Below are 44768 nucleotides of genomic sequence, written 5' to 3'. Positions count from 1 at the left end.
GTCGCGTGACGAACGTGGAGGGTTCGGTGCAGAACATCGCGAACGACCTGAGCAGCGGCGTGGTGGGTCTGGTGCAGCAGGACGCAGGTACGAACGCGATCACGGTGGCGAAGGACAAGGCCGGCGACCTGGTGGACTTCACGGGTACGGACGGTGTTCGCACGCTGTCGGGCGTGAAGGCCGGGACGCTGTCGGCGACGAGCACGGACGCGGTGAACGGCTCGCAGCTGTATGCGACGAACCAGGGTGTGGCGCAGAACGCCTCGAACATCGCGGGTCTGGACACCCGGGTGACGCAGAACGAGACGAACATCACGGGCATCGACCGTCGCGTGACGAACGTGGAGGGTTCGGTGCAGAACATCGCGAACGACCTGAGCAGCGGCGTGGTGGGTCTGGTGCAGCAGGACGCAGGTACGAACGCGATCACGGTGGCGAAGGACAAGGCCGGCGACCTGGTGGACTTCACGGGTACGGACGGTGGTCGCACGCTGTCGGGCGTGAAGGCCGGGACACTGTCGGCGACGAGCACGGACGCGGTGAACGGCTCGCAGCTGTATGCGACGAACCAGAGTGTGGCGAAGAACGCCTCGGACATCACGGATCTGGATGGCCGCGTCACGCAGAACACGACGGAAATCACGAAACTGCAGAGCCAGGTGGGCGATGTCGGAACGCAACTGTCGGGCGCGGTGCAGTATGACCGTTACGCCGACGGCTCGGTGAATCTCGGTTCCGTGATGCTAGGCGGAGGCCTAAGCGCGGGTCCGGTGATCCTGACCAATGTGGCCAACGGCACAAGCCAGTACGATGCGGTGAACTTCGGCCAGCTGTCTGCGTTGCAGGACCAAGTGACGGACCTCAACGGACAGGTGTTGGATCTCGGTAGCCAGATGTCGAACATCCAGCCGGGCAGTCCGTACTTCAATGCCACAGAGGTTTCGACGTCGGGCAGCGGTAGTGACGCAGTGGTCAATGCAGCGACGCCGGGTACCGGTGTGGGCAGCACGGCGGCCGGAGCGGGTGCTGCAGCCTCGGGCAACTACGCCACGGTGGTTGGCGCAAACGCCAGCGCGGCAGCAGACAACGCTGTGGCAGTCGGCGCCAGCGCAGCCGCTACCGGCGCCAACTCGACGGCGATTGGCACGGGCTCGCAGGCGGATCATGCGAACTCGGTGGCGTTGGGTCAAGGTTCGGTGACGGAGCGTGACAACTCGGTGTCGGTGGGTTCGGCCACGCAGCAGCGTCAGATCACCAACGTCGCAGCGGGTACGGCGGACACGGATGCGGTCAATGTCGGTCAGATGAACAGTTCGGTCGCACAGGGCGTGCAGCAGGCCTACAACTATAGCGACCAGCTGTTTAACCAGACCAACCAGGCGATCAACGATGTTGCCAAGAACGCTTACGCCGGTATCGCAGCGGCAATGGCTATGCCGAACATGACGCCGTCCGGTCCCGGGCGCACGATAGTCGCGGCCGGTGGGGCTACCTATAAGGGGGGAAGTGCTGCGGCAGTAGGAGCCACGTACCGTTCACGTAACGGTAAGTGGCTGATGAACGGCGCCGTATCGGTCACGTCGACGGGTGATGCTGGCGTGCGTGCCCAGGTTGGCTACGAGTTCTGATACCCGCGTTATGACAAAACCAGCAAACCGGTTGGCACATGGCTAGATGATGGAAATTGCACGGTCTTGCCGGTCACGGCAGACCGTGTTTTTTTATACCGGCAGATTTCCCCCTTGTCGTGTAGCCGCAATGCGTCGCTACATGGCGCCGCTCTCTGGATAAGGCTGTCTCTTGCAGATACAGGGCCGTCGTCGGCTGCATGAACGCGGGTTGAGGGGCTTCAAACGCCCAACGACTCAGATTGGCCGTATGATGCTGAAATCATCCCCCAGGGTCCCGGATCCGGTACGCCATGCCATCAAAAAGCACAGATTCCAGTGGACATGAGCGCGTGACTCACACGCCCGGCGTCGGCGCACACGTTGATGAGCCGAGCAGGCTCAACCGCTATCAGCGGACGCTCGTCATGGGGGCGGGCGTTGTCATCACGTTTGTGGTGGTGCTACTGAACGGCGTCTTGCTGCAATCGGCGGTTGCGGACTACATAGAAGATCTCTATAGGGACTTCTCTCTTCGGCAGGCCCACCTGCAGTTGGAGCTTCTCGAGCGGGAACGAACGCTGAGAGCCGCGATCCTGCACGAAGAATCGACATGGGGCACACGAGAGCCTCCACCCAAAGCACTCATCGACGAATTTGCCGCACAGCATGGACGAGTCGTTCTACAAAGGCATGCGAATTTTGATCCAGTGATGATGCTCGGCGATATTGGTCCGTCGCGGCCCGCATCGGATTTCGCACCGTATCTCTCGCTCGGCGTTGATTTTGAGTATCGTGTCGGGCCCTGGGCCAAGGTGCAGATCAATGCGGTGTCAGGGTATTTCTATTCGCCTGATCGGCACTTCGTCGGAATTCTTCCTGCACCGATACCCGGCGACCCGTTCAAGCAGAGCGGCGCGAAAGACGTCCATGAGCTTCTCGACCGCATTGCACCGGACATAGGCGATTTGACAGACCCAACGGTGGTCGAACGGTTGCGTGAGGGCGGCGGAGAATCCTGGTTTCCCCCAGTCACCGATCCTTTTAGCGACCAGCCCGCTATCCGACTTGTCATGCCGGCTTTTAGCGAGGGGAAGATATTCCTCGTGGCTGTCCGAAAGATTTACCTGGGTTCCCTAATCGAAAAGCTTGCCGGGGGCCGCTACGATGAACAAACGCTGCTGCTCGATTCCGCCGGTAACGTGATCCTCAGCACGGCCAAGCCAGGTACCGGCGCCGCCCTGAGGCAACGCATTCTCGATTCCCGTCCGCGAGCGGCGGAGCGCACAGCAGGAAACCGTAGTCATCGAAATGGACTGTTCATGGCCACTGAGGAAGTCACGAACACCGGCTGGACAGTCGTTTATGCATTCACATGGCGCACGATTCTGCGCGACTTGGGGCCGCGTCTCGCCACTTACATCTCGGTGATGCTGCTAGTGCTGGGTTTCATGTGGCTGCTTTTGCTGATGCTCGATCACAAGCTCTTCAAGCCCGACTACGAGCGTTCGCAACGAGTATTCGAAAGTGAGGCCTTGAATCGCACGATGGTTGCCGCCGCGCCGTCCGGCTTCGCGCTGCTGTCTTTTGAACAGGGCGAAATTCTGTTGCAGAGCAACCTGATGCGTAGCTACGAACTGAACACGCATCCGGACGAACCACGCTTGCACGAGCGTTTGCTCGCTCTCTATGACCACAGCCCCGGCGCTCCCGCGTGGCAGTCCGATCTGGAGATGCCGCTCAGGCTGGCCGATGGCCGCGTGGACGACCTGCTGGTGAGCATGGTTCGCACCAAATATCGCGGGAAAGACGTGTTGCTTTGCAGTTTTTCCGACATCACGACGCTGAAGAACACCGAACGCAAGCTCGACGAAGCGCGTGCCGCGGCGGACGCCGCCAACCAGGCGAAGTCGGCGTTCCTCGCGATGATGAGCCACGAAATACGCACGCCGCTCAATGCCATTCTCGGCAACCTCGAACTGCTCGGACGCTCGCCGTTGTCGCCGTTGCAGGAGGAGCGGGTAGGGATTGTCACGTCGTCGTCCACTGCGCTGCTCGGCATCATCAACGACATCCTCGATTTTTCGAAGGTAGAGTCGGGGCAGATGACGCTCGAGTCGATCAGCTTCGATCTCGCTCAGGTGATTCGTGAGGTGGCCGCGGTGTTCGAACCCGTCGCGCAGGCGAAGGGACTCGAGTTCGACTGCGTGATAGACGATGCGCTCGCGCCGCACTATCTCGGTGACCCGACGAGAATCCGGCAGATCGCGATGAACCTGGTCAGCAACGCGATCAAATTCACCGCCACGGGCGATGTCCTACTGGAGGTCTACCTGAAGGACGACACGGCCGCCGATTCTCCGATCGTGATCGGCGTCAGCGACACCGGCATCGGCATGACCCCGCAGCAGCAGGAGACGCTATTTCATGCTTTTACACAGGCCGATTCGTCGATTGCGAGGCGCTACGGCGGAACAGGCCTTGGACTCGCGCTCTGTCTGCGCCTGACTGAATTAATGCATGGCACGATCTGGGTGAAGAGCGAGTTGAATGCCGGAAGCACCTTCATCGTGACCTTGCCCATTCCGGTGAGTGCAGCCACCCCGGTCAGCGCCGCAGGACATACCAAAGCCGAATCGAAGCCCACCGCGATCGACACACACGCTATTCATATCCTCGTCGTCGACGATCAGCTCGCCAACCGGGAGTTGCTCGTCGCGCAACTCGCTACGCTGGGGTACGAGGCCGAAATGGCCGATAGCGGCGGGGCGGCATTGCGGCGCTTCAACGAGCGGCACTACGATCTGGTGATGACCGACATCAATATGCCGGGGATGGACGGATACGCGCTCGCGCGGTGCCTTCGTGCCCAAAGTTCGACGGTGCCGATCATCGCGATTACTGCGCACGTCGCGGCAGAAGTGCGCGCGCAATGCACGCAAGCGGGAATCGACGAGGTCCTGCTCAAGCCTGTCCTGCTCGACACGATGGACGCGACGGTGCGGCGGCTGGTCGACGAGGCGGCCAGGCGTCCCGCGAATGACACCGTGACGAGGCGCGACATCTCGCAAGGGCCGTTGCCCGAGCACATCCATGCCGCGATGTCTCAGGCGCTGAAGGATTCGCTTCGGGAACTCCATGCCGCCATTGAACTTGGGGATATGAAAACGGTGCTCGCCCAACTTCATGCGGTACGCGGATCTTTCGCGATGATTCAGGAAACCGAAGTAGCGACTGCTTGCGCACAGATGGAGCAGCAAGCCAGAAATAACGACCTCGCTGCCGTCAAGGATGGGCTCGAACGTTTCGAGCCACTTGCATATTCGGCGCTCGCGCGGCGCGTCATTGGCGTGCAGTCCGACGCATGAGTTTCGGCGTCAGCGCTGAGTCAGCCGGCGCCTGAACCGAGCGTCGACTTCGCCGCCGACACTCCCCGCGTTGGCCAATATCTTCGATGCCGATTTCACCGGCGCGTCGCGACCGGCACTCGTCCCGTTTCCCCTTGATGCCCCAGCGCGCGCGACAGATTCCCCACCTCTCGCTTGAGCAACGCCGCGAAGTGCGCGACGCGCTCGTCGGTTACGCGCACGCTCGGCCCGAAGATGCACACCGAACCAGCCACCTGGTTCGCACCGTTGAAGAACGGCGCGGCCACTGCGACTGCGCCGGCGATCAGTTCGTGATGGCTGGTGCCGAAGCCCTTCGCGCGGACGGCATCGAGATCGGCGGCGAGCGCCGCGACGTCCTGATTCGGATCGGTCAGATAGCGCCGCAGATCGTCCTCTGACAGCGGCATCTGCGAAAGAATCGTGCGGCCGCTCGCGCCGAGCACGAGCTTCTCGCGATAGCCGACTCCGCGCCGGAAACTGAGCGGCTGCGGACTTTCCAGTTCGGCAACGCAAATCCGGTAGGTCCCCTCCGGCACGAACAACGCGACCGTCTCCGAGGTCGCTTCCCAAAGCTCGCGCAGCATCGGCTGTGCGAGCTGCGCAATCGTATTGTTCGCCATCCACGCGTGCGCGACTTGCGCGACAGAACTGCCGAGCCTGAAGCGCTGCGGCTCGCCCGACGACGCGAGAAAGCCGTTCTGTTCGAGCGTATTCAGCAGCCGGTACAGCGTCGGTCGGCTCAGGTCCACGCGGGTCAGCAACTCCGCGACGGTCAATTCCTTGTCCCCGGGTCGGAACGCCAGAAGAATTTCTAGCGCTCGTTCGACTGCGCGCACATTTTCGTGCGGCTTTTTTTCTTCCATTTGAAATTTCCTTTCCGCGACGGTCCGCGTCGATTGCACATTGTAGTGAAAGTCCCTATCGGCACGAACTTGACTCACATCGATCTGTCCGTACAATGAGACCACATTCTCACACAACGGACAACTGGAGTCGGAGGAATTATGGACAAGAACATGTCGGAGACGTTGGTTCGCACTGGCCCGGGCACGGCGATGGGCAATCTGATGCGCCGCTACTGGGTGCCGGTGCTGCTCGCGAGCGAAATCGCGGAGCCCGATTGCCCGCCGGTGCGCGTGCAGATCCTCGGCGAAAAGCTGCTGGCCTTTCGCGATTCCGAAGGCCAGCCCGCGCTGATCGACGAGTTCTGCTCGCACCGCGGCGTGTCGCTCTACTTCGGCCGCAATGAAGAGAACGGCATTCGCTGTTCGTATCACGGCCTCAAATTCGACCGTAACGGCAACTGCGTCGAAGTGCCGTCCGCACCGCAGGCGTGCAAGCACATGGGCATCACCGCGTATCCGTGCATCGAACGCGCGGGCATCGTGTGGGCGTACATGGGGCCGAAGGACCGCCAGCCGGCGCCGCCGGATCTCGAGTGGTGCAACCTGCCGGACAGCCACGTGTTCGTGTCGAAGCGGCTGCAGGAATCGAACTACCTGCAGGCGATGGAAGGCGGCATCGACACGAGTCACGTGTCGTATGTGCACCGCTACGAAGTCGACGATGACCCGATGCACCAGGGCACGAAGGCGCTCGACTACATCAAGGCGGACGGCAACGTGATCTTCGAGATCGAGAAGCAGCCGTTCGGCCTCACGCTGTTCGGCCGCCGCAACGGCGAGCCGGATTCGTACTACTGGCGCGTCACGCAGTGGCTGTTCCCGTGGTACACGCTGATCCCGCCGTTCGGCGACCACTCGCTCGCGGGCCACGTGTGGGTGCCGATCGACGATCACAACTGCTGGGCATGGAGCATCAACTTCCGTCCGGACCGTCCGCTCGACGAGCAGGAACTGGCCGACCTGAACGCCGGCAAGGGCATTCACTGCGAGTACGAGGAGGGTGGCTCGTTCCGTCCGAAGGCGAACAAGGACAACGACTACCTGATCGACCGCAAGGCGCAGAAGGAAAAGCGCGCGTACTCGGGCGTGTTCGGCTTCGCGATGCAGGACGCGTCGCTGCAGGAAAGCATGGGTCCGATCCAGGACCACAGCAAGGAAAAGCTGTTGCCGACCGACCGCGCGATCGTGATGGCGCGCCGCATGATGTACGAGGCGGCCACGGCGCTGGTGCCCGACACCGATCCGCCCGCGATCGACGCCGACCAGCAGCGCGTGCGCGCTGCCGGCGTCTTGCTGCCGCGCGATCAGAAGCCACAGGAATGGGCGGTGATCCATCTGCACGACGGCAAAGACCAACCGATCTACACGATCTGATGCGCGGCGGGGCCGGGCTTCGCGCCGCCCCCGCGTGTCGTCGTCTGGTCCGACTGGACCTTCTGCCCATTCCGCAAAAGGAGGCCGGCTGCGCGCCGGCAAGCAATGCAGCAACGTAAAAGACTCGAAGACAAGGTCGCGCTGATCACTGGCGGCGGAGGCGGCATCGGCGCCGCGACCGCGCGCGTGTTCTGCGCCCAGGGCGCTGCGGTAGTGCTCGTCGATGCGAACCCAGAGGCGCTCGCGCGCGTCGCTGAAGAACTGAAGGAGGCCGACACGTCGGCGCGTGTCGAGACGTTCCCTGCCGACGTGTCGGATGACGCCGATGCGGTGCGCGCCGTGCAGTTCGCCGTCGCTTCGTTCGGCCGGCTCGACGTGCTGGTCAACAACGCGGCGATGCGCAACTACAGCGCGCTCGCCGACGCGACGCCGGCCGAGTGGCAGGCGATGGTGTCGGTCAATCTGGTCGGCACGTCGAACTATTGCAGGGCGGCGCTGCCGTTCCTGCGTCGCGCGGGCCGCGCGAGTATCGTCAACGTATCGTCGTGCTATGCGGTGACCGGCCGCAAGGGCATGGGCCTGTACGACGCGACCAAGGCCGGCATGCTGGCGATGACCCGCACGCTCGCGTTCGAGGAGACCGCGAACGGCGTGCGCGTGAACGCGATATGCCCCGGTTCGACGCTGACCGGATTCCACGTGAACCGCGCCATTGCAGCGGGCAAGAGCGTCGAAGTGCTGAAGACGCAGCGCCAGGACACGTCGCTGATCGGCCGCTGGGCGTCGCCCGAAGAGATCGCGTGGCCGATCCTGTGGTTCGCGAGCGACGAGGCGTCGTACATCACCGGCACGACGCTGATGGTCGACGGCGGCCTGTCGGCGATGTGAGCGGAGGAGAGGTGGCATGAACATGACCGATTCCACGCTGATGGTGCGGGTCGCCGCACGGCGCGACGAAGCCGACGGGATCGCCGGCTTCGAGTTCGTCGATGTCGACGGCCGCGAGCTGCCGCCGTTCGAGGCGGGCGCGCACATCGACGTCTACGTGCCCGGTGGGCCGGTGCGGCAGTACTCGCTGTGCAACGCGCCTCACGAGCGTCACCGGTATCAGATCGCGGTGTTGCGCGACGCCGATTCGCGCGGCGGCTCGCTGCGCATGCACGACGCGGTGAGCGAAGGCGACGCGCTCCGCATCGGCGTGCCGCGCAATCATTTCCCGCTCGCCCGCCATGACGCGAAGCCGCTATTGCTCGCGGGCGGCATCGGCGTCACACCGATTCTCTGTATGGCGGAGCAGCTGGCAGCGATGGGCGCGGCGTTCGACATGCATTACTGCGCGCGCTCGAAGAGCCGTGCGGCGTTCGTCGAGCGAATCGCCGCGTCGTCGTGGGCGGACAACGTGCAATACCACTTCGACGACGAGCACGGCATGCTCGATCTGAAAGCACTGCTGAGAGGCGGCGCGGACCGGCATCTGTACGTGTGTGGTCCGCAGGGCTTCATGAACGCGGTGCTCGATACGGCGCGCTCCCTCGGCTGGAGCGACGATCGTCTGCATTACGAATACTTCGCGGCGGCGCAGCCTGCCGGCGACGGCGGCTCGTTCGACGTGCGGCTCGCGCGCTCGGGCCGCGTCGTGCCGATCGCGGCTGATTGCACGGTCACGCAGGCGCTCGCGGCGGCGGGCGTCGATGTGCCGGTGTCGTGCGAGCAGGGCATCTGCGGCACCTGCATCACGCGGGTGCTCGAAGGCGAACCCGACCACCGGGATCTGTACCTGTCGCCCGAGGAGCAGGCCCGCAACGATCAGTTCCTGCCGTGCTGTTCACGTGCGAAGTCGAGGGTGCTGGTGCTCGATCTGTAACGGCATTCGCCGGCGCCGGTCGCAGCAGGCGGCCGGCACCCTATCCATCAGAAAGAAAGAAAACGGGCGGCCGCTGGCACGCCCGGCATTGGAGGAGTCATGGAGAAGAATCTGGCGTCGTCGGAGGGCATGTCCGCGAACGTCTGGGCCACGAACGGCGCACCGGAGGCGAGCAGCGCCGACACGAACCCGTACCGCTGGGTCGCGCTATTCATCGTCTGGGCCGCGTTTCTGCTCAGCTATGTGGTCCGCGTGGCGTGGAGCACGGTGGCCGCGCCGGTCGGCGCGTCGCTCGGCATCAGCGTGTCGATGCTCGGTGCGTTCGTGACCGCGTTCTACGCGGGCTATGTGCTTGCGAACGTGGTCGGCGGCATGCTGACCGATCTGCTCGGCGGGCGCGCGATGCTCACGCTCGCGCTGCTGCCGCTCGGCGTGCTCACCTTCACGTTCGGCTATACGCATTCGCTCGCCTTCGGCATCGTGATTCAGGCGGCGATGGGTTTCGCGGCGGGCGCCGACTACTCGGCCGGCATGAAGATCATTCCCGCATGGTTCACGCGCGACCGGGGCCGCGCAATGGGCCTCTACACGACCGCGACGTCGCTCGCCGTCGTGATCGCGAACGCGGTCGTGCCGTCGTTCTCAGCGCGGCACGGCTGGTCGAACGCATTTCATATGCTCGGCATCGTCACGTTCGCGTGGGGCATCGTCACGTTGCTGCTGCTGAAGAACCGGCCGTCGAACGAAGCGAAGCCCGCGCGCAACAGCCTGCAGGACATGCTCGGCCTGTTGCGCAACCGGAACCTGATCGCGTTGTCGATCGCGGGCTGCGGCGGCTTGTGGGCGACCGTCGGCTTCGCTGCATGGGGCAACGCGCTGATGACGCGCCAATACGGCATTGCGCCGATCGTCGCCGGATCGATCGTCGCGTCGTTCGGGATCGGCGCGGTGATCGCGAAGCCGACGCTCGGCTGGATCTCCGATCTGCCTGGCGTGTCGCGGCGGATGATGTCGATCGGCTGCCTGATCGCGTTCACGATCGCGCTGCTGGTGTTCGGCTACTGCTCGACCGCGCATCAGTTCTATCTGGTCGCGCCGATCCTCGGGGCGTTCTCGTTCGGCTATCTGCCGGTGCTGATGGCACAGGTGAGCGACGCATCCGGCAAGCGCCTCGCCGGCGCGAGCGCCGGCTGGACCAATGCGATCTGGCAGTCCGGCAGCGCGGTGTCGCCGATGGTGGTCGGCTCGCTGTATGGCGCGAGTCATTCATTCATGCTCGCGCTCATCACGCTCGCGATCGGACCCGCTATCGCGGTCGTCGCAATGTTCTTCGTCAATCCGCACATCGCACGCGAATGACCGACTCTCTCCGGTAGCCGCCGCGGCCATGCGCCGGCTACCGCGACCACAGAAATAATCATCACGCTTTCGCAGCACAAAACAACTCAATTTCCAGCAGGAGACACATGGTGAAGCACAAGCCTCTCGCCAGGCCCTCGAAGGTCCTTTTTGCATGTGGTATTGGTATCGGCATCAGCGGCGCGGCGCATGCGCAGTCGTCGGTCACGCTGTACGGCATCGTCGACTCGGGGGTGACCTACGTGACTCACGCTGTCACGCCGCAGGGATCGTCTGGCACCCAGATCGCGCTCGGCACCGGCAACCGGCAGAATTCGCGTTGGGGTTTTACCGGCAAGGAAGATCTCGGCAACGGACTGCGGGCGATTTTCACGCTCGAATCGGGCATGGCGATGAACACCGGCGCGCTGCAGCAAGGCGGCCGGCTGTTCGGCCGGCAAGCGTTCGTCGGACTCGAATCGGACCGCTACGGCGCGATGATGCTCGGCCGGCAGATGACGCCGATGTACCGCTACTTCCTCGCGCTCGACCCGCTCGGTTATTCCAGTTACGGCCTTTCCGCGCAGGACGCGCAGTTCGTCGGTCGCGCGGATAACGCGGTGTCGTATCTCGGCCATGTGGGACCGTTCGAGCTGAACGCGCTCTACAGCTTCGGCTATGACGCAGTCGCCTCCAACGTGCCGGTGGCGGGCTCGTTCCGCGTCGGCAAGCAGTACGACATCAGTGGACGCTACGTGCAGGGGCCGCTGAATCTGACGTTCGTGTACGAGCAGCGCCAAGGCTCGGTGATCGCGACATCGGGCGATAGCGAGCGGCGCTACGTGGCCGGCGGTTCGTATGCGATCGGCAAGGCGACGCTGTACGGCGGCTACGAATTGCTGCTGAACGATGTCCCGTCGACGCTCACCGCATCGCCGCCGCAGTCGATGGCGTTCGCGGGCGTGCGCTACAAGGCGACGCCGGCGCTGGACCTCGCAGCCGCGACTTACTACCACGCGTATCGCCAAGTCGACGCGCACGCATTGAGCACCGGCGTCAACGCGGACTACTGGCTGTCGAAGCGCACGGCGCTGTACACCGACATCACCTATGTGATCAACAGCTCGAAGGCCGCGCTGAGTGCGACCGGATGGGCGACTTCGGTCGCGACGACGACCGTGAAGACCGGCGCGAACCAGCTGGCGGTTGCGATCGGCGTGCTGCACAAGTTCTGACGGCGGCGGCGCGCGCGCTCAATCGCTCAATGCATCGCGATGATCGCGCGGGCCTTTCGCCGACGCGTAATATCGCTGCAACGCGTCGGTCGAGCCCGCGCCCAGCGTGCGGATCTGGACGAGCCAGTCGGTTTCCACCGGCCACTCACCGCCGATCACGCGTGGATAGATCTGTCGTGCGTAGCGATGCAGTGCCTTCGCGCCGATGTTGCCGCTGACGCCAAGCAGCGCATGCAAGCTCGCGTGCGTCGCCTTGATATCGACAGCCGCGCTGTTTGCCGCGAGCCGCGCGACGAGCGAGCGGATCTGTTCGATGCCGTTCAGGAACGATTCGTCGAGCAGATCGAGCGAGACTAGTTCTTCGAGGTGCGGTTCGTCGAGCAGGCTTTCTTCAGCGATCGGGGTGGCCGCGTGCGCGCTCGCCGTGGGGGCCAATGCCACCGGCGTCGCCGCAAAATCCGTTTGCGCGCTTTCGCCCGCGGTTTTCGTGATTCGTTGTGAAGACGGAGCGTCCGCAATCGGCGCGCCGCGTGTGCCGAACTGCCGTGCGAGACATGCGTACAGCGAGCCGGCTTGCACCGGCTTGATCAATACCTCGTTCATCCCGGCGGCAAGGCAGGCCTGCACCGCTGCGGGATCGGTGTGACTGGTCAGCGCGATGACAGGCAGCGTCGCGTAGGCATCGGTGCGCGCGCGAATCGACTTCGTCGTCTCGATGCCGTTCATGCCCGGCATGTTCACGTCCATCAGGATCGCGTCGATGAAGCCGTCTTCGTGCAGGTTGGTCAGCACCGCCTGACCATGATCGGCCTCGATGACGCTCGCGCCGCAGCGCTCCAGATAAGCCTTTGCGACGAGCCGGCTGTAGGTGTCGTCGTCGGCGATCACGAAGGTTCTGCCGGCGAAGCCGTCGGGCAGCTCGCCCGGCTGATGCCGCACGCCGTTGTCGAACAGGGCCTGCACCGCGGTGATCAGCTCCTGCACACTCGACGTCTTGCCGATGATCTCGTCCATGCCGGCGCGCCGCGCGCGCAGCCGCACCGCGTTGCCCGGTTCGGCGGTATAGGCGGCGATCAGCACGTTGCGGTTCGGGCAGTCCCGGTCGGCCCGGATGCGCTCGGTCGTCGCATAGCCGTCAAGATCGGGCATGCTGATGTCCATCAGCACGAGGTCGTAGAGCGGCGCGCGCCGCAGCGTGGCGAGCGCAAGCTCGCCGCCCGACGCCTCGCTGACATAGGCGCCCGCCTTCGTCAGCAGGCGGCGGGTGCGGGCGCGCAGCGTAGCGTCGTCGTCGACGACGAGCACGCGCTTGCCCTTGAACGCCGGCATCGCGCGTTCGAACAGGCGCCGCTCGTGCTCGGCGACCTCGTCGGCCGCCACAGGCGGAAAGCGCAGCGTGAATGCGGTGAACTTGCCGAGTTCCGATTCGCAGTCGATGCTGCCGCCGAACGCGCGCATCGCGCGCTGGCAGTACGCGAGCCCGAGCCCGGTGCCGCCCGAGTTGCCGGCCGTGCGAAACGGCTCGAACAGATGCTGCAGGATCTCCGCCGCGATGCCGGGGCCGGTGTCGCGCACGATCACCGAGTCGCTATCGACGGTCAATGTCAGCGTCGCCTGCGGATACGCGACGATGTGATGCAGCGCGTTCTTGATCAGGTTGAACAGCGTGAACAGATAGACCGTCTCGTCGACCTTGAACACGAAGTCGCGGTTGACGACGACGCTCACCTTCGCGCGTTCCTTGTCGTTGTCGAAGCCGTATTCGGCGAGCGCCTTGCGCGTGGTCGCGCCGGCATGCAGGTAGCTGAGACTATCCGGGCGGATCGATTTCGCGGCGACTTCGTCGAGGGTCATCGCGATGATGCGCAGGCCGCGCTCGATCGACAATTGGCCCTGCGCGAGATGGTTGTACATCAGCGAGGCCGTGCCGTCGGTGAGCGTCGGCGCCGCGCCCGCCTTGTTCGCCGAGGGCAACGCTTCCTCGACGCGGTCGAGCACGTGCCGCAGCTGGCTCAGCGGATTGCGCATCTCGTGCGCGATGGAACCCGCGAGCGCCTGCAACGCGCGGTTCTTTTCGACGAAGATGCGTCCCTTGCTGATCGCGTGACTGAACGCCATGCTGCACAGCACGACCACCGGCAGCAGCGCGAGGTTGGACTTGTCCTCGGCGCTGAGAACGACCGGCGTAGGCGAGCTCAACACGCCGGCAAGGCCGCCGGAAAACACGCCGATACCGATGCACGTTATCAGCAGCAGCGGGTTGTCGATACACAGCGCCAGAATGAAGATCATCATGACCTCGGTCATCATCCACATCGTGGAGAAGCCGTTTCTGACGGTCAGGAACGTGCAGACGAACGGCAGCACGTAAATCAGGCAGCAATGCCAGTAGATCAGCAGAGCGGGGTTGTAGCGCCTCGGCCAGCGCGCCTGGAACAGCAGCGGAACGCAGACGGCCGCCGCGCTGAGCCGCAGCAGCAGGTTGTCGTAAGGCTGCGGAAGGATGTAGGTCCAGACGATGTAATAGATGGGGTGACACAGGAGGCCGAGTGCGCCTCCCCATCGAATCGCGAACCTGCTTCTTTCCAGCATATCCCGCATGCTTTCGCGCGGTCTCGCCATCAGGCCTCCGAGTTCATCAGGAACCCATCATTTCATGCGTATTGAATTGCTGTGCTTCCACGCCTTCGACGAGCGAATCGCCGTTCTTGCCGTGAAACGGTCCGACCGAAAAGCCGTACTTCTTCAGAAGACCATGAGTATAAGAGACCGACCACACGGGCGGGCTACCGATGATGAAATCGGATGCGATGCCTTCTTGCCACGCGGAATAACCTTCGGCAAAGCAGGTATAGCAGTCGCGGGTGGACGGCAGCCTGAACGGGAAAGCGGTGTCGAGTCCAGCGGGCCCACGCGCGAAACATTCAATATAGAGCGTATGACCGCGAGAAGCGAGTTCCGCTTCGACGCTCGCCGCGCGCGGATGCGAATCGTCGATCCAGAATTGCGCGCGTTTGAGATCGGCGGCGCTCAGGTAGGGCACGCTCGTGCTGCTCGCGAGGATCGCGCCGTCGAAGTCAGGGAGCGGCGTGTCCGGGCTGAACGTATGCACCGAGACTTTCGATTTGCCGAGCAGGTCCGACGCGAGCAGCTCATTCGCCTGATCGGTCAGCAGGTTGATCTTGTCCGGCAGATCGATCAGCACCAGTTCCTTCGGCGCATCCTTGTACAGCAGATACTTCGCGACCGTCGTGCCGAGCCGGCCAGCCGCGCCGAACAGCGCGAGCTTCGTGTTGCCGAATTCGAGGCTGAGCTGTTCGCAGCAATGCATCGCCCAGTCCTTCAGCATCGCCGCGGTCGCCGCGTGGCCGGTCGTGATATGAGGCGGCTTGACAGGCCGGGGCAGCGCCCCGTAGTTGCATGCGTACGGCGTCGACGCGCCCATCGCGACCATGTTCAAGCCCGCCTTTCTGGCGAGCTCCAGCGCCGGAAAGAATTGCGTCGCCCGAAAGCGCTTGATGCCGCGCGGGCTGCCGAGCCACATTTCGAGCGGCACCGGGCAGGCGATATTCGCGCCGATCACCTGCGAGCCCGAATAGATCGGCGATGCGATGAAAGGCTTGGTCTTCCACAACTCTTCTTCGAACGACTCGCTGCGTTCGCGAACGTTGTGAAAAGAAAATGAAAGGGTCTCCCAATCGGTCGCGTGAAACAGAAAGCCGACTCCCCCCTGACGGGCCGGCAGGCTATCGCGGATCTGTTCCGGGTGAATTTCGTGCTTGAGCGCAAGCGGTGCACTATTCCGATGCAAAAGAAGTCCGGTTGGCTCGTTTGAAACGGTCGACAGGTCTTTAAGGAGAGCGGTCTTCATTGGTTTTTCCTTGGTTTTGATTAGACGCTGGAAAAGTCAGCGCGCGGCGTGGCCAGCCGGTTGGACCGGCGACCCTTCAACTCTAGAGAAATCCGCACCGATATGCCCGTCTGTTCGTGCACACAGCATTCACGAGCGGGTTCAAGACGGGTTGCCCGCCGGGTGGGAATCGGCTCTGGGCAATCTTTTGAAAGAATTGCGGCAGAACTTTCGATGTTTTACGGCACGTCGTGCGCCGTCCTCGAATAGGCAAAAGGGCCGCTCGGCGGCCCTTTGCTTGCATCTCTGGCCAATACCGGATTAGCGTGTGATGCTATAGCCGATTCGCGCAATCCAGCGATGCTGGTTGTAGTCGAGAATGTTCTCGCCATAACCGCTAAAGAAGCCGAGCCATACGTAACCGCTGTCCTCGCGGTAAAAGAACAGTGCCGGCATGTAGCTCGTGTCGCGCAAAGGCGCCGAGTACATCTGGCCCGGCGCCCACAGACGACAACGTCATGCGTCAGCGCGACACGGCGAAGCCAATGCGCGCGGCCCAGCGGTGCTGGTTGTAAGAGAGAAGATCTTCCGCGTAGCCGTTGAAATAGTTTAGAAACAGATACCCGCCCCATGCACTGCCGAACATCTTGGCAAGCGGGTAGGTAAATTGTACGTCGACGCTTCCATAGGTCGATTTCGTGCCCTTTCTCAACGTGGTCGCGAGCTGCCAGCCATCCGGGCTACCGTATTTGACGAGCAGGTCGACATAGCCGCGATAGTTGGCGATATCCAAATTCGTGTCCTGTTTGTGCGTGTAGGCGTAGATTTTCGGCTCGATGGTCAGGTGGTTGGCGTTGAGGTCGCCAAAATCCCAGATCGGCTTGATGTAGACATAGTCGATGCCACGCGACCCGGGGCCGGCGGTCCCGTTCGACTCGTGCTCGTAGCCCGACTCGATGCCCATCCGGGTGAACCAGCTGGTCCTCCACCCGGTGTCCTCCAGGTAGTAGAAAAGAGCGGGCATGTAGCTCGTATCGTAGAACGGGTTCATATGCCCGCGGATATCCCATAGAGAAGTCTGCGTGTAGGCGAAGTAAAGGTTGTCGAGAAAACCGCGTGAACGCGGATCATCGGGCAGTACGAAGCGGAATTTGAAGCTGACCTGGAATTTGGCGAGACCGTTTTCCGACGAGTCCCAGCCGTCGGCGAAGTAGGTGGGCTGGTAGAACGAAAATCGCCCTACGAGAAAGGTGCCGAGGTCCGGCACCAAGGAATTCGAGGGCTTCACGGTCGAAGGCGGCACTTGCGCGGCGATCGACTCGTTGCCGGCCATCGGCCCTTCGGCTGGCGCGCTCACGACCGGTGCGGATGCGGACGCAACCGCCGCCGCAGACGCGGGCGCCGTTGTTGCGGCGCTGGCCGTCGCCGCGTTGCGAGGCATGCGCGTGAGCAGGACCACCGAAGGTGATACGTCGACGCCAGGCACGTCGATGCGAAGCGCACCGCGCGCCCAATCGGGCCATGGCGCACTATAGCTGACCGCCTTCATCTCGCCGGCCGCTAGCCGGACATGCTCGGGTGCGCCGGATGCGCGGGTGAGCAGTACGGCCCTTGGCAGGGCCTCGCCGTTGGTCAGCGTGACGCTCAAGGTGCGAGGCACGCCGACCGACGCGCCGGAGGGTGCGTCGCCGGTGTAGACGATCGTAACGACAAGCGGTTCGTCGGACCTCGCTTCGCGCGGCGGACGCAATATGGAAACCCCGGCGACGCTATACGCAGAGTAACTGCCGAGCACCAGCGCACTGATGCAAACCGATAGGCTGGGGAGCAGTTTGGAAAATGAGCCGGAAAGCGGACTCGACGACAATCGGAAAACGCGCGAGCGATGGCTGCGAACGCCAGACTGGCGGTTTTTCTTCACGCGAGACATCAATCGATTCCGCACACGGAGCTCCTGGTGGTCTACGAGTTCAGGTCGCAATGAGACGATAGCGTCAAAGCATGCAGTTGGATAGAAAATCAGGGTCCGCGTTTTGATTGCGGAAACCGCCATCCACGTCGGTTCCCGCTATCCGTTTTTTCGCTCATTCTGCCAGTGCTATTGGGAATTGCGCGAGTGGAAAAAGACCTGCCGCGCTATCGATGCGAATAGCGACGGGAACCGCGTCGTAATAGCGTCGTGTCGTTGCATTTGCGCAACGGAGCTTTAAATGTTAAATCGCGGGTGATTCGCGCGTTGATATATCCGTTGGGCGGGGCGCATTTTTCGCTTATGACCATTGCATGGCGATTCGCGATTCGATTGCCCGGCAAATCGTTGCCCAATCAATGCGACAGTTGAAAGCCCGCTTCAATAGGCGAATTTCCGGTATTGCTCCGGCGCGCCCGCCTTGTCGAGTTCGCTCACGCGCGGCATATGGCGCAGTAGTCGCTTCGCGCGTGATGTCAATTGCGCATAGACGGCTTCGGGTACGTCGATGTGGACTTCCGGTCGGAAATACCAGCTGCGGCTATAGCCGATCACGACCATCGGACGCGGCAGGTCGGTCCGGTTCGGCGTGCCGCGATGGAGCGCGCGCACGTCGCGAATCATCACGTCGCCGAGTTCCATCGTGATCGCATGCAACGGCAGGCGGCCGTCGCGCCACGCGTTCAGCGCGTCGTCGGAGCGCATCCGATGCGTGCCGAGCGTCGTTTCGAATGGGCCGTTCTCGAGCGTGACGTCACATAACGGAAAGTTGACCGCGAGCTGAAACGACGGGGTTTCCGCTTCGCCGTCGAACAGCGCGGGTGTGTCGCGATGAATCTCCTGATACGTCGAGCCGTTCAACGGCGTGTCGGTGGCCAGCTGGCACATCACGGGATCGTCGCCGGCCACGCGCTCGACGATGCCGAGCACGTCCGGATCACAGAAGATCGACTGATCGGCGAAGACCCCCGTGAACGGCAGCGTGACGTAGTGCCGGTTTTCGCCGCGCACGGCGGTCGCCCGCGCGGCAATCTGCTGTTGCAGCAATGGCGCGAACGCGTCGCGCCATGCGAGCAGCGTCGCCTTCGGGAAGTGCTGGCGCAGAACGACCATGCCGTCGCGTTCGAACGTCGCTGCGCAATCATCGAGTTGTTCGGTCGAAAAGCGGCCCACGGTTGTCTCCTTTATCGAGTCGTTGAGTCGGGGCTTGCCTAAGTAGCCTGCATGTGACGCTCATTCCATCGGCGAGACCAGCAGCGACACCGGCACGCCGTGACAATCGACTTCCGCGAGGACCGTCGCGCCGAGTTCTTCGCCCAGGCTGGTGCGCGCGTCGATCGGAGTTCCATTGCGGTCGATGCGCAGAATGTTCAGCGGCCACGACGGCCGCGTCAGCCTCTCGTGCGCAAACGCGCCGACCCACAGCGGTGCCGCGGCGGTGCCGTTGCCGACCGCGTAGGCGCTCGGCCAGAAACGAAGCACGTAACGTTCCTCGCGCGATTCGCCCGGCCGCATGAAGACCAGCGACGACGGCACGCCATTGTTCAGCTTCGGCAGCACCGGCAGCGACACCGCCGCGACGTCGGGCGAAGCGAGCGACAGCAGGCTGTGCGCGGACACGTCGGTGCCCTCGACCCAGCCTCGCGCGCGCAGTAGCTCGCGGATCGAAGCGGGTTCGGAGACCCATTGCAGCGTCAGCGGCTCCTTGCGATCGCCGCCCATGTCGGAGCGATAGCACGGCAGCCGCTGCCACTCGGAGTGTTTCCATTGCGCCTGCGTGAACTGCACGGGTGGTGGTTGCGGCGCGCTGTTCGGCGGCGCCGGCATGGCGACGCCGAGCTGCAGGGCGACGCTGAGCACGACCACCGCGAGCACCACGAGCGGCATGAAACGGCGCGGCGGCGGCGGCCGCGGATGCCGCCAGATCGCCGTCAGCGCAATCAGCGCGACCCACACATAGGCGAGCGCCGCGCCGCCGATCGCGTCGGACACCCAATAGCGGCCGAAGTACACGCCCGCGAGCGCGACCAGGATCACGACGATGATGCTCGCTCCGGCAACCAGCACGCCTTCGAGCTTGTCGACCCGACGCGCGAGCAGAAACGCGAGAAAGCCGTAGACGATCACCGTCGCGGCGACGTGATTGCTCGGAAACACGAAGTGGCCTGTCATCAACTCATTGGGCGGCTCGCGGCGCATCGCGAGTTGCAGGCCGAGAATCAGCAGCTGCGAAAACACGACCGCGGCGAGCCAGTAGGTGATCGTGCGCCAGCGCCGCTCCCATACCATCCACAGCGCAACCGTGACCACCAGCGCGAGCAGCGTGATGCCGCTGCCGAGCGTCCCGAGCGCCGCGAGTACCGTGTCGCCCCACGGCGTGCGCACCGATTGCAGGAAGTGATAGACGGACAGATCGATGGTGGTCAACGGATCGCCGCTGACGACGTCTTCAAGGACCCCGAAGAAAAGCGCGCCGGCCACCAGCACGATCAGCGACGTCGCGAGCAGATGGGTCGCATCGGGCGTGTCGGGGTCGAGCATGCGGCGCGCGATGCGGCCGAGCGGACCCGGATGTCGGCATGCCCAGCTGCCGAGATGACGGCCCGCCGCGCTCGACCACGCGTTCGCGTGCGATACGAGGAAGCCCGCGCCGCGAAAGCTGAGCCACACGATGCACACCAGCATCGCGATGATCACGACGAGCCGGAACGACACCGCGCCCGCGAGCAGCACCGATGCGCCGAACACGACACCGGGCAGGATGTGCGCGGGCGCCCACAACAGCGCGGACAGCACGTTGATCGCGAAGAAGCGCAGCGGCCGCATGCCCATCATGCCCGCGACGACCGGCACGATCGCCCGCAATGGGCCGATGAAGCGGGCGAGCACGACGCTCTTCGCGCCATGCTTCAGAAAGAAGCGCTGGCCCGCGTCGAGTACGCCGGGGTGTGCGCGGAACGGCCACAGCGTGACGATGCGCTCCTTGTAGCGATCGCCGAGCCAGAAGCTGGCGCCGTCGCCGGCAACCGCGCCGACGATCGCCCACACAAAGACCCAGGCAAGACTCAGCGAGCCGGTCCCGGTCAGCGCGCCGGCGAGGAACATCGCGGTGCTGCCGGGAACGAAGGTGCCGATGACCGCGATGGATTCGAAAAATGCGGCGAGAAACACGACCGCGAGCATCCACGTAGAGTGGCCGGCGAGCAGATGCAAAAGGTGGCTGTAGGCGTGCTCCATCGTGCGCGATCGGCGGTTCTCGGGCGTGACGATCGATCATAACGCGCACGGGCAAACGGTGGGCGCGGGCGGGGGCGGCGCTTCTGCAGCGGTCGGGCGATCGGCTCACAATAGATATCGTGGCTCGGCGGATCGATGCGCCAGGGGGAGCTATGAAGACAGCAACAGGTGGGATCGTGTGGTCGGCGTTGCTCGTGACGCTGTTGACAGTGGGGGGCGCGGGGACGGTCGAGGCTCAGCAACTGGGCAATCCTGGCGGCAGCCAGGCCGGAACTCGTGCGGGCACCGGCGCGGGCACCAGCGCGGACAGCGGCAATGCGGCTGCCGGCGGCGCAATGGGCATCGGTACCGGCGTCAGTCCGAGTGCGATGCCGGGGCCGGGCATCTCGGCGGGTGGCTCGTATGGGCTCGGCGCCGGTGGCGCGACCGGCTCGGGCGGCGCGCTCAACAACATGCGCGCGAACGGCACGGCGCTCTACATGAGTCCCGATCCGCGCGCGCCGAACGTGACCGGCCGCGCGGCGCCGCCGCGCTAGGGCGGCGGATAGAATGCAGATCCGATCCGACTACAGGGGAAGGGAATGGCACACGGCGAGCACAAGTACCGCGTATCGGTGCAATGGACCGGCAACCGCGGCAGCGGCACCTCCGGCTACCGCGACTACGGCCGCGACCACGTGATTTCTTCCAGCGGCAAGCCCGACATTCCGGGCTCGTCGGACCCGGCGTTTCTCGGCGACGCGACGCGCTGGAATCCCGAGGACCTGCTGGTCGCGTCGGCGAGCGCGTGTCACAAGCTTTGGTACCTGCATCTGTGCTCGGACGCGGGCATCGTGGTGCTCGACTATCGCGACGACGCCGAAGGCACGATGCTCGATTCCGGTCACGAAGGCCGCTTTTCGCAGATCGTGCTGCGCCCGCGCGTGACGATCCGCGCGGGCGGCGACGTCGAGCAGGCCATGCATCTGCATCACGTCGCGCATCAGAAGTGCTACATCGCGAACTCGATCAACTTTCCGATTCTCTGCGAGGCGGTCGTGGAGACGGATGCGCGTTGAGGCGCGGGCGGCGGCGCCAGGCATGCGAGCCGGCGGGCGGGCGGGGCGCCGGCCAGCCGCTCGCTAACACTCAACGATTGCCGTCGAGCAGATCGCCGAGCAGTTCGTCGAACGCGGCTTGCGCGTCTTCGAGTTCCTGCAGCGCGGCGTCGAAAGTCTGCAACGCAAATTGCGAGGGTTTGCCGCTGCCTGCGGGCGGGAATTGTGATTGCAGCGACGCGAACGCCGTCTGCACACGCTTGGTGGCGGTCAACACGCGTTCCATTGCGGCGGTTTCTTCGGCTCGCGCCTTGTCGTGATCCATGAGAACTCCGGGGTCGTCGGGGCGGCTCGCGCCGCTCCTCCTAAAGGGGACTAAAGGGGTGACTATGCCACGTTCGCGTTCAGGACAGCGGCAGACCGCCAAACGCTTTCACTTCGCGCAACGACAAGGCCGATTCCACCGACGTCACGCCTGGCAGGCTGCGCAGTTCATCGCGCATGAAGGTGCCATAGTCGTCGAGGTCGCGCGCGACGATCTGCAGGATGTAGTCGGCGCTGCCCGACACGTTGTGGCACGACAGGATACGCGGGATCGCCTGCACCTCGCGCTCGAAGCGCGTCGACACCACGCGGTCGTGCACCGCGAAGCGCACCAGCACGAATGCGACCACGCCCAGACCGAGCCCGGCGCGCGACAGCACCGCGCGATAACGGTCGATGTAACCATCGTTCTCCAGACGTTTCAGACGCCGCGCGCACGGCGTTTCGCTGAGGCCGACGATGTCGGCGAGACGCGCGATCGGCATGCGGCCGTCGTTTTGCAGCGCGGCGAGAATCGCGCGGTCGGTTTTGTCGAGATCGTCGGCGGACATGGTCGGAAGGCGCTTGCTGCGGGTTGGGGGGAAGACACTATTATATTTTGAAGTCTTAGCGTATTCCGCTATTTTCGGATGCGTCTTGGACGAAGATCGCCAGCAAACGCTCCGCTTCCGATAGCAAGATGGAGCCTCGAACAACAAGGAGGCTCCGATGATTTCCGCTCACCTGCTGGCCGTCTACGTGGCGGCATTGATCGTCGTTTATGCGGTGCCCGGCCCGGACATGGCGCTGATCCTGCAAACCAGCATCGCGCGCGGCGTGCGCAGCGGCTTCGCGGCCGCCGCGGGGCTCGGCGTGTCGCGCGCGACGCACGTGACGCTATCGGCGTGCGGCATGGCGGCGCTGCTGCGCAACGCGCCGTGGCTGTACGACGCGGTGCGTTATGCCGGCGCGGTCTATCTCGCGTGGATCGGGATTCAGATTTTCCGCTCGCCCGGGTTCGCATTGCCCGCCGGTGCACGCGAAAGGCAAGCGGCCGGCGCGTCGCGAGTGGAATCCACTCCTTCGAGCGATGCGGATAGAGGCGCGCGGCCGTTGCGGACCGCGTTCGTCAAAGGTCTGCTGACGAATCTGCTCAACCCGAAGGCGCTACTGTTCTGCTCGGTGCTGTTGCCGCAATTCGTGCGGCCACAAGCGGGGCCGGTGGCGTGGCAGATGATCGAACTCGGTGTCGTGCTGCTCGCGATCGGCGCATGCTTCGACGCGTTGTATGCGATCGGCGCCGCCCGCATCGCCAGCTGGATGCGCGCCCATCCTTTGGCGCAAACGCTGCAACGTTGGACGTTTTCGGCTGCGTTGATCGGCTTCGCGCTGCGACTTTCGCTGGATTGACACTCGAGGCCGGCATGAGACTGCGCGAACGGGGCGCCGCGATCGACGACCCGCCCGCTCCCATTACTGCTGCATCCCGCCCAGATAGTCGAGCTTACCGAGCTCGACGCCGTTATGACGCAGGATGTCGTACGCGGTCGTCACGTGGAAAAAGAAGTTCGGCAGCACGAAACCGAACAGATACGACGCTCCCGTGAATTCGATCGGCCCCGGCCGCAATTTCAGCGTGATCGTGCGGCTCTCCGAGCCGTCGATCTGCGCCTCGTTGAATTCCTTCAGGTAATCGATCGTCTTCTGGATACGGGCCCGCAGTTCATCGAAAGTCTGCTCGACGTCCTCGAACTTCGGCGGCTCGACGCCGGCGAGGCGCGCCGCGCAACCCTTGGCGGTATCGCTCGCGATATACACCTGGCGCACGAGCGGCAGCATGTCCGGCGCGAGCCGGGCATTGGTGAACACCGACGGTTCGATCTGCTTCGCGGCGGCATGCGCCTCGGCCTTGCCGAGGATGGCCTGCAGGTTGGTGAGGCCGCGAATCAGCACAGGCAGTGATGCTTGATACATCGAAATTGACATGGGTTCCTCTGATTTCTCGATCGTGCGCGCAGGCGGCGCGCGCGGCACTGAAACGGCGGGAATGCCGCTCCAGCATCATAGCGTGTCGCATCCGCGCCGCGCATTAGCCATTCGGACGACTGCCGCACGCGTCGGAACTGTGTTCGAATGCCTTGGTCGGACGCTTGGACGAAGTTCTTGAACAACCCCTGCCGCGTATCGCGAAAACGATGCGCTTCGTGCAGGCGCGTGGCTGACCGTCTGCGAAGCCACGCTAACAGGAGAGTCGACACCATGGTCACCAAGCATCCATTGCCAGGCAGCGAGCGTAAGGTCGCGCAGGGCACTACGGTCATCGGGCAATGCGATCCCGCCGAGCGGATCGAGGTCTTCGTGATGCTGCGCCGCCAGCAGCAGGCGCAGTTCGACGCGTTGATGAAACGCATCGCAGCCGGCGACGCGAGCGTGAAGCCGCTGTCGCGCGAGGCGCTCGCCCAGGACTACGGCGCCGCGCCCGATGACATCGCGAAGGTCCGCGCGTTTGCGGCCGCGCATGGGCTCGCCGTCGTACGCGAGGACCCGGCGGCGCGCTCGGTGCTGCTGAGCGGCACGATCGCGCAATTTCAGAGCGCGTTCGAGGTGAAGCTCGAACGCTACCAGCACCACACGGCTGGCCAGTTCCGTGGCCGCACCGGCACGATCAGCGTGCCGGACGATCTGCGTGGCGTCGTCGAGGCGGTGCTAGGGCTCGACAACCGGCCGCAGGCGCGACCGCACTTCCGTATCCGGCCGCCGTTCGTCGCGGCGCGCGCGCAGCAGGAGTCGTTCACGCCGCCGCAGCTCGCGTCGCTCTACCAGTTTCCGCAGGGCGACGGCGGCGGCCAGTGCGTCGGCATCATCGAGCTCGGCGGCGGCTACAACACGTCGGACCTGAAGACCTATTTCTCGAGCCTCGGCGTCAGCGAGCCGACCGTGACCGCGGTCGGTGTCGATCAGGCCGGCAACAACCCGAGCGGCGACCCGAACGGGCCGGACGGCGAGGTTACGCTCGACATCGAGATCGTCGGTGCGCTCGTGCCGCGCGCGACCATCGCTGTGTACTTCACGCAGAACAGCGACGCCGGCTTCATCGACGCGGTGAGCCGCGCGGTGCACGACACGACCCACAAGCCGTCGGTCATTTCGATCAGCTGGGGCGCGCCGGAGTCGGTCTGGACCGGCCAGTCGATGAATGCGCTCAACAGCGTGCTGCAATCGGCGGCGGCGCTCGGCGTGACGATCTGCGCGGCTTCCGGGGACAGCGGGTCGAGCGACGGCTCGGGCGGCGGCGACCAGGTCGACTTCCCGGCGTCGAGCCCGTACGTGCTCGCCTGCGGCGGCACGCAACTGAGCGCGTCCGGTTCGGCGATCACGCGCGAGGTCGTCTGGAACGACGGTGAACTGGGCGGTGCGAGCGGCGGCGGCGTCAGCACCGCGTTTGAGTTGCCGGCGTGGCAGCAGGGTTTGTCGGCCACGATGACGGCCGGCGGCAGCCAGCCGCTCAGCGGGCGCGGCGTGCCGGACGTCGCGGGCGATGCCTCGCCGTTGACCGGCTACGACGTGCTGGTCGACGGAACGCAAACGGTGGTGGGAGGCACCAGCGCGGTCGCGCCGCTGTGGGCGGCGCTGATCGCGCGCATCAACGCGGCGAAGGGACAGCCGGTCGGCTTCGTCAACGCGAAACTGTACAAGGCGACGGGCGTGTGCAACGACATCACCGAGGGCAACAACGGCAGTTTTGCGGCGTCGAAGGGGTGGGACGCCTGCACGGGCCTGGGCAGTCCCAATGGCGGGAAGGTGGCGGGCGCACTATAGTCTGCAACACAGCGCATCACACAACAACAAGACGTAAGAACGAGGACGCACGGCAATAAAACAACCCTTGGAGCGATCATGACGAATACAGAATCAGCTTCCGGTAGCCAGCATTCGCCGCACAACACGCACGCCACGGCCTCGGCCGGCGCGTCCACCGCCACGAGCACCCCGCACAAAGCCGGCGACCAGCCGTTCTTCGACCCGGTCGCCTACGGCAACGGCCCGGACGATTCGGTTACCGATACGGTCGAGACGGCCGCGATCACGCATCATTCGGTGACCATCGGCGGGCACAACATCAACTACACGGCGACCGCGGGCCACCTGGTGATCGTCGATCCGAGCAGCTCGCAGCCGTCGGCGAGGATGTTCTACGTCGCTTTCACACAGGACAACCAGAAGGAAGAGACGCGTCCGGTCACGTTCTTCTATAACGGCGGGCCCGGATCGTCGTCGGTATTCGTGCTGCTCGGCTCGTTCGCGCCGCGCCGCATCAAGACGTCGATGCCGGGCTTCACGCCGCCGGCGCCATATTCGCTCGAAGACAATCCGGACAGTCTGCTCGACAAAAGCGACCTCGTATTCATCAACCCGGTCGGCACCGGCTATTCGGCGGCGATCGCGCCGAAGAAGAATCGCGATTTCTGGGGCGTCGATCAGGACGCGGACTCTATCAAGCAGTTCATCAAGCGGTTTCTGACCAAAAACAACCGCTGGAATTCGCCGAAGTATCTGTTCGGCGAGTCCTACGGCACGGCGCGCAGCTGCGTGCTCGCGTACCGGCTGCACGAGGATGGCGTCGATCTGAACGGGGTGACGCTGCAGTCTTCGATTCTCGATTACACGCAGTCGGGCAACCCGGTCGGCGCGCTGCCCACGGCGGCCGCGGACGCGTGGTATCACAAGAAACTCGGCGTCGCGCCGCGGCCCACCGATCTCGGCACGTTCGCCGAAGAGGTCGCGCAGTTCGCGCGCACCGACTACCTGGCCGCGCTTCGCAAGTTCCCGACCACCGACACCGCGACCGTCGAAAAACTCAGCGAATACACCGGTATCGACAAAACGACACTGCTCGCGTGGAGCCTCGACATCGCCGGCTACGACAGCCGCGGCAATTCGCTGTTCCTGACCACCTTGCTGAAGTCGCAAGGCCTCGCGCTCGGCGCTTACGACGGCCGCGTGACCGCGATCGACACCGGCATCGCCGGCAAGATCGACCCGAACTCCGGCGGCAACGATCCGACGATGACCGCGGTCACCGGCGTCTACACGACGATGTGGAACGTGTATCTGAACGAGCAGTTGAAGTACACGTCGAACTCGTCGTTCACCGACCTCAACGATCAGGCCTTCAAGTACTGGGACTTCAGCCATATCGATCCCACCGGCGCGCAGAAGGGCGTCGACTCGACAGGCAACATCATTCTGTACACGGCCGGCGACCTTGCGGCCGTGATGGCGCTCAATCCCGACCTGAAGGTGTTGTCGGCGAACGGGTTCTTCGATTTCGTCACGCCGTTCTATCAAACCGTGCTCGACCTGCAGCAGATGCCGCTGGTCAGTCAGCAGGTGCGGCAGAACCTGTCGGCGCGGTTCTATCCATCGGGGCATATGGTGTATCTCGACGGCGGTTCGCGCACCGCGCTGAAAGCCGACCTCGCAAAGATGTACGAAGAGACGGTGTCGGACGCGCAGGCGCTCGGGCGGATCCGCGCATTGCAGGCGCGGGTGGCGAAGTAGCGGCGGTGGCGGGGCGTCGCGACACATCGCGACGTCGTGTCGTGCCGGTCTGCTCTGGCTCGCGGCGGTCGCCGCGAGCCGGCAAACGGTGCGCTGCCATGTCGGGCTTTTGTACTCATCCAGATTGAATGTGTTTTAATTGCCTTGCGAATTGAACTACCGCGTGCCGCCGGCGCGCAGACGAATGAACGCAGGCCTCGCGGACACGCATCGGCGGGGTCTTTCCCGCGACATCACCAGCAGCAATGATGCGGCCAACGCGCCGCGGCTCGGGCGCAAGAGCGTGGTTCGACCGCGCGCGCACATCACACATCGTGCGCTGTTCGTAACCGTCGGCGCACTGATCGCGCTGCGCATCGGGGACGCCGCCGCGCAGCCGAGCGACGTCCTAGACGACCGCGTGACCCAGCAATCGATCGGCCGGACGATTTGCCGCCCCGGTTATGCGGAAACCGTCGCGCCGCCGTTCGACGAACTGATGGCGCACAAGGACCGCATGCTTGCCGCGCGCGGCATCGATATGGATGACAGCGCCGCGTTTGCGCTCGACCGGCACGTGCCGATCATGCTCGGCGGATCGCCCGATGCGCCGGCCAATCTCGATCTATTGCCGTGGGCCGGCCCGCGGGGCGAGCGCCGCAAGGCACGCGCGGCGGCGATGCTCAAGCGCTGCGTCTGCGAAGGCAAGCTGAGTCTCGCGCAGGCGCAAGCGGCGATCGTCGGCAACTGGTCGGCGGTGTATGCGGGCTTTGGCCAGGCGTCGTGCGACGTGAGCCGGCTAGACGTCCCGACTGGCGACGACGACGGCGTCGACAGGGAAGACAACCGGCGCGGCGACGCGCATGAGCGCGAGCGTTGAGCGCATACGCGCGCTGCCGCAGTCGTCGCGGAACCCCGGTTCGCGGCCCCTCATTTTTTTCGGAGAAACACGATGACCCAATCCCGCCTCGCCGCCGTTGCGCTGACGATCGGCTGCCTGAGCGGCAGCGCAGCCGCGGTTGCCACCGCGCCCGCGCATTGCGCGCGCGCCAATGAGCTGGAGATTCGCGGCGACGTGCCCGCGGCGCTCAGCTTCGACGTGTATCGGCAGCTGCGCCCGCTGGATGCGCGGCGAATCGCGCTGTTCGAGGCCGCCGGCGAAGTAAAGCGTCTGCCCGACGGCCTGCCGGTTTGCCAGATCGCCGACGACGGCGTCGACGATCCTTCCGCGGTGCTGGTCCGCCTGCCGCACGGTAAAAATGCTTGGTGGGTGAGCGCGGCGAACGTGCAAGCGGCAAACTGATCGGCGCGATCAGCCCGTCTTGCTCACATCCTCCGCAGGATGCCTTTGACGATGCGTCTGCGTGCCAGGCATGCAAGGTGCTGAAGCAGCCGATGTTTTCCAGGATTGGCGCGACTGATTCAGGTACAGTGCATTGACGGCGGTGTTTCGCCGTTGCCTACGACACTGCGTCACAGTGTGTTCGCTGTCGAAGCGGGCTATCCTGAGAACAGGATGAAATTTGCACAGGAGATTGGAACGATGGCCTTCTTTTTGTCATTGCTCGCTTTCGGATTGGCCGGCGCGACCGGCGTCGTCGTACTTCGCGCACTGGCCGTGGCTCAGACGAAGCAGCGTGTCGCGCTGCGACCGGTGCGTGTCTCCAGCTCTGACCGACTGACTGAGCGCCGGGCACGGCGAGGGTAGTCCGCATGAACCTGACCGTGCGCAATATCGCCGAATCGTGCAGCGAGCAGGACGTGCGGGATTTCTTGAAGCGCGAACTCGGCCACTACGCTAAACACGTCGAGGTGGTGGACGCCGGCAAGCCCAACGCCTACGCGACGGTGGAACTCGACGCGAGCGTGCCGTATGTCGGCGACGTGATCGCGCGGCAGATTCACGGCAAGCATCTGGGTGGCCAGCCGCTCGAAGCGAGCGCCGATCTGTTCAGCGACGAACCGCCGCCGGAGCAGCGAGCGCCGTAGGTGTAGGCGGCTCAGTAACGTCGATTCCTTTCGAAGGCGGTGGACATGCGCGGCGTCGCGCGCAGGGCCACCGCCTTTATTCGTTTGAGAGCCGCTTCGCTGCCTCGTCATTGCCCATCAGGTGACGCCTGCCAGTCGAACGGGGTGTACGGCAGCGCCCGCTTGTGACGCGTCGCGTTGTAAAACTGCAGCACTACGTCACGCACGGTATCGCTGACCGGCTTGCCTTCGAGAAAATCGTCGATCGCGTCGTACGGGATGCCGTACGCGTCTTCGTCGGGACGAAGCGGCCGCAGCATCTCGAGGTCGGCGGTCGGCACCTTGTGCGCCAACGCGTCGGGCGCGCCGAGCGTATGCGCGAGCGCGCGCACGCGGCGCTTGCTGAGCCCGGCGAGCGGCAGCACGTCGGCGCCGCCGTCGCCGAACTTCGTAAAGAAGCCCATCACCGATTCAGCCGCGTGGTCCGTGCCGATCACGACACCGGAGCGCGCACCCGCCACCGCGTATTGCGCGATCATCCGCTGGCGCGCCTTGATATTGCCGTGCACGAAATCCCGCTGTGATTCGTCCTTGAACGACACACCGCTTTTATCGAGCGATTCGAGCATTGCATCGGCGGCGGGTTTGATATCGATAGTCAGATTTTCGTCGGCGCGAATGAAACGTAATGCCTCCAGTGCATCCGCTTCATCGCGCTGTTTGCCGTAAGGCAGACGCACGGCGACGAAACGCGCGTCGTAATGGTTAGTCCGCAAACGCTCGACCGCGAGTTGGGCGAGACGCCCGGCCGTCGTCGAATCGACGCCGCCGCTAATGCCGAGCACATAAGTTCTCAGGTGGCTGTTGCGCAGATAGTTCGCCAGAAAATCGACCCGGCGCTCGATTTCGCGGCTTGCGTCGAATTTAGCGGTGACGTGCATTTCGGCCGCGATGCGGGCCTGGCGGGCGGCGGGATCGGATGGAGCCATGATCGTTGTTGTCCTCGCGAGAGAAAAAGCGCTTGAAAGGGCTCGAGTATCGGGATGTGCCGCCGTATTCGGGCGATCTTTCGTCGAATGAAATCGTCCTTCGCTTTTGTGGCCTGATTTTCCGATGACCAGCTTAATTGCGAATTAATTGCATTTCACTGATATGTCGATTGCGGGGAAATAGTCAATCGTTTTTGAAGAGGTCGTAAGTTAGAGGGTATATTCATCGACACGCGTCAATTCGCTGCGTAACATCGCTCGTAGCGAACGCCACCGGGATCCGGCGTGTCAATCAATAATAATCATGTTTGTTTCAGGACGCGATGAGATACCCAGATCGGCGTGGCCAGCCTGGATTGAACCGCGTGAGGATTTGCGCGTGGATGTGCGCAATCGTCATATCGGCAGGTGCGGGCGCGATGGCGGCGCAGGTTCATGCAGCGGTGCCCGCTACCGCTCATTCGCCTGCATCCGCAACATCGGCGGCCCATACGGTGAATCCGACCACTTCGGCCAAAGCGTGGAATGGCGCGAGCCAATCATTGGGCACGATCGACGCCGCCACCGTCGCCGCGCCCGACGCGGCCGGCGTCGTCGATCCGCGCCGTGCGTTTCTGCTGCGCGACGTATTCGCGCAGGACGTGACGCGCCGGCTCAGACTGCCCGTCGCGGAGCAGCGTGCGTACGCCAACCGTCTGGAGACGGCGCTCGACGGGAACGAGCTTGGCAATCTGTCGGGCGAGTATGTGGTGCTCGTCGATCGCAATGCGAACGTGCAGGCGCTCCTGATTTACTTCCGCCCAGCGCCCGCCGACAACTGGCAGATGATCGGCGCATCGCCGGTATCCACCGGACGGCCTGGCGAGTACGACCACTTCATCACGCCGCTCGGCGTGTTTGAACATACGCCCGACAATATGGATTTCCGCTCCGAGGGCACGGAGAACGAAAATCACATTCGCGGTTATGGCCGGCGCGATATGCGCATCTTCGACCTCGGCTGGGCGCAGGGCGAACGCGGCTGGGGCAAGGGCGGCATGTCGCAGATGCGTTTCCAGATGCACGCGACCGACCCCGATCGGCTGGAACCGCTGCTCGGTATTCGCCATTCGAAGGGCTGCGTGCGGATTCCCGCGTCGCTGAACACGTTTCTCGATCACTACGGGATTCTCGACGCGGAATATCAGCAGCTCGTCGATTCCGGCCAGTCTTTGTGGGTGCTGAAAAGCGATCGGCAGATCATGCCGTGGGCGGGGCGTTTTATCGTCGTCGTCGATTCGCAGCGCAAGAGCCGGCCAGCTTGGTCGCCAGTGCCCGGCGCGGTCGCGCGCGCAAAAATGCCCGCGCACGCGGATACGGCCGACTGACGGACGCCCAGGTCTTGTCGCAATACCAGCGCGGGGCGCCCCTCACGACCTCGCCAACAACACGCCAGCCAGGGCGACCGCAAACCCGGCAATCTGCACGGGCAGCAGCGTCTCGCCGAACCCCAGATAGCCTTCGAGCGCGGCGAGCGGCGGCGCGAGAAACAACAGCGCGGTCGCGCGCGAAGCATCCCCGCGCCGGACCATCCAGACGAGCAACGTGACGCTGATGCCGGACAGCATCACGATGCCCCACGCGAGCGATGCCCACAGCGTTGGCGACGCGATCCAGCGATGCTCGCCGAGCGCGAGCGCCAGCACCCCCGCGACGACAGCCGCGCCGACGTTCTGCACCGCGCTCGCGCTGCGAATATCGGCCTTGGCGAGCGAGGTCTTCTGGAACAGCGTGCCCGCCGTGATCGCCCCCACCGCGACGATCGATATCAGCACGACCAACCACGCCGGCGCGTTGCCGTGCGTGGGCGGCGTCGCGGCCGCGAGCTTCGGCGCGAGCACCAGCACGACGCCGGCGAGGCCGACCGCCATGCCGCTCCAGCCGCGCCGCGACAAGCGCTCGCCGAACAGCGGCGCGGCAACGGCGGCCGTCGCGAGCGGCTGCAGCGCGCCGAGCAAAGCCATCACGCCCGCGCTGAGACCTTGCGCGACGGCCCAGTAGCCGGCGCCGAGATAGACCCCTTGCAGCAGTGCGCCGGCGCTCAGGTGCTTGCCCAGGTTGCGTCCGGTCGGCCAGGCCGAGCGCGCGACGAGCGCGGCCAGCGCGAAGATCAGCGCGGTGCCGCCGAAACGGGCCAGCAGAAACAGATTGGGATCGGCGTAAGGCGTGATCGCGCGGGCGACCACGAAACCGGTCGACCACAGCACGACGAACACGGCGGCAGCAAAGGTGGCGAGCATCGGGGCAGAGGGTGCGAAAAAGCCGCCATGTTGACCGCACGGGCGGCGCGCGTCTTGTTCAAAGCTGCACAATGCGCGCGGGACCGTCACCACGCGAGCAGCGTCATCCCCGCTCCGAGCGCGCCGCCACAGACCACGCACGCCCACAATAGCCAACGCGTGCGCCGGTATTCGCGCGCGAGATCCGCGAGCAGTTGCGCGTTCTGCTGCGGCGTACCCGCGCGATCGTGCTGCTGCAGATAGCGCACCGCCAGTTGCGGCACGCGCGGCAGCATATGCGCGAGATGCGGCAGTTCGTGTGACAGCCGCTTGAGCCAGCCGCGATGATCGAGATCGCGTCGCGCGATATCGGCAAGCACCCCGCGTGCGATGTTCCATGTATCGACGCCCGGATGCAGCGTCCGCGCGAGCATCTCCGCCTGCTGGAACGAGCGCTGCGCGGTCGCGAGCTGGCCCGACACCTGACCGTCGAACGGTTGCACGCCGTGCAGCAGATGATGAAACAGCGAACCCGCCGAGCGATCCTCGGGCGCCGCCGCGAAGTGCGCTTCAGCCCGCGTGCGCAGTTCGGCTTCGAGCATCTCGGGGCGTGTGTCGTCCGGCACGTGGCCGGCCTCGCGATGCATGTCGGCGAGCCGCCCGTAGTCCTGGTCGAACAACGCGGTCGCGCCGTGCACGAAGAACTCGCGCTCGCCGCTCGACAGCGTCGCCATGATCGAGAACTCGGCGAGCACGAGGCGCCCGAGTGTATCCGGCTCGATGCTGACGCGCACGCGGCGCGCATCGAGCGTCGCGTGGAAAAAGCCATGCTCGAAGGCCTGCTCGGTGACCACCTCGACGATATGCGCGGCGAGCGGCGCCAGCTTGATGCCGTGCGCGTGCAGGCCGGGCAGGTCGCTCGCGGGCAGCGTATTGATGCGCTGCATCGTCAGCGTGTGGTCGGTGCACAGCTCCCAGATCACGTCCGGCACGACGATGCGCTTGTCGCCGTCGAAATGATGGCCGGTCTGGCTCAGGTTCGCGGCTTCGGCGCGCAGGTCGAAGCGGCGCAGGATGTCGTCGGTGAAGGTTTGCGCGAGCGAGCGCAACTTCAGCCGGCGCGCGACGCGCGACAGCTTTTCGAGCCAGCGCGCGACCCAGCGCAACAGCGCGAGCTCATCGCCAATCTGTTGCAACTGCTGCGCGCGCACGAGCTTGACGGCGACCTCGTGGTGACCTTTGAGCGGCACCGCGAGCCGCGCGAAATGGGTCTGCTCGGCGAAGCCGCTGCGCACCGGCACGAGGTCGACCGCGCTGAACAGCTCGCCGAGCGGCCGGCCGAACGCGCGCGTCAAAGCCTGCGCGGAGTCGTCCGGCGACAGAGGTGCTTCCATGTGATCGATGGCGTCCAGCGCGTCATGCAGCGTGCCGCTCGCGAGCTCTGGGCGAGCGGCGAGCGTCTGCGCGAAGCGGCTCGCAAGCGGACCGAGCGCCGGCAGCAGGCCATGCAACTGCGCGCCGCTGCGCTCGGACGCATGCACGCGGCCGATCAGCTCGATCATCCAATGCAGCTTGTGGTCGGGCGGAGCGGCGAGCCAGATCAGGCGCGCGCCGTAACGCAGCGCATGGAACAGCAGCAGTAGACGGCGAAACAGTGGCGGCATCGGCGGTTCGGTTGACGGGCGAGGCGTTGTGCGGGACTCGGCCGGGCGGCGGCGTGGCGTTCGCCGTATGCCCGAAGAGTCCAGCCGTCAAGGTTAGCAGGTCGGCGCGGTGGCGGGCGGGTTCGCGCGCAAGGGGCGGCTCGTAGCAACCTTGGCGCGCGATGAGCGCGCCATGAGCGCAACCTGTGCGCCCGCGCCAACAACGCGCAATACGCGTAATACAATACGGCGGCCTTCCTCAATCACGGCGCACAGATGCTCGCAGAACAACGTCATCAATACATCCTCGCGCAAGTCGCAAAGAACGGCGCGCTGTCGGTCGCTGAACTGGTGCGCGAACTGAACGTATCGCGCGAAACGATCCGCCGCGACCTCAACGCACTGGCCGGCCGCGGCCTGCTCGTGACGACCCACGGCGGCGCGCTGTCGAGCGATCGGCGCGAGCCAGATCTCGATACGCGCGAAGCCGAGAATGCGGGCGCGAAGCGTGCGATCGGCGAGCGCGCGGCCGAGTTCGTGCCGGACGGCGCGTCGCTGATCATCGATTCGGGCAGTACCACGCAGGCGGTCGCGCGCGCGCTGCTCGACCGGCATCGGCTGACGGTCTACACGAACGACTGGCGCATCGCGCTGCTGCTCGGTCGACGCAACGACAATCGCGTGACGCTGCTCGGCGGCGAGCTGTCCGATATCGAGGACGCGACCTTCGGACTCGACACGGTCCACCAGATCGCGCAGTACCACGCCGATTTCGCGTTCATCGGCGCGGGCGGGATCTCCCCGGACGGCTATCTGACCGACTACAGCCGCATGGCGGCCGAAGTGCGCAGCCGCATGATCGCCGCGGCCGACCTGGTGGTGGTCGTCGCCGATCATTCGAAGTTCGGACGCGTTACGCCGGTGCGCATCAACGGTATTGAGTCGGCGCGGTATCTGGTCACCGAACTGGCGCCCGAGCGCGCGCTGGGCAAGGCGATCACCGCGCATGGTCTGGAGATTCTGATCGCGTGAGACGGCTCATTCGCTGAACGCCATTCCGCACCCGCCAAAATCTAACTCAAAAAAGCCGCGGGTTTCGCTCCAGATATTGGAACGGCCGGGGACAATACGCGCCGTCATTTTTGCCATGTACGATCCACACGGGATCGGCGCGCGGAGTTCCATTTTTGGGCGGCGCGACGAATTCCATCGGTTGGCTTGAATTGGCAATTTGTGTCTTTTTTTGGAATTCGGCAAAATCGTCACGGCCGTGTCATCGAAACCTGTGATTCTTCCCGTGCCCGCTCAGGCGCGGCAGGCAGCGCGGGTGTCGGAGGCGGGCTGTCAGTCAGGCTGGGCGAGAAGCGGCAAAGTTGTCGGCAATCTGCAATCCACGATAGACCGGCGCGGCAACCGCAGCGGGCAACGCCAAGCGGCGCGTGCCGCCGTTCAATCACTACAGGTATGGGTTATCCCGACCGTCTGGTTTTTAGCCTTTCGGAGAGAGCGACATGAAAAAGACGAATTCCCTTCACGCCGCGGCCGGTCTCGCGCGCAAACTGCTGCCGGTGCTGGTCGCCGCCGCAGCGTTCGGCGGTGCCGCGATGCAGGCTCATGCGGCCGACGCCGTCGTGCTGTACACGGCCGACGGCCTCGAAAATCTGTACAAGGATGTGCTGCCGGCCTTCGAAAAGAAGGAAGGCGTGAAGGTCAATATCGTCACGGCGGGCAGCGGCGAAGTCGTGAACCGCGCGACCATCGAGAAGGACCAGCCGAAGGCCGACGTGCTCGTCACGCTGCCGCCGTTCATCCAGCAGGCCGACCAGAACGGTCTGCTGCAGGCATACCAGAGCGCCAACTACAAGAACGTGCCGGCCATCGCGAAGGCGCCGAACGGCGCATGGGCGACCTTCGTGAACAACTACTTCTCGTTCGCGATCAACCCCGAAGTCACGAAAAATCAGCCGAAGACGTTCGCGGACCTGCTGCACCCGGACTTCACCGGCAAGGTCGCCTATTCCAATCCGGCGACCGCCGGCGACGGCATGGCGGTGATCATCCTGACCTCGTCGCTGATGGGCGAAGACCAGGCGTTCGACTATCTGAAGAAGCTCGAGCAGAGCGCCAAGTTCCACACCAAGGGCACGGGCTATCTCGACGTGCTGCTATCGCGTAACGAGATCGCGGTCGCCAACGGCGATCTGCAGATGGATCTCGACGACGCGGCCAACGGCGGCCTGTCTCTGAAGCCGGTGTTCCTCGCCGCTACGCCCGGCGGTCAGCCGACCACGTTCCAGCTGCCGTACGCGATCGGGCTGATCAAGAACGGTCCGAACCAGGACAAGGGCAAGAAGCTGATCGACTATCTGATGTCGACGGAAGTGCAGTCGAAGGTGCCGGACATCTTCGGCATTCCGGGTCGCAGCGACGTGCCGCTCGCCGGCAAGAACGGTGAAACGGTCAAGCAGGCGATCAGCGGCGTCAAGCTGATTCCGGTCGACTGGAATCACGTGATGGCGAAGAAGGCCGACTGGACCGCGCGCTGGAAGAGCGACGTGATCGGTTCGTCGGGCAAAGAGACCGAAGTGGTCAAGCCGAAGTAATTGACTCAGATAAGCAACGTTTGACGTTGTCGATTCAGGCGGCGCTTCGCAGCTACTGCGCGGCGCCGCATCAGCATTAATTCTGTTGGAGGACGACCCCGGTGAATACGGCCAGTCTCGCTCACCCCACCGCGCCTGGCGCTCCGCTGGATGCGCTCGACGCCGCGCGATTGGACGCGCCGGGCGCCGCCGCGCCGGGCGGCGTGCAGATCGATCACCTGACGGTGCGCTTCGGCGCGCGCACGGTGCTCGACGATCTGTCGTTGACCATCCAGCGCGGCGAGTTGCTCACCGTGCTCGGCCGCAGCGGCTGCGGCAAGACGACCTTGCTGCGCTTCATCGCGGGCTTCATCGAGGCCGACGGTCTGGCCGGCACACTGACGGTGGCCGGCCGCGATCTGACGCATGTGCCGCCGCACAAGCGCAACCTCGGACTGCTGTTCCAGAGCTACGCGCTGTTTCCGCATCTGACGGTATTCGAGAACGTCGCGTTCGGTTTGCGCGCACGGCGCATTCCGGCGCGCGACGTCGCGCGCCGCGTCGCCGAGGCGCTGAAGCTCGTGCAGCTCGGCGACGCCGGTCACGTGATGCCCGCGCAACTGTCGGGCGGCATGCAGCAGCGCGTCGCGCTCGCCCGCGCGCTCGTGATCGAACCTGACGTGCTGCTGCTCGACGAACCGTTGTCCGCGCTCGACGCCAATCTGCGCGCGTCGGTGCGTTCAGAACTGAAAGCGCTGCACGAGCGCCTGCCGAATCTCACGATCGTCTGCGTGACGCACGATCAGGACGACGCGCTCGTGCTGTCTGACCGCACGCTGCTGATGCGCGATGGCCACATCGCGCAGCTCGGCACGCCGCAGCAGCTGTACGACACGCCGGTCGACGGCTTCGTCGCGCGCTACCTCGGCGCGGCCAATCTGCTGCCGCCGCAGGTCGCGTTCAGCATGGACGACGCGCGCTACAACGAGCGCGAACGTGTCGCGTGTCTGCGTCCGGAGGCGCTGCGCATCGTGCCGCTCGGCGAGGGGCAGTTGCATGGCGCGATCGCGTCGGTCGAGTGGTATGGCGCGGCCTTGTCGGTATCGGTCGTGCTCGATGCGCTGCCGAACGATCCCGTGCTCGTCACGATGCAGCGCAGCCTCGGCATGACGCCGGAGAAGGGCGCGCGTGTTTCCCTGCGTTACGAGGCTGGCGATGTCGTCCTTATCAAGCCCTGATACGTCCAATCCGCTCGACCTTGCCGCGCAAGCCGAGCTCGAAGCCGCCGCCGCACGCCGTCTGGCGAGCGCCGCGGCGCATGCGGCCGCGGTGAAGCGGCGCGAGCGCCTCGCGCAATGGCATCTGCTGTTCATTGCGGTCGTGGTGCTCGGACCGCTCGTCATCTATCCGCTGGTGCGGCTCGTGATGCTGAGTCTGACCGGCGCGCACGGCCTGTCGGGCCACGCGTACGTGACGTTCTTCGGCAACCCCGAAACGCGCGGCGTGATCGGCACCACGCTCGGCATCCTGTTCGCGAGCGCGAGCCTGGCGTCGCTGCTCGGCGTGGCGCTCGCGTCGCTGCTGTTCTTCAAGCCGTTTCCGGGCGCGCGAATGGTCACGCGCTTCCTCGAGCTGTTCGTCGCGTTCCCGTCGTTTCTGGTCGCCTTCACGCTGATCTTTCTGTACGGCTCACAGGGCTCGGTCAGCATCGGGCTGCAGCGGCTGTTCAATCTGCAAGCGCCGCCGCTCAACTTTCTGTTCGGCATCGGCGGCGTGATTCTCGCGGAAGTGGTGTTCTATACGCCGTTCGTCGTGCGTCCGACGCTGGCATCGTTCGCGCTGCTCGACCGGCGGCTGATCGAAGCCGCGCGCAGCCTCGGCGCGAACGGCCTGATGGTCGCGTTCAAGGTGATCCTGCCGCTCGCGTGGCCGGGTATCGCAGCGGGCACGATCCTGTGTTTTCTGCTGACGTTGAACGAGTTCGGCATTCTGCTGGTGCTCGGCAGCGCCCATCTGATCACGCTGCCGGTCGCGATCTATAGCGCCGCGACCGTCGATCTCGATCTGCCGACCGCCGCCGCCGGCGCGGTCGTGATGCTGCTGATGTCGTTGTCGCTGTACGCGTTGTACCGGCGCGTCAATAGTCGCAAGGTGAAAGGAGCCGGTCATGGCCGTTGAACTCGATCCGACCGTGCTGCCGGTCATGCACAAGAAGGGCCGGCCCGTGCGGCACAGCCTCGTCGTGCGACTGCTCGGCGGTCTCTTTCTGGGTTTCGCCGCGCTGCTGTGCTTCTGGCTGTTCGTGCTGCCGGTGCTGGTCGTCGCGCTATCGAGCGTCGCGTCGCACTGGTCCGGCACGATCCTGCCCGACGGCTTCAGCATGCGCTGGTTCGAGCGCCTCGGTTCGAGCGACTTCGACGCGCTGACCACCAGCCTCGAAGTCGGCATGGGCGTCGCGGTGCTCGGCACGATCCTCGGTTTGTGGCTCGCGCTCGCGCTCGAAGGGCGCGACCGGCGCGGCCTCGGCGCTATCGTCGACACGATCGCGATGATGCCCAACGGCGTGCCGAGTGTGGTGCTCGGCCTCGCGGTGCTGATCGCGTATCACAAACGGCCGCTCGATCTGTCGAGCTCGGCGGCGATCGTCGTGTTCGTGCAGCTCGCGCTGGTGCTGCCGTTCTGCTATCGCTGCGCGGCCGCCGCGCTGCGCCCGGAGCTGACCGTGCTGCGCGAAGCGGCCGCGAGCCTCGGAGCGCCGCCGTCGATGGTGCTGCGCCGTGTCGTGTTGCCGCAACTGGTGCCGGCGATCCGCGCGAGTCTCGCGCTCGGTTTTGCGCTGTCGCTCGGCGAACTCGGTGCGACACTGACCGTGTATCCGCCGGGCTTCGCGACGGTGCCGATCGTCGTCGTCGGGCAGGTGGAGCGCGGCTATTACCTGCCGGCTTCCGCGCTGTCGCTGATTCTGCTGCTGGTCTCGCTGGTCGCGCTGCTGCTGATCGCGGCGCGTGCTCCGCGTCGCCGGATCGACTGACCGGGCTGACCCGGCTGATCGGCGGGCGGTTTCCTTGATCTGAAGCGCGCACGCCCAACGGCGGACATCCGATGCGATGTGGCGAAATTTGTCAAAGTGAACGAATATATGCACTCCTCTTCCGTCGATCCGATCGAGGTCGTGCGCCGCCATTCGCTGACGACGCTGGTGCGCGACGAGATCGAGCGGCATATCGTCGACGGCACACTGGCGCCGGGCGATAAGCTCAACGAAGCCGATTGGGCGGCGCGCTTGCAGGTGTCGCGCGGGCCGGTGCGCGAGGCGTTTCGCGCGCTGGAGCAGGCGGGGCTGGTGCGGACCGAGAAGAATCGCGGCGTGTTCGTGCGGACGGTGTCGCTCGCGGAAGCGGACGAGATTTACGCGGTGCGCGCGGTGCTCGAAGAGGCGGCGTGCCGGATGCTCGCGGCCAGCATCGATGCGGGCAAGCTCGCGGTGCTGCGCGATTGCGTCGATGCGATGCGCGCCGCGCTCGCGTCGCACGATCCCGATGCGTATGCGCGCGCGAACGTCGCGTTTCACGATGGGCTGGTCGCGGCGGCGGGTAACACGAAGTTGTACGACACGTATCGCAGGCTCGTCAGCGAGTTGAGCCTGTTTCGGCGAGCCGCGCTGGTCGTGCAAGGCGATGCGATGGCGCGCTCGCTCGCCGAGCACCGCGCAATTCTGACCGCGCTCGCATCACGCGATGCGGAGCAGGCCGCGCAATTGATGCGCGCGCATGTGCAGGGCGGCTTGCAGCGCGCCCATGCGGCGTGCGACGCGGCGGGTGATGCGGCGCACGAGCGGCGCATCCCGGCAACCGCGGGCGCGGCCGGCTCGCGCGGGCGATGAGGCCTTGGCAATGACGACCCCTGTAATGGAATATCACGCGATGACACACGCCGAGCAACGCACGATCGAAGTCAACGGCCGGAGCTATCGGCTGCCTTCGCAACCGACGGTCGTCGTTTGTGTCGACGGCTGCGAGTTCGAGTATCTGGAAGCGGCGGTCGCGGCCGGTGTCGCGCCTTTCATCGGCTCGATGCTCGAGGGCGGCGCGGCGTTTCGCGGCGACTGCGTGATCCCGTCGTTCACGAACCCAAACAACCTGTCGATCGTGACCGGCGTGCTGCCGTCCGTGCACGGCATCTGCGGCAACTACTTCTGGGACACCGACGCGAACAACGGCGCGGGCGCGGCGGTGATGATGAACGACCCCGCCTACCTGCGCGCGCCCACGCTGCTCGCGGCCGCCGCCGACGCGGGCGCCGCGGTCGCCGTCGTCACCGCGAAGGACAAACTGCGCGGACTGCTCGGCTGGCAGTTGAAGGGCATCTGCTTTTCGGCGGAGAAAGCCGACAAGGTGTCGGTCGAGGAAAACGGCATCGACGGTGTGCTCGGTCTGGTCGGTCTGCCGTTGCCGGACGTGTATAGCGCGGGATTGTCGGAATTCGTGTTCGCGGCCGGCGTGCGGCTCGCGCAGACGCGCAAGCTCGACCTGATGTATCTGTCGACGACCGACTATATCCAGCACAAATGGGCGCCCGGCACCGAAGGCGCGAACGCGTTCTACGCGATGATGGACGGCTATCTCGCGAAGCTCGACGCGCTCGGCTGGGTGATCGGCCTCACCGCCGACCACGGCATGAACGCGAAGCACGATCCGCGAACCGGCGAGCCGAACGTGATCTATCTGCAGGACTTGCTCGACGACTGGCTCGGCGCATCGACGACGCGCGTGATTCTGCCGATCACCGATCCGTACGTCGTGCATCATGGCGCGCTGGGTTCGTTCGCGACCGTCTATCTGCCGCGCGAGCTCGATGCCGCGTCGGTGATTGCGCGGATCGGCCGCCTGCCGGGAATCGAAGTCGTGCTCGACCGCAACGCAGCGTGCGCGCGCTTCGGGTTGCCCGAGGATCGCATCGGCGATCTGGTCGTGATCGGCACGAAGCATGTCGTGCTCGGCACGCGGCGCGACGAGCACGACCTGTCCGGCCTCACCGTGCCGCTGCGCTCGCATGGCGGGATTTCCGAGCAGGAAGTGCCGCTGCTGTTCAACCGGCGCGTTCGGCCAACGGCCAGTGGCAACGAAGGCAAGCGGCTGCGCAACTTCGATATCTTCGACGTCGCGCTCAATCGCGTGTCGACATCATGAACCCGGTGCTGCGGGACCATCCGGCGTTCCGCGTAGAAGCGCTGCGGCTGCGCGGCGAGCGCGCGACGCGCGCCCGCACGCTCGACGTATTCGATCCCTATACCGGCATGCGTGTCGGCACCGTGCCGCTCGCCAGCATCGACGATGTGCGCGCCGCACTCGACTATGCGCTCGCGTATCGGCCGACGCTGTCGCGCTACGAGCGTTCGCAGATTCTGGAGCGCACGGCGGTGCTGCTGCGCGAGCGCATCGAACAGGCGTCGGATCTGATCTCGCTGGAGTCGGGGCTGTCGAAGCAGGATTCGCGCTACGAGATCGGCCGCGTCGCCGACGTGTTCCGCTTTGCGTCATTCGAGGCGTTGCGCGACGACGGTCAGAGTTTCTCGTGCGATCTGACGCCGCATGGAAAAAAGCGTCGGGTGTTCTCGCAGCGCGAACCGCTCGCGGGCGTGATCGTCGCGATCACGCCGTTCAATCATCCGATGAACCAGGTTGCGCACAAGGTCGCGCCGGCCATCGCGACGAATAATCGCGTGGTGGTGAAGCCGTCGGAGAAGGTGCCGCTGTCGGCGCTTTATCTGGCCGATCTGCTGTATGAGGCGGGGCTGCCCGCGCCGATGCTGCAGGTGCTGACCGGCGATCCGCGCGAAATCGCCGAGGAGTTGATTACGCACGCGTCGGTCGAACTCGTTACGTTTACCGGCGGTGTCGCGATCGGCAAATACATCGCGGCGAAGGCCGGGTATCGGCGCGTCGTGCTGGAGCTGGGCGGCAACGACCCGCTGATCGTGCTCGACGACGCCGATCTCGAGCGTGCGGCGACGCTCGCGGTGCAAGGCTCGTACAAGAACTCGGGGCAGCGCTGCACGGCGGTCAAGCGGATGCTCGTGCAACAGCGCGTCGCGGCGGAGTTCACGGAGCGGGTCGTCGAGAAGACGCGCGCGTGGACGTTCGGTGATCCGTTCGATACGTCGAAGCAGATGGGCACCGTGATCGACGCCGCCGCCGCACAGCTGTTCGAGGCGCGCGTGAACGAGGCGGTGGCCGCGGGCGCGCGCCTGCGCATTGGCAACGAGCGCAGCGGCGCCCTGTATGCGCCGACCGTGCTCGACAACGTCGATCCGTCGATGACGCTCGTGCGCGAGGAAACCTTCGGGCCGGTGTCGCCGATCATCGCGTTCGACACGCTCGACGACGCGATCCGCATCAGCAACGGGACGCCGTTCGGGCTGTCGTCGGGCGTGTGTACGAACCGGCAGGACGCGATCACGCGTTTTATTAACGAGCTGCGCGTGGGGACCGTCAACGTGTGGGAAGTGCCGGGCTACCGGATCGAGCTGACGCCATTCGGCGGCATCAAGGATTCCGGGCTTGGTTACAAGGAAGGCGTTCAGGAAGCGATGAAGAGCTTTACCAATCTGAAGACGTTTTCATTACCTTGGGAGTGACCCGTGGCATTGAGTCTCGACGATATCCGTGTGCTTTTCGAGCTGCACGGCAGCCTCGCGTACAGCGGGGAGCCGGTGACGCAGCTCGAGCACGCGTTGCAGAGCGGCGCGCTGGCCGAGGCGGAAGGCGCGAGCGACGAACTGGTCGCCGCGGCGTTTTTGCACGACCTCGGACATCTGCTGAACCTGCAAGGGGAGACGCCGACGGAACGGGGTGTCGACGATCTGCATCAGTATTTCGCCTTGCCGTTTTTGCGACCGGTGTTGTCGGACGCGGTGCTGGAGCCGATTCGTCTGCACGTCGACGCAAAGCGCTGCCTGTGCGCGATCGACGCCACGTATTTCGGCCAGCTTTCCCCCGATTCGGTGCGAAGCTTGCAGTTGCAGGGCGGGATCTTTAGCAGGGAAGAGGCGCAGGCATTTACGCAGAAGCCGTACGCGGAAGACGCGATGCGTTTGCGCCGATGGGACGATCGCGCGAAAGAGAGGAATCGCGCGACGCCGGGGATCGACCGCTATTTGGCCGTCGTCGAACGGGCGATGCGCGCCCATGCAACTGCGTGAGTCGAGGTGTTTTTGGGGCGCGGCAGGTTGCACTTGGAGCGTCAAAATATCGCTTGCAAGTCGCTGGCGGCGACTAGAATTCCGCTCTTTCGTGCTCCGGACGCCGGGGCGCGGGGAAGCGGGAAGCCTTTGTTGGCGAGGGCTTCAGCGGCGTGGGCAGGTTAAGCAAGTGATAAAAACCTGTTGACGATCCGGTGAAAGTTCTCCATAATCTCGCTTCTCTGCTGCAGACGCAGCGACGCAAACGAAGCGGTGCCGGGTGGTGGTAGTTCCGGCGCTGCGGGTTGGGCGGATCGATCTTTAAAAACTAACAGCCGATAAGTGTGGGCGCTTGATGCGGAATGCGGCGGCGGATCCGTATGGATCTGCTGCAAGGCACAAGTATCAGAAGCCTCACACAGTATTAGAGGAAGGTTTATCTGTCGAAAGACGGATTGATCATCGTCAGTACGTTGAGTGAGCGACCGGGTTCGAAAGA

Annotated in this window: 39 protein-coding genes; 25 read left to right on the top strand and 14 right to left on the bottom strand. The window is 64.7% G+C overall.

Annotated features, from left to right (window positions below; genetic code table 11):
• Nucleotides 1-1628 (top strand): YadA family autotransporter adhesin (locus AB4Y34_RS36070; RefSeq protein WP_368718737.1); only part of this gene is annotated, 1628 nt, incomplete at its 5' end.
• Nucleotides 1629-1960: 332 nt separating this feature from the next.
• Entirely contained in the window at nt 1961-4975 is a 3015-nt protein-coding gene (locus AB4Y34_RS36065) for an ATP-binding protein (protein WP_368718736.1), read from the top strand.
• A gap of 95 nt (nt 4976-5070) precedes the next feature.
• Here AB4Y34_RS36065 and AB4Y34_RS36060 read toward each other — a convergent pair whose 3' ends face one another.
• A complete protein-coding gene (locus AB4Y34_RS36060; protein WP_176385137.1) occupies nt 5071-5859 on the bottom strand; it encodes an IclR family transcriptional regulator in 789 nt (262 codons plus the stop codon).
• A gap of 141 nt (nt 5860-6000) precedes the next feature.
• Here AB4Y34_RS36060 and AB4Y34_RS36055 point away from each other — a divergent pair, with 141 nt between their 5' ends.
• The 5 genes from AB4Y34_RS36055 to AB4Y34_RS36035 all read left to right on the top strand — a co-directional run bounded on the left by AB4Y34_RS36055 (nt 6001) and on the right by AB4Y34_RS36035 (nt 11712).
• On the top strand, nt 6001-7275 hold the full coding sequence (locus AB4Y34_RS36055; RefSeq protein WP_176385139.1) for an aromatic ring-hydroxylating dioxygenase subunit alpha: 1275 nt from the start codon (nt 6001-6003) through the stop codon (nt 7273-7275).
• A gap of 105 nt (nt 7276-7380) precedes the next feature.
• Nucleotides 7381-8163, top strand: coding sequence for an SDR family NAD(P)-dependent oxidoreductase (locus tag AB4Y34_RS36050; protein ID WP_368718735.1), 783 nt, complete (start codon nt 7381-7383; stop codon nt 8161-8163).
• A gap of 16 nt (nt 8164-8179) precedes the next feature.
• Nucleotides 8180-9139 carry a PDR/VanB family oxidoreductase gene (locus AB4Y34_RS36045; protein WP_176385143.1) on the top strand — a complete coding sequence of 320 codons (960 nt, stop codon included), beginning with the start codon at nt 8180-8182 and terminating at the stop codon, nt 9137-9139.
• A 99-nt stretch (nt 9140-9238) separates the two neighbouring features.
• Nucleotides 9239-10498, top strand: a complete 1260-nt coding sequence (locus AB4Y34_RS36040; RefSeq protein WP_368718734.1) for a nitrate/nitrite transporter — start codon at nt 9239-9241, stop codon at nt 10496-10498.
• A gap of 107 nt (nt 10499-10605) precedes the next feature.
• On the top strand, nt 10606-11712 hold the full coding sequence (locus AB4Y34_RS36035; protein WP_368718733.1) for a porin: 1107 nt from the start codon (nt 10606-10608) through the stop codon (nt 11710-11712).
• Nucleotides 11713-11730: 18 nt separating this feature from the next.
• On the opposite strand, the gene AB4Y34_RS36030 is transcribed toward AB4Y34_RS36035, so the two are convergent.
• The 6 genes from AB4Y34_RS36030 to AB4Y34_RS36005 all read right to left on the bottom strand — a co-directional run bounded on the left by AB4Y34_RS36030 (nt 11731) and on the right by AB4Y34_RS36005 (nt 20768).
• Nucleotides 11731-14334 carry a response regulator gene (locus AB4Y34_RS36030; protein ID WP_368718732.1) on the bottom strand — a complete coding sequence of 868 codons (2604 nt, stop codon included), beginning with the start codon at nt 14332-14334 and terminating at the stop codon, nt 11731-11733.
• A 16-nt stretch (nt 14335-14350) separates the two neighbouring features.
• A complete protein-coding gene (locus AB4Y34_RS36025) occupies nt 14351-15583 on the bottom strand; it encodes a hypothetical protein (RefSeq protein WP_368718731.1) in 1233 nt (410 codons plus the stop codon).
• Nucleotides 15584-15883: 300 nt separating this feature from the next.
• On the bottom strand, nt 15884-16051 hold the full coding sequence (locus tag AB4Y34_RS36020) for a hypothetical protein (protein WP_368718730.1): 168 nt from the start codon (nt 16049-16051) through the stop codon (nt 15884-15886).
• A gap of 34 nt (nt 16052-16085) precedes the next feature.
• Nucleotides 16086-17492 carry a phospholipase A gene (locus AB4Y34_RS36015; protein WP_368718729.1) on the bottom strand — a complete coding sequence of 469 codons (1407 nt, stop codon included), beginning with the start codon at nt 17490-17492 and terminating at the stop codon, nt 16086-16088.
• A gap of 420 nt (nt 17493-17912) precedes the next feature.
• Entirely contained in the window at nt 17913-18704 is a 792-nt protein-coding gene (locus tag AB4Y34_RS36010) for a phytanoyl-CoA dioxygenase family protein (protein WP_176385155.1), read from the bottom strand.
• Between the two features lie 60 nt (nt 18705-18764).
• A complete protein-coding gene (locus tag AB4Y34_RS36005) occupies nt 18765-20768 on the bottom strand; it encodes a VTT domain-containing protein (protein ID WP_368718728.1) in 2004 nt (667 codons plus the stop codon).
• Nucleotides 20769-20920: 152 nt separating this feature from the next.
• Here AB4Y34_RS36005 and AB4Y34_RS36000 point away from each other — a divergent pair, with 152 nt between their 5' ends.
• Together AB4Y34_RS36000 and AB4Y34_RS35995 are read left to right on the top strand one after the other, a co-directional pair.
• Nucleotides 20921-21304 (top strand): hypothetical protein, encoded by a 384-nt coding sequence (locus AB4Y34_RS36000; RefSeq protein WP_368718727.1) that lies wholly within the window; start codon nt 20921-20923, stop codon nt 21302-21304.
• A 45-nt stretch (nt 21305-21349) separates the two neighbouring features.
• On the top strand, nt 21350-21826 hold the full coding sequence (locus AB4Y34_RS35995; RefSeq protein ID WP_368599447.1) for an OsmC family protein: 477 nt from the start codon (nt 21350-21352) through the stop codon (nt 21824-21826).
• A 70-nt stretch (nt 21827-21896) separates the two neighbouring features.
• Here AB4Y34_RS35995 and AB4Y34_RS35990 read toward each other — a convergent pair whose 3' ends face one another.
• Together AB4Y34_RS35990 and AB4Y34_RS35985 are read right to left on the bottom strand one after the other, a co-directional pair.
• The gene (locus AB4Y34_RS35990; RefSeq protein ID WP_013091435.1) at nt 21897-22130 is read right to left on the bottom strand and encodes a hypothetical protein; all 234 of its coding nucleotides are present in this window, start codon (nt 22128-22130) and stop codon (nt 21897-21899) included.
• Between the two features lie 79 nt (nt 22131-22209).
• Nucleotides 22210-22680: an Lrp/AsnC family transcriptional regulator gene (locus AB4Y34_RS35985; protein ID WP_176385165.1), complete on the bottom strand. Its 471-nt coding sequence runs from the start codon at nt 22678-22680 to the stop codon at nt 22210-22212.
• A gap of 157 nt (nt 22681-22837) precedes the next feature.
• On the opposite strand from AB4Y34_RS35985, the gene AB4Y34_RS35980 reads away from it, so the two are divergent.
• The gene (locus AB4Y34_RS35980) at nt 22838-23518 is read left to right on the top strand and encodes a LysE family translocator (RefSeq protein ID WP_368718726.1); all 681 of its coding nucleotides are present in this window, start codon (nt 22838-22840) and stop codon (nt 23516-23518) included.
• 63 nt (nt 23519-23581) lie between these two features.
• Here AB4Y34_RS35980 and AB4Y34_RS35975 read toward each other — a convergent pair whose 3' ends face one another.
• Entirely contained in the window at nt 23582-24094 is a 513-nt protein-coding gene (locus tag AB4Y34_RS35975) for a DUF1993 family protein (RefSeq protein ID WP_176126064.1), read from the bottom strand.
• 273 nt (nt 24095-24367) lie between these two features.
• Here AB4Y34_RS35975 and AB4Y34_RS35970 point away from each other — a divergent pair, with 273 nt between their 5' ends.
• From AB4Y34_RS35970 to AB4Y34_RS35950, 5 genes are all read left to right on the top strand, one after another.
• Nucleotides 24368-25927 carry a protease pro-enzyme activation domain-containing protein gene (locus AB4Y34_RS35970; RefSeq protein WP_176385169.1) on the top strand — a complete coding sequence of 520 codons (1560 nt, stop codon included), beginning with the start codon at nt 24368-24370 and terminating at the stop codon, nt 25925-25927.
• Nucleotides 25928-26005: 78 nt separating this feature from the next.
• Nucleotides 26006-27670, top strand: a complete 1665-nt coding sequence (locus tag AB4Y34_RS35965; RefSeq protein WP_176126066.1) for a S10 family peptidase — start codon at nt 26006-26008, stop codon at nt 27668-27670.
• Nucleotides 27671-27854: 184 nt separating this feature from the next.
• Nucleotides 27855-28529: a hypothetical protein gene (locus tag AB4Y34_RS35960; protein WP_368718725.1), complete on the top strand. Its 675-nt coding sequence runs from the start codon at nt 27855-27857 to the stop codon at nt 28527-28529.
• A gap of 72 nt (nt 28530-28601) precedes the next feature.
• A complete protein-coding gene (locus AB4Y34_RS35955) occupies nt 28602-28952 on the top strand; it encodes a hypothetical protein (protein WP_368718724.1) in 351 nt (116 codons plus the stop codon).
• Nucleotides 28953-29362: 410 nt separating this feature from the next.
• Complete coding sequence (locus tag AB4Y34_RS35950; protein ID WP_176105636.1) at nt 29363-29638, top strand: RNA-binding protein; 276 nt, start codon at nt 29363-29365, stop codon at nt 29636-29638.
• Between the two features lie 107 nt (nt 29639-29745).
• Here the strand turns inward: AB4Y34_RS35950 and nadE are convergent, their stop codons facing one another.
• On the bottom strand, nt 29746-30606 hold the full coding sequence (gene nadE, locus AB4Y34_RS35945; RefSeq protein WP_176126070.1) for an ammonia-dependent NAD(+) synthetase: 861 nt from the start codon (nt 30604-30606) through the stop codon (nt 29746-29748).
• Nucleotides 30607-30989: 383 nt separating this feature from the next.
• Here nadE and AB4Y34_RS35940 point away from each other — a divergent pair, with 383 nt between their 5' ends.
• A complete protein-coding gene (locus AB4Y34_RS35940; RefSeq protein ID WP_368718723.1) occupies nt 30990-31973 on the top strand; it encodes a L,D-transpeptidase in 984 nt (327 codons plus the stop codon).
• Between the two features lie 42 nt (nt 31974-32015).
• Here the strand turns inward: AB4Y34_RS35940 and AB4Y34_RS35935 are convergent, their stop codons facing one another.
• Entirely contained in the window at nt 32016-32885 is an 870-nt protein-coding gene (locus AB4Y34_RS35935) for a DMT family transporter (RefSeq protein WP_368718722.1), read from the bottom strand.
• An 86-nt stretch (nt 32886-32971) separates the two neighbouring features.
• A complete protein-coding gene (locus tag AB4Y34_RS35930; protein ID WP_368718721.1) occupies nt 32972-34528 on the bottom strand; it encodes an ABC1 kinase family protein in 1557 nt (518 codons plus the stop codon).
• A 255-nt stretch (nt 34529-34783) separates the two neighbouring features.
• Between AB4Y34_RS35930 and AB4Y34_RS35925 the strand changes: the two genes are divergently transcribed.
• The 9 genes from AB4Y34_RS35925 (at nt 34784) to AB4Y34_RS35885 (ending at nt 44290) form a co-directional block, all read left to right on the top strand.
• A complete protein-coding gene (locus AB4Y34_RS35925; RefSeq protein WP_176385188.1) occupies nt 34784-35539 on the top strand; it encodes a DeoR/GlpR family DNA-binding transcription regulator in 756 nt (251 codons plus the stop codon).
• Between the two features lie 479 nt (nt 35540-36018).
• A complete protein-coding gene (gene phnS, locus AB4Y34_RS35920; protein WP_176385190.1) occupies nt 36019-37110 on the top strand; it encodes a 2-aminoethylphosphonate ABC transporter substrate-binding protein in 1092 nt (363 codons plus the stop codon).
• A 101-nt stretch (nt 37111-37211) separates the two neighbouring features.
• Nucleotides 37212-38327, top strand: coding sequence for a 2-aminoethylphosphonate ABC transport system ATP-binding subunit PhnT (gene phnT / locus AB4Y34_RS35915; RefSeq protein ID WP_368718720.1), 1116 nt, complete (start codon nt 37212-37214; stop codon nt 38325-38327).
• A complete protein-coding gene (locus AB4Y34_RS35910) occupies nt 38305-39267 on the top strand; it encodes a 2-aminoethylphosphonate ABC transporter permease subunit (protein WP_368718719.1) in 963 nt (320 codons plus the stop codon). Before phnT ends, AB4Y34_RS35910 begins: the two co-directional genes overlap by 23 nt.
• Nucleotides 39257-40120: a 2-aminoethylphosphonate ABC transport system, membrane component PhnV gene (gene phnV, locus AB4Y34_RS35905; RefSeq protein WP_176105646.1), complete on the top strand. Its 864-nt coding sequence runs from the start codon at nt 39257-39259 to the stop codon at nt 40118-40120. The genes AB4Y34_RS35910 and phnV overlap by 11 nt, the downstream gene beginning before the upstream one ends.
• Nucleotides 40121-40228: 108 nt before the next feature.
• Nucleotides 40229-40972, top strand: coding sequence for a phosphonate utilization associated transcriptional regulator (locus AB4Y34_RS35900; protein ID WP_368718718.1), 744 nt, complete (start codon nt 40229-40231; stop codon nt 40970-40972).
• Between the two features lie 25 nt (nt 40973-40997).
• The gene (phnA, locus tag AB4Y34_RS35895) at nt 40998-42278 is read left to right on the top strand and encodes a phosphonoacetate hydrolase (RefSeq protein ID WP_368718738.1); all 1281 of its coding nucleotides are present in this window, start codon (nt 40998-41000) and stop codon (nt 42276-42278) included.
• Nucleotides 42275-43726 carry a phosphonoacetaldehyde dehydrogenase gene (gene phnY / locus AB4Y34_RS35890; protein ID WP_368718717.1) on the top strand — a complete coding sequence of 484 codons (1452 nt, stop codon included), beginning with the start codon at nt 42275-42277 and terminating at the stop codon, nt 43724-43726. Before phnA ends, phnY begins: the two co-directional genes overlap by 4 nt.
• Nucleotides 43727-43729: 3 nt before the next feature.
• Nucleotides 43730-44290: a phosphonate degradation HD-domain oxygenase gene (locus AB4Y34_RS35885; protein WP_368718716.1), complete on the top strand. Its 561-nt coding sequence runs from the start codon at nt 43730-43732 to the stop codon at nt 44288-44290.
• A gap of 161 nt (nt 44291-44451) precedes the next feature.
• Here AB4Y34_RS35885 and AB4Y34_RS35880 read toward each other — a convergent pair.
• A partial coding sequence (locus AB4Y34_RS35880) for a hypothetical protein (RefSeq protein ID WP_368718715.1) occupies nt 44452-44768 on the bottom strand: 317 nt, incomplete at its 5' end.

Source organism: Paraburkholderia sp. BR10954 (genome assembly GCF_040965775.1).
GTDB lineage: Bacteria > Pseudomonadota > Gammaproteobacteria > Burkholderiales > Burkholderiaceae > Paraburkholderia > Paraburkholderia youngii.
Note: the sequence above shows the minus strand (reverse complement) of the source record. Positions and strands in the feature narration are given on the sequence as shown.

Excerpts from the sequence above, each read along its gene's own strand:
- AB4Y34_RS36060 (WP_176385137.1), bottom strand. The coding sequence starts at position 5,859 with ATGGAAGAAAAAAAGCCGCACGAAAATGTGCGCGCAGTCGAACGAGCG.
- AB4Y34_RS36055 (WP_176385139.1), top strand. The coding sequence starts at position 6,001 with ATGGACAAGAACATGTCGGAGACGTTGGTTCGCACTGGCCCGGGCACG.
- AB4Y34_RS36050 (WP_368718735.1), top strand. The coding sequence starts at position 7,381 with ATGCAGCAACGTAAAAGACTCGAAGACAAGGTCGCGCTGATCACTGGC.
- AB4Y34_RS36045 (WP_176385143.1), top strand. The coding sequence starts at position 8,180 with ATGAACATGACCGATTCCACGCTGATGGTGCGGGTCGCCGCACGGCGC.
- AB4Y34_RS36040 (WP_368718734.1), top strand. The coding sequence starts at position 9,239 with ATGGAGAAGAATCTGGCGTCGTCGGAGGGCATGTCCGCGAACGTCTGG.
- AB4Y34_RS36035 (WP_368718733.1), top strand. The coding sequence starts at position 10,606 with ATGGTGAAGCACAAGCCTCTCGCCAGGCCCTCGAAGGTCCTTTTTGCA.
- AB4Y34_RS36030 (WP_368718732.1), bottom strand. The coding sequence starts at position 14,334 with ATGGCGAGACCGCGCGAAAGCATGCGGGATATGCTGGAAAGAAGCAGG.
- AB4Y34_RS36025 (WP_368718731.1), bottom strand. The coding sequence starts at position 15,583 with ATGAAGACCGCTCTCCTTAAAGACCTGTCGACCGTTTCAAACGAGCCA.
- AB4Y34_RS36020 (WP_368718730.1), bottom strand. The coding sequence starts at position 16,051 with ATGTACTCGGCGCCTTTGCGCGACACGAGCTACATGCCGGCACTGTTC.
- AB4Y34_RS36015 (WP_368718729.1), bottom strand. The coding sequence starts at position 17,492 with ATGTCTCGCGTGAAGAAAAACCGCCAGTCTGGCGTTCGCAGCCATCGC.
- AB4Y34_RS36005 (WP_368718728.1), bottom strand. The coding sequence starts at position 20,768 with ATGGAGCACGCCTACAGCCACCTTTTGCATCTGCTCGCCGGCCACTCT.
- AB4Y34_RS36000 (WP_368718727.1), top strand. The coding sequence starts at position 20,921 with ATGAAGACAGCAACAGGTGGGATCGTGTGGTCGGCGTTGCTCGTGACG.
- AB4Y34_RS35995 (WP_368599447.1), top strand. The coding sequence starts at position 21,350 with ATGGCACACGGCGAGCACAAGTACCGCGTATCGGTGCAATGGACCGGC.
- AB4Y34_RS35990 (WP_013091435.1), bottom strand. The coding sequence starts at position 22,130 with ATGGATCACGACAAGGCGCGAGCCGAAGAAACCGCCGCAATGGAACGC.
- AB4Y34_RS35985 (WP_176385165.1), bottom strand. The coding sequence starts at position 22,680 with ATGTCCGCCGACGATCTCGACAAAACCGACCGCGCGATTCTCGCCGCG.
- AB4Y34_RS35980 (WP_368718726.1), top strand. The coding sequence starts at position 22,838 with ATGATTTCCGCTCACCTGCTGGCCGTCTACGTGGCGGCATTGATCGTC.
- AB4Y34_RS35975 (WP_176126064.1), bottom strand. The coding sequence starts at position 24,094 with ATGTCAATTTCGATGTATCAAGCATCACTGCCTGTGCTGATTCGCGGC.
- AB4Y34_RS35970 (WP_176385169.1), top strand. The coding sequence starts at position 24,368 with ATGGTCACCAAGCATCCATTGCCAGGCAGCGAGCGTAAGGTCGCGCAG.
- AB4Y34_RS35965 (WP_176126066.1), top strand. The coding sequence starts at position 26,006 with ATGACGAATACAGAATCAGCTTCCGGTAGCCAGCATTCGCCGCACAAC.
- AB4Y34_RS35960 (WP_368718725.1), top strand. The coding sequence starts at position 27,855 with ATGAACGCAGGCCTCGCGGACACGCATCGGCGGGGTCTTTCCCGCGAC.
- AB4Y34_RS35955 (WP_368718724.1), top strand. The coding sequence starts at position 28,602 with ATGACCCAATCCCGCCTCGCCGCCGTTGCGCTGACGATCGGCTGCCTG.
- AB4Y34_RS35950 (WP_176105636.1), top strand. The coding sequence starts at position 29,363 with ATGAACCTGACCGTGCGCAATATCGCCGAATCGTGCAGCGAGCAGGAC.
- nadE (WP_176126070.1), bottom strand. The coding sequence starts at position 30,606 with ATGGCTCCATCCGATCCCGCCGCCCGCCAGGCCCGCATCGCGGCCGAA.
- AB4Y34_RS35940 (WP_368718723.1), top strand. The coding sequence starts at position 30,990 with ATGTGCGCAATCGTCATATCGGCAGGTGCGGGCGCGATGGCGGCGCAG.
- AB4Y34_RS35935 (WP_368718722.1), bottom strand. The coding sequence starts at position 32,885 with ATGCTCGCCACCTTTGCTGCCGCCGTGTTCGTCGTGCTGTGGTCGACC.
- AB4Y34_RS35930 (WP_368718721.1), bottom strand. The coding sequence starts at position 34,528 with ATGCCGCCACTGTTTCGCCGTCTACTGCTGCTGTTCCATGCGCTGCGT.
- AB4Y34_RS35925 (WP_176385188.1), top strand. The coding sequence starts at position 34,784 with ATGCTCGCAGAACAACGTCATCAATACATCCTCGCGCAAGTCGCAAAG.
- phnS (WP_176385190.1), top strand. The coding sequence starts at position 36,019 with ATGAAAAAGACGAATTCCCTTCACGCCGCGGCCGGTCTCGCGCGCAAA.
- AB4Y34_RS35910 (WP_368718719.1), top strand. The coding sequence starts at position 38,305 with ATGTCGTCCTTATCAAGCCCTGATACGTCCAATCCGCTCGACCTTGCC.
- phnV (WP_176105646.1), top strand. The coding sequence starts at position 39,257 with ATGGCCGTTGAACTCGATCCGACCGTGCTGCCGGTCATGCACAAGAAG.
- AB4Y34_RS35900 (WP_368718718.1), top strand. The coding sequence starts at position 40,229 with ATGCACTCCTCTTCCGTCGATCCGATCGAGGTCGTGCGCCGCCATTCG.
- phnA (WP_368718738.1), top strand. The coding sequence starts at position 40,998 with ATGGAATATCACGCGATGACACACGCCGAGCAACGCACGATCGAAGTC.
- phnY (WP_368718717.1), top strand. The coding sequence starts at position 42,275 with ATGAACCCGGTGCTGCGGGACCATCCGGCGTTCCGCGTAGAAGCGCTG.